Below are 46,601 nucleotides of genomic sequence, written 5' to 3' on the forward strand. Positions count from 1 at the left end.
CTGCCCGGACGTTTTCCACCAGGGTTGGTTCCGGCAGTCCCGGGGCGACATTCCGGAGTTCAACATCCCCAAGGGGCAGCGGTAACTGTCCCTCCAGGACCTCGACGCCTTTCCTGCTGCTGCCGGACGCCTGGAGCTTCTGCAGATGCTGCACCAGGTCTGCCCGGTTGGCAGTACCTCCCGCCTCCCGGTGCAGTGAATCGAAGGCACCCAGCTGCGCGAGCCTTTTGATGTTTGGCTTGCTGATTTTCGACCTTGCCCGGAGGTCGGCCAGCGATTCGTACGGCTGTCCGGCAACGATTCTCTTCAACTCTGTCCTGGAGAGCCCGTAAATACCGTTGAGGCTCAGCCGGATACCGAGTTTTCCGGCGTCAGGGCCGGACTGGACCCGCTCCACCCGGTACTCAGCCTTGCTGAGGTTGATATCAAGAGGAAGGATAGGGATGCCCAGCCTTCTCGCCTCGGCAACCAGCAGCCGTTTGGGGTACATGCCCGGATCGTGCTCCCACAGCCCGGCAAGGAATGCCTCGGGGTGGTGGGTTTTCAGCCAGGCTGACTGGTAGGTGGGCACAGCGAAGGCCGCACCGTGGGCTTTGCAGAAACCGAAGCTGGCAAAGGATTTAAGGGTGTCCCAAACCTTGTCAACGACGTCTGCTGAATACCCCTTCACTTTTGCCTTCCTTCGGAAATAATCTTCGACGCCGGCTTCGCCTTCTTCGCTGCTCAGGGCCCTGCGGAACTCGTCCGCTTTGGCCAAGCCGCACCCGGTCATGACGTCGAACGTCCTCAGGATCTGCTCGTGGAACACGGTCACGCCGTGTGTTTCCGCCAGCACCGGTTTCAGGTCGGGGTGGGGGTAGACCTCCGGGGCAAACCCGTGCCGGTGTTCAAGGAAGGGCCGCACCATATCCGACTTCATGGGCCCGGGCCGGAACAGCGAAATATCGATGATGAGGTCGTTGAATTCACGCGGGGCCATCTTGCCGATCAGCTCGCGCTGGCCCGGTGATTCGATCTGGAAGCAGCCTAAAGTGTGCGTGCTGCGGATCAGTTCGTAGGTGGGCTCGTCATCGAGCGGCACGGCGTTGAGGTCGATGTGGCCGTTGTCAGCAATATAGGCTGGTCCCGAACCATCCGCCCCGGCAGGGTGCCGGCCGGCAGTAACAACCTCATTCTTTGAAGGATGAATCCGGATGATTTCCCGGACCGCGAATGCCATGGCGCTTTGCATCCGCACACCCAGGACATCGAGCTTCAGCATGCCCATGGGGTCCATGTCGTGCTTGTCGAACTGGCTCATGGGCAGCCCCAGTCCGCTGGGCTGTACCGGGGTGCGGTCCAGGAGCGTGGCGTCACCGAGGATCACCCCACAGGGATGCATGGAGATGTGGCGTGGCAGCCGGTCAAGGCGTTCGGTCAGGTCCACCAGCAGATCGAGCTGCTGGTTGCCGTCGGCATCGCGCTGCTCAACCCTTCCGGCGAACTCCTTGAGTTCGGGCTTTTCCTGCAGCGCTTCACGGAACTTGCGGGCCGAGAAGCGCCACAGCTGCTTGGCGATCTCACCCACTTCGCCGTCATCCATGCCGAGTGCCATACCGGCATCGCGTACCGCTCCCCTGGCCCGGTAACCGTTCTGCATGCTCATCAACGTGACCCGCTCGGCACCGAACCGCTCGAAAATCCGCCGGTAGACGTTATGGCGCTCGGCACTTTCGACGTCGATGTCGATGTCCGGCAGGGTTGCCCGGTCCTGGGAGAGGAAACGCTCGAAGATCAGGTCATGCTGGAGGGGGTTCACGTGGCTGACATCGATGAGGTAGTTCACAAGGCTGGAAGCGCCGGATCCGCGGGCCGCAGCCCGGACACCCATGTCCTGGATCATCCTGGACACCTCTGCCACTGTCAGGAAGTAGGAGGAAAAACCGAGGTTCCGGATGATACGCAGTTCATGCTCAAGCCGTGACTCCATGGTTCTTTCCGCCGCCCCGCTGATGCCTGGAAACCGCCTGCCGATCCCTGCATTGCAACGCTCCACCAGCTCCTGGTGCGGGTCCTGGCTGATCCCCAGCACGGCTGTCTCCGGCACAACAGGCTGCTTCCACCCCATATCGGCAGCGGGATCAATCCGGCACAGGTCGGCGAGCGCCTCGGTCTGCGTCATCAGCTGCTTAAGGTCAGCGGCACCGTAACCTGCGGCAGCGATGATTTCCTTGCCGAGCAGGAGCATCTGGTCAGCAGACTTTAGCCAGCCCTGGCCGGTGGGTTGCAGCAGCGGTTCGGTGGCGAGCTCCGGAAGCGATTTCAGGGTCCTTGCCGAATCAAGAACGTCAGCTGTGGGTGCGCCGTCTGCAGCACAGTACCGGACTGCGTTTGTCAGGATCGCCGGTACGTGGTGTTCCTCGGCAAGCCGGAGCATGCGGACTGCGTGGGCAGTGCTCAATGGTGACCCCGGGGCGCTGAGCTGGGAGACAATCTCTGCCACCACCGTCCCGCCTGGCATGGCATCCAGCCATTGCTTAAAAAGGGTACGCGGGCGGAGATAGCGCCGGCCTCCCATTGCCCGGCCAACATCCGAATCAGGGCCGATCAGGACAGTCAGTACCGGCTTGAGGGTCTGGGGATCAAGCGTCCGGGAGGCAAGTTCGGCACGTGTCACGGCAACCGGCACCGCTCCCCCGGCTTTTCCCGTTGTCCGTGCGTGGGCATCGGAGATCAGGCGGCACAAGGCCCGATAGCCGGCACCGTTGTTGTGCCCGCGGGCAAGGACAACCACCCTGCCTGCCACCTGGGTACGGTGGTCGCCGTCGTCGTCAAGGACCGCAAGGTCAACTCCGACGATGGGATCCAAACCGGCAGCCATGCAGGCCTTAAGGTGCTTGATGGTTCCATACAGGCCGTCGCGGTCCGTGCAGGCAAGGGCGGTGGCGCCGTCCGCGGCGGCAGCCTGTGCCAGTTCATCCGGCCAGGAAACCCCATAGTGGGCGCTGAATGCGGTGGAGACGTGAAGGTGCGTGAAGCTCATGCTGTTCTGGGCCGGAGGGCATCATGGATCCGCACGAGCCGCCAGCGGCCACTGCGGATATGGCGGGAAAGGTCAAGGGTCAGTGGTTCACCGTGCGCCGTGCTTCCGGCGGCTCCACCCGGGGACGGCAATACCTGCACCCGCCAGATTTCATGGTCCACCACCCCGGGACCGCTCCCCAAAGGCGCCCTGCTGTCTTCCGCCCACCACTGCCGGCGCTCATACCAGCGCATTGGTTCGGCACAGACATCGTAGGACCTGCCGGCCCAAACAAGGCTTACAGGTTGGCCCTCAGGAGAGCACAGGACATCAACGGATTCGCTGAACATGCCCATGGCGCCTCCCGGAATAACCTGACCCTATTCGAATATGTGTTCGAACAGTTCAAGTCTACGCCCGGTTCAGCCCAATGCATAGAAAGGGGTCGCAGGGCTTCCCCGCCGTTACCGGACAAGGGGGTGGACGGAGCGGAAAGCAGGGAGCAGGATGGAGCCATGGAAACCCAAGACGCACTCCTCAAGCAGGCAAGCCTCAAGGCACAGGACTCCACCCTCGTGGCCACCTTCGACATCGACGGCACCATTCCAGGGTCCGGCGCATATGTCGTGGGAATGGTCGGGGCCACACCGGATTATTCGTCGCAACGGCGGCTGTGCATTGAGTTCATGAACGGGGAGGCCATTGCCTTCTACTCGTTCAACCGCGAACAGGGCATTGAGGAGAACTACGACCTGTCAGGTGTATCGCACTCCGAAAACACCATTACCGGGCAGTTTCCCAAGGCAGCCATCAACGGGCTGGGGCAGGGGCATGTCATCTCCGCCTTCAGTGAGGCGGACGGCCGGGAATTCCAGTCCGGCGTCCCGGTAGAGGAAGCCCTGTAAGGCTTCCTCTTTTTCTTGCCCTGGCGCGGGGTTCAGCTGGATTCTTTGTGGACCCGCATCTCGAGTTCAATGAAGCCCGAGATCATGGCCCGGTACGTGGATTCCACGATGTCCGGGTCAATGTCCTTCTTCTCAGCGGCCGAACGGACGTGTTCGATAATCCGTTCCACGCGGTCGGGCGCACGGACCTCCGCGTCGTCGCCCTTCAGGGTGCCGGCGATGCGAATCAGCCGTTCGCGGCGGGCGATGAGGGTGACGATCTGTTCATCCACCTCATCCACAGCAACCCGGACGGCAGCGAGCTGTTCTTTGTCGGCCAAAGCGTCCCGATCGTTTCCTTGAATAGTTGCCATCGTCTGACAGTATCGAAGCATGCAGCCAAGAGTCGACTTCATTTCACTGGGCGTCCGCAGCGTTCCAGCGTCCAGGGCGTTCTACGTGGATGGCCTGGGCTGGCCGGTCCACAAGGAGGTTGCCGGGGACGTGGTGTTCATCCAGGTCAACCATGGCCTGGTGCTTTCACTCTGGGACGCGGGGCAGATGCAGGCGGAAGCAGGCGTCAGCGCCCCCGGGCCGGTCCCCTGCATCACCCTCAGCCAAAACCTGGCGAGCGTTGAGGAGGTGGACCAGGTAATGGCGGAGGCGGCGGCCGCGGGTGCCGCCATTGTTGCCGAGCCGGTCACCCAGCCGTGGGGCGGCTATACAGGGTACTTCGCGGACCCGGACGGTTTCCGCTGGGAAGTGGCGTACAACCCCACCTGGGCTGTGGACGACGACGGTTCAGTCACCGTCTAAGTCAACGCCGCCGGGGCGGGGACTCCTAGAACAGCGCCTCCACGGGCCTGATCAGTTCCGGACCGTTGTTGCGCACGTTGCCCACTTCCTTGCCCACCGACTCCACGCGCCAGTCCGCAGCAACGTCCTTGACGCCGGACCGCACGAGGTCCACCAAGCCGGCGGCATCATCAGCTTCCGGGTCCAGCCAGGCCCGCATGGTGGCCTTGTCCATGGGCAGCGGAACCCGGTCATGCAGGGCAGTGAGCTTCCCGAACACTGTCGATTCTGATCCCGGGGGCGGTGTGTCCGTTGTCAGGATGGAGGTGGAAAGCATCCACTGCCCGGGCTCGCCGGCCGGCACGGAGGGGTCCCTCCACCATTCGTAAAGGCCGGCAAAGACCAGGCCCCCGTTTTCCCCGGGATGCACGTAGTAGGGCTGCTTGGTCTTCCCCGGGCCCTGCTTCCATTCGTAGTAACCGTCCGCCGGGACTGCACAGCGCCGCGACTGGACAGCCTTACGGAACGCCGGCTTCTCCAGCACGGATTCGCTTCTGGCATTGATCATCCGGGAACCGATGCCCGGATCCTTCGCCCAGGAAGGGACGAGCCCCCAACGGGCCACATGCAGCTGCCGGACCTGCCTGCGCTCCGGCCCGTCATCCACCAGCCGTTCCAGGACGATGGGGACGTCGTCAGTGGGCGCCACATTCCACGACGGCGGAATGCTCACCTCGTCCTCCAGCTCGGCGTCGAATTCCGCCAGGAGGTCCCCCACAGCACGTGCCATCACATAGCGTCCACACATGGCTCCAGCATGCCATCGGCGACATCTGCTGTCATCCGGGCCGTCCGGGAAGCCGCGGGCGCACGGGAATAGGGGGAGGCACGCTACCGTTGACAGGAACGGAACCCTACATCGACACAGAGGAGACCCCTGTGGATTTCACTCCCGAATCCGGCACCATCACCATGTTCTCCACCACCTGGTGCGGTTACTGCAACCGGCTGAAGAAGCAGCTGGATGCGCAGGGCATCGGCTACACGGAGATCAACATCGAGGAAGTGGATGGCACCGCCGAACTCGTGGAGCAGCTGAACGGCGGCAACCGCACCGTTCCCACCGTCCTGTTCCCGGACGGTTCGGCAGCGACCAACCCGTCAGCAGCCGAGGTGAAGGCGCGCCTGGCGGCATAAGCACGGCCGGCCGTAAACACTTTCGCGATGCGGGTCATGCCCCCAGGCTGCTGAAGGAAGCAGACTCCAGGGCGGCATGGCCCGCATACGCTTGCAGCAGCGCGTCCTCAACGGCCTGGACGGTGGCACCGGGCACCAGGTCTTCGACGGCGCCCGCAGTGGCAGGATCCCATTCAAGCCCCAGGGCGGCGTAGCTGTCCGTCAGGACTTTCCGGATCGGGGCAGAGTTTTCCACGACGATCACGGAGCTGAACAGCCAGCCGCCCGCCACGACCCGCTGGGCCGTGCCCACGAGCTTGATCCGGTGTGAGGAATCGTCCGGGTGTGTTCCGTGGACGCTGAACTCGCCCGGGCAGTACTCCCCCGGTATTTCCCCCACGGCGGCGTGGACGCCGACCACCTGCAGTGCCTGGGCGAACAACTCCCCGAAGTACCCGAAGCGGGTTTTGGAGCCGGCGATCGCATCCGCGTCCGGCTCAATGTGGTCCACCACCAGCGTCCCCTGGTGATAGGCAGCGGCGCGTCCGCCGGCCCTGCGGACCAGCGGTTCAAAGCCGTTGTCACGGCAGGCACGGGCCGCTGCTTCAAACCCCGGCAGGCGGGTGTCCCGCTGTCCGAACGCCACGGTGGGGGCGGGACGGTAGAGCCGAAGGGTGGGGCCGATCTGCCCCGACCTGGCCTGTGCCAGGAGCTCCAGCCCGAATTCCAGGTCCCGCCCCGCTCCCAGCGAAACTTCCTGCCGCACCACAGTCAGCGTGCGCGTTTCCTGAACGGGGTGGTGCATGGTGCCGGGCTCCCTTATGGTCATCTCGCAGTTCCTGGTTGAACTGCCGGCGGACAGGCCAACCCTAGGTTACGCCGTCGCCCACCCACGACGTTTAAAGGCCACGGCGTCCGCCCACAGGCCCGGCAGCAATCCGGGCAGCAATCCGGCCACCACCAAGTCCCACGGATCGGCAGCCGGTCAGGTACGGCGCAGTGTCAAAATCTGTTCGGCCCGCCCGAAGGGGCCCTGCCGGTCATGCAGGACCGTGGACGTCAGGCCGATCCCGTCCCCGCCGAAGGACACCGCGTTGTCCAGCCCCAGCCACTCCCCTTCGGGCCGCCGGTACATGTGGATCTGCAGGTCCAGGTTGGGGAAGGCGTAGCTGTCCTTGCCGGGAGGCACCCGGGCGGCGATCCCGTTGGCGGTGTCCACCAGGCCCATCAGGCGGGCCAGATCGGTACTGTCCTCCCGGTCCGTCAGCGGGTGGTCGGTGCGGAGCCACACCTTGCCGGCGCCCGGCCGGTGCCCTTCGGCAACGCGCATCTCGAGGGACCGGATGTAGCCGCCGGGCCAGACAGCCGAACCGTCGTAGGGCTTGCAGTCGTCCGGGCCCGGAATGGCCGCATCCTCGACGGCGGCGACGGCAGCAGTGTCGCTGGTGATCATCCGCCACGCGGTTGCCCGGATTGCTGTCCGGCCCGCAGCCACCAACTCTGCCTGCAGCAGTTCGATGGTCTTCCCTGGCCTCAGCGTAGAGGTCTCGATCTGGAATTCCCCGCCCGGGATCAGTCCCAGGATCTCGTAGCTGAGCCGGGCCATCCGCATGTCCGCCCGCGGCTGGTGGCGTTCAAGGGCTTCGGCCAGCAGGCCGGAGGCAGGCGCCATGTGTTGTTCGTGGGCGTTCCAGGCCCCCTGCGCATGGATGGTGGAGCGGAAGTGGCCGCCGCCCAGGACCTGGTAGTAGGCGTTGCCTTCAGCAAGCTCTTGGAACTCTTCAGTCAACGCTGGCCTTTCGCAGAGAACTTCAGTGAATTGCCACTAACTCTAACCGCTCGCGCCGGAACGGCAGCAGCGGTCCGGCGCGAAATGCTGGGCCAGCGAAATGTTTGAGACTGGATGATGCCAGCGGACTAGACTCAGGAACTGGTCCTGTCAGCGACCTCGAAAAGAGGTATTCCATGCGCGTCATCAGCTACAACCTCCGCAAACACAAAGCCAGCGGCGAGCTTCTTGCCCTGGCCAGGAACCATGACGTCGATGCCCTCTGCCTCCAGGAGGTGGATGCCACGGACCTCCCCGAAACCCTGGGGCCGCTGCATCTGGCGCATGTCACGAAGGGAAACCGCTTGGGCCTCGCCGTCTACTACCGCACCAGCCGCTTCACCGCACTGGACACCCAATCCTTCGCCCTGAAGAAGTCGATGCACGACAGGGTCCTGGCTCCGGCGCACGAACGGCTGATTGGGGTGCGCGTGATGGACAACGACACCCAGCATGAACTGGTGATCGGCTCGTTCCACGCGGCGCCGCTGACCGCCTCCAATTCGCTCCGGCGCAAGCAGATCCACGCTGCCCATGCCGAACTGCTCAGCATGGGAAAAGGCCTGATGACGCTGATGGTGGGCGATTTCAACTACCCGTTCTTCACCAAGAACCTGGACATCCACATGAAGAACTCCGGGTATGCCCTCTCCCTCAGCAACCGGCGCACCTACACCAGGTACAAGGTATTCAAGGGCCACTTCGACTTTGCCACGTCCCTGGGCCTGGACATCCAGAACGTAGAGACGCTGCCGCGCGGCAACTCGGACCACCTGCCCATCCTGGTCACGGCGGAATACGGTCCGGACTACTAGGAAGCGCCGCCGGGATACGGGCCGGCGCCAGCAAGCCGTCGCCTCAGGTCCGGCCAGGCGGCAGCGAAGCCGGGGTGCAGTTCCTTCCGCTCCACCTCGTCAAGGGGGACCCACAGCAGTTCGATGCTCTCGGGATCGCTGATCACCGGGTCGAACGGCTCCCGCACCAGCACCACCACCGTGGTGTAGGACCAGTAGCCCAGGTCCAGGAGGGAAGTGAACAGCACGTCCACACCCTCCGGCGGAACCGCCGCCTCCTCCTGGGCTTCCCGCAGCGCGCCGGCCACGGGCTCCTCGCCCTGGTGGAGCGCTCCACCCGGCAACCCCCACGTTCCGCCGTTATGGCTCCAGACCGCGCGGTGCTGCAGCAGCACCCCCCTGGGCGGATCGAACGCAAGAAGGCCGGCCGCACCGAAACGCCCCCAAAAGCGTCCGCGGTCCCCCTCCACCCAGGCGTCGCCCGGATCCCGGGGACCGGTGCGGAGGGGCGGGGTGGTGGACGCTGCGGAAGCCAGAGAATGATCCATCAGCCCAGTCTGACAGGTACATCATGCCCGGGCCCAGCACACGCCGGGCGTCAGTTGCCGTGCGGGCGTTCGACGGCGAAATCACCGCCGGGATACATGATGGTTTCGTGCCCGTCATCAAAGCGGACCAGGTAAGGCGGGGTTCCGTCCTGTCCCCGCACTTCCAGGATCACCCCGTGGCGGTCCGTGGATCCAACATGCCGGCCGTGGACGATAATGCGGTCGCCCTGCGCTGCCTCCATGGCAATCACCTCCCAGCCCCCAGATTACGACTCTCACGGGAACCGGAACAGGCCCAGCGTGGCAGGATTTCCCTATGCCGCTGAACATCGTCCTGGTTGCCGATACCCACATCCCCAAGCGGGCCAGAGACCTGCCCGCCCCGGTGTGGGCCGCCGTCGAAAGCGCAGACGTGGTCTTCCACGCCGGTGACTGGGTGCAGGCCGGGGTCCTGGACAAATTCCAGGAACGCAGCCGGTACCTGGTGGGCGTCTACGGGAACAATGACGGGCCGGACCTGCGCGCCCGCCTCCCTGAAACCGCGCACATCACCCTGGACGGCATCCGGTTTGCCATGGTCCATGAGACCGGGCAGGCCAAGGGGCGGGAGCTGCGGTGCGAGGCGCTCTATCCGGACACGGACGTCCTGGTCTTCGGGCACAGCCACATCCCCTGGGACACCACGTCCCCGGCAGGCCTGCGGCTGCTCAACCCCGGCTCGCCCACGGACCGCCGGCGCCAGCCCGCCTGCACATACATGACAGCAAAGGTCGACGGCGGCCGGCTGGCGGAGGTGCGCCTGGTGGAGGTGGCGCGGGAGTAGTTCCGGGTTGGCAGGTGGCCGCCGGTTGCCTAGGCTGGGACGGTAAGCATACTTAGCTTCTTGGAATCCACCCAGCAGGAGGACCGCCATGACAGACCAGTACACTTTCCGGAATCCGGTCACCGCCTACGAGCACATTTCCCCGCCGGAGCAGCACCAGCCCGAGCCGGGACTGGACGCGGAGCTGACGCCCAAGGCGGACCTCGGTGAGGAAACTTACCGCGGCACGGGACGGCTGGAAGGCCGGAAGGCAATCGTCACCGGTGCGGATTCGGGTATCGGTGCCGCCGCGGCCATCGCGTTCGCCAGGGAGGGGGCCGACGTCGTCATGTCGTACCTGCCGCAGGAGGAGGAGGACGCTGCCAGGATTGCGGGCATTATCGAAGCCGCGGGACGCAAAGCCGTGAAGGTTCCCGGGGACCTCAAGGACCCGTCTGTCTGCCGTGACGTGGTGGATACCGCGGTGGCCGTCCTGGGTGGTGTGGACATCCTGGTCAACAACGCCGGAAAGCAGGTGGCCCAGGAGGACCTCGCGGACATCACGGACGAGCAGTTTGACCACACGCTGAAGACCAATGTCTACGCCATGTTCTGGCTGACCAAGGCAGCCCTTCCGCACATGCCCGCGGGGTCCACCATCATCAACACCACCTCGGTGCAGGCCTACAACCCCTCCCCGACGCTGGTGGACTACGCCACCACCAAAGCCAGCATCAACAACTTCACCAAAGGCCTGGCCCAGCAGCTCGCTCCCAAGGGGATCCGTGTCAATGCCGTGGCGCCGGGACCCATCTGGACTCCGTTGCAGGTCAGCAGCGGCCAGCCCAAGGAGGAGCTGCCGGAGTTCGGGCAGTCCACTCCGCTGGGCCGCGCCGGCCAGCCCGCAGAACTCGCGCCGGCGTATGTTTTCCTGGCCTCGCCCGAGTCCAGTTTTGTGCTGGGCGAGACGCTGAACGTCAACGGCGGCAGCCCCACCCCGTAGTTCTTATGCCTGGTCCTGCCCGGCGAGCAGTTCATCGGTGGCTTCGTCGGGCTGGCCGTCGAAGAACTGTGCAAGAACGGTCTTGAACACCGTTTCGCCGGGCGCCGCGCGGAGGAACAGCGTCATGGACGACTGCAGCTTGCGGGCGTCAATGCCGCCCAGAATATCCTCGGCCGTGCGCCCGGCGTGGTTGGTCAGGGCCTGTGCGCACTCCAGCAGGCGCGGACCCAGCACGTCGTGCTCAAGGTATCCCCGGGCCTCGTCCAGTGACCTGATGGCATACTTCCGCGAGGTGGCGCTCTGCCCCAGCCCGGCGATCTGCGGAAAGACGAACCACATCCAGTGGCCGCTCTTGCTGCCCAGCTGCAATTCGGACAAGGCCTGCTCATATGTCCCGCCGCTGTCCTGTGCAGCGACGAAGCGTTCAAGGTCATAGGGATCGTTCATGGATGTCTCCTTGTCGGGGGGTGTTGGGACCGGGCGGGAAGCCGGCGCCTGGCGGCTGCCCAAGTACTGCTGCAGCCTGGCGCAGGCTGGTGTGCGGGTCCTGGGCCCACCGCGCCAGCACCACATCGGCGCGCTGCCTGTCGCGCTCCGGCAGCCCGGCAAGCAGCGGCGCCACCACATCGGCCACGAGGGGGCCTTCCAGTTCCGCTGTGGAAGCGGAGCGGAGGAACCCTTCGATCCGGGTCAGGTCCGAGTGGCGGAGCCATCCGGCCTTGGCTTGGAGCAGCACCACGGCAGCCAGCCGCCGCTCGAAGACCGGCCTTGCGCCAGGGTTGGGCCGGCCCCAGAGGACTGAGGCCAGCTGGACCGTGGCATCGTGGTCCAGGGCTTTGAATTTCCGCAGCGCATCACGGACGGTTCCCCGGACAGCGCCCACGGAGGCTCCGTAGGAGGCGAGGACCCCGCCCAGCCGGGTGGCGACGTCGTCCGCGCGGTACCAGGAGCCCTCGTTCTGCAGCGTACGGTCGATGAATTCCGCCGCCGCGGCAACGATGTCCGGCCCCGCTGTCACTGCCGGCCTGCCGCGGCGTGGTTGATGCAGAACGCGGTCCATGGCCGGGCTTCCAGCCTGCCCTCGGCAATGGCTTCGCCGCAGACGGCGCAGGTGCCATAGGTTCCGGCGTCCAGCCGGGCGAGGGCGGCCTCCACCTGGTCCAGGCCGGCGGCGCTCTGCTTCAGGAGTGCGGCCGCCTGGGACAGCTCGAAAGCGATCGTGGCGCCCTCGGGATCGTGTTCGTCATCGACGTTTGAATTGAGCCGTGCCGAACTGGCCGAGGCGATGTCCGCGCGAAGGTCCGGAAGCAGTGCAGCCTTCCGCTTCCGCTCCTCCTCGAGCAGCACCCGGAACCGCTCAAAATCTGGCATGGAGAAAGCCTAGCGCGCCTCTCAGTACCAGTTCCTGGCTACGGAGTGGTCCCACGCCGCGCAGGGTGTACGGTAGCGGTCCCGGATATACCCGAGCCCCCACTCAATCTGCGTACGGTAGCTGGTAAGCCAGTCGCTGCCGGCGCTTCCCAGCTTGCCGGGCGGCAGGGCCTGCGGAATCCCATAGGCCCCGGAGTAGGGGTTGGTGGCGGTGGTCAGCCAGTTGGATTCCTTGGTCCAGAGTTGGGCGAGGCACAGGAACTGGTCCTGGCCCCAGCCGTAGGCTGCAAGGCGGCCGGAGGCGTAGCTCTTGGCCGCAGCGGGATCGTTGACTGCGCCGCCTGGAACGGAGGGCACGACGACGGCGGGCGGGCCGGGGATTGCAGGCGCCGGGGCAACGGGGGCGGGGTTCGCCGGGGCCGGGTTCACGGGAGCAGGATTTACCGGGGCCGGATTTAGCGGCGCGGGATTCGCTGGCACCGGCGCTGCCGGGACCGGGTTTGCCGGAGCGGGAGGTCTTTGAGCACCGGCAAGGGCAGCATCTGCAGCTGCCTGCCGGCGGGCCTGCTCCTCGGCAGCCGCTCGCTTGGCAGCCTGCGCCGCCTCATAGGCTGCAAGCGCCGCCTGGCCTTGCCGGTATTCGCCCTCGAGCGCCGCCGTCGTGCCCTTGAGGGACGCCAGCTGCGCGGTCAACTCTCCGCTGCGCCGCTGCTCTTCGGCGACCTGCCGGGCCACCGCGTCCTGGGCGGAACGGGCAGTGTCCAGCTTGGCCTTCGCCTCCCCGGACAGGCGTTCGCGCTCCGCCCTGGCGGTCTTTTCCTGCTCCGCCAGCGCAGCGGTGGCTTTGCCGGCGGCCTCCGCCCGGCTGACCAAATCCGCGGTCTTGGCTCCCACCACCTCAACGACGTTGAGCCCGTGGATGCTGTTGTTCTCCAAAGCTTCCAGTGCCACAAAGAATCCCATGGTGGTTCCGCCGGTCTTGTACGATCTGGCGGCCAGCGCACCAACGGCCTGTTGATGCCGCTGCAACTCCGCGTCCGCCTGGGCAGCCTGGCCTGCAAGGGCATCCACCCTGGCCGTTGCGGACTGCAGGGCGGCATCCGCCAGTGCATAGTCGGCTGCGGATGCCACGGCGGCCGTCCCGAGCGCTTCGGACTCGGACCGCAGGCCTTGAAGCAGGCCTGTGATGTTCTCGATCTCGGCCGCCTTCCCGGCTTCAGACTGCTGCGCCTTCTGAACGTCTTCCCACGATGGGTACCCGCCCGGCGGAGTCTCATCCGCGGCCGCCGGAGGCAGGGCAGCGGGGCCGGCCAGGGCAAGTGCCAGCAGCCCTCCCAGCAGCGGGGGCTTGAACATGCTTCCGATCAGGCGCATAGCTCCGAAGCTTAGCGGGTTTCAACACTAGGTTGAGGGTTGGGCGACCTCCCGCCGCTACCTTAATAAGTTTGTGACATAAATAACAGGCGACGCCAGCCGCAAAATATCACGCGAGGTCAGAAAGGTGTGCTAGTACCTCCAGACGTTTGCTTAATTTGATAGAAGCGCCTCGTATGTTACCCAAACGTGACAATTGCTCCGGGGCCGGGTTATGGTCTTCAGGTGTCCCTCCCAATCGGGACATTCCCATCAGTATGCCGAGCCCTGCCACTGACCCGGGATTCAATCGCTTTCCAGCTGGCAGGGACGGGGGAACCAAGTTTCCACGGCCGTTACGGCCTTGGGGTTAAGTCGATAGCGCCTCCGTCCATTGTGGGCGGTTGCCTTCGGCCGGGTATCTCCAACCCGAACCCGACAGCTCACCCCGCAGGCATGGGAGAGGCGATCACACGTGTCAAAAAATTTCCCTACCGCCCGTCACCGCGCAACTCCGGCCCGCTCAATCGCGCTCCAGGGCTTGGCTGCTTCCGCAAAGTCCCAGGCACGGACGCTCAGCCGTCCGATGCTCGCAGTTGCCGCTGCGTCCGGCATTGCGTTCGGTGTTGGAGCTCCCGCCCATGCAGGCGTGACCGGCCCGGATACCACCGAAACCGCTAGCGTCCAGGCGTCCAGCGCTCCGGCAGCCGCAGTGGCTGCCCCCGCTGCCGCAGCCCCTGCCGCCGGCAACGTCTACACCGTGGTTTCCGGAGACACCCTGGGCGCCATCTCGGCCGCTCACGGCGTCAGCCTGAACGATGTGCTGGCCGCCAACGGCCTGGACATCTCCACCATCATCTACCCCGGTGACCAGATCACCATTCCGGGCGCCGGCTACGTGGCACCTGCCGCTGCTCCTGCCCAGGCCGCACCTGCCCTGGCGAACACCGGCTCCACCATGAACTATGCCTCCGCGGCCGTTGCCCCGGCTCCGGCCCCGGCCCCCGCACCTGCCGCGACCGGCACCGGCACGGGTGCAGCCATCCTGGCTTCCGCCTACGGCCAGTTGGGCGTGCAGCAGGACTGCACCGCCATGGTGGAGAAGGCCCTCCGCTCCGTCGGCAAGTCCGTCGGTGACCTGGCTCCCGGCCAGTTCTACCAGTACGGCACCACCGTGGGCACCCCCGCCCCCGGCGACCTGGTGATCACTGCAGGCCACGTGGGCGTGTACGCCGGCGACGGCCAGGTTGTCAGCGGCGGCGTGGACGGCTACAAGACCGAAGTCCACTCCATCAGCTGGCTCGGCGGAGCTTCCTTCGTCCGGGTAGCGTAGTTACCCCGCGCAACTGAAGCAGCCGCACCAAGAGCTGCGCACATAAGGGCGGCAGCCGGGAAGACCCCGGCTGCCGCCCTTGCCGTGTTAACGTGTTGCCACCGGGACCCCCCGCCACTTTGCGGCGCAGCCTGTCACGTGCCGCAGAACGTCATGTACTTGCCGAAATCTTCCGGCGCGCCTTCGGCGTAGCGTTCCAGCCCGGGTCGCTCTTCGTAAGGGGAGCCCACTGCTTCAAGGAGCCTGGTAAGCGGCTCCAGGTCGCCGCCGGTGGCCGCAGCGAGCGCCTCTTCCACCAGATGGTTGCGCGGAATGTACACGGGATTCACCCGGTCCATCCGGTCCGCATCCGGCTTCATGGACCGCCAGCGCCCGGCCCAGGCGTCGAATGCTGCCAGGTCCATGACCATGCCCCGGACAGGCCTTTCATTTCCGCGCGCTGCTTCGCCCAGGTTGCGGAAGAACCGCGTGTAGTCCACCGGGCCGTCCTTCAGGATCGCAACCACCCCGTCCACCAGTTCGGATGCCGCTTCGGCCTCAGGGCTTCCGGCGGGGCTGGCGGGCAGGCCCAGCTTGGTCCTCATCCCGTCGAACCAAGCATCGCTGTACTGCCTGCGGAATTCGCCCAGCGCCTCCACGGCGGGAGCGACGGCCTGCTCCTGGTCCTCGTTGATCAGCGGAAGGATCGACTCGGCGAGGCGCGCCAGGTTCCATTCGGCAATAACAGGCTGGTTGGCGTAGGCGTACCGCCCGCCCACATCGATGGAACTGTAGACGGCGGCGGGATTGAAGTCGTCCATGAACGCACAGGGCCCATAGTCGATGGTCTCGCCGGAAATGGTCATGTTGTCCGTGTTCATCACGCCGTGGACGAATCCCACCAGCATCCATTGCGCCACCAGCGCGGCCTGGGCCGACACCACCGCCCGGAAAAGCGCAAGGTACGGATTCTCAGCTTCCGCGGCGGCGGGGTAATGCCGGCTGATGGCGTGGTCCGCCAGGCGGCGCAGCAGCTCCAGGTTGTCCGTGGCCCGCGCATACTGGAAACTCCCCACCCGCAGGTGGCTGCTGGCCACCCGAGCCAGGACTGCCCCGGGCAGCATCTCGTCCCGGCGCACCAGGCGTCCGGTGCCGACGACGGCGAGAGACCTGGTGGTGGGAATCCCCAGCGCGTGCATTGCCTCACTGACGAGGTATTCCCGGAGCATGGGCCCGACGACGGCACGCCCGTCACCTGCCCGCGCAAATGGTGTGCGGCCCGAGCCTTTGAGGTGGATATCGCGCAGGCGGCCGTTGGCGTCCAGGATCTCGCCAAGCAGGAGGGCCCGCCCGTCCCCCAAGAGGGGTGAGTATCCGCCGAACTGGTGCCCGGCGTAGGCCTGGGCCACCGGCGCTGCCCCCTCCGGCACGTGGTTGCCCAGCAGCAACCGCACCCCCTCCGCGCTGCGCAGGTAGCGGGCATCAAGCCCGAGCTCTTCCGCGAGGGCGTCGTTGAAGACCAGGAGCCGGGGCTCCGGAGCTTCCTCCGCCTGCCAGGGAACAGCCATGTCTGCCAGTTCGCTGGCGAAACGGCTTTCGAGGATGACCGTTGATTCTGCAGCGGTAGTCATGGGTTAACCCTATCCCCGCGGTTGGTCCGTCGGTTGATCAGCCAGGTGACAAGCCACAGGATCACGCCGATTGCCATCAGCCCGCCGGCTATCTCGTACTGGATCACGTTGCGTCCCACCCATGGGCCGGCAAGGAAAGCACACAGGATGGCTGCCACCAGGGGCAGTGGGCCGGGCGAGGTGAAAAAGACCTTACGGTTCGGATCCCGCTTCCGGCGCAGCACCAGGCATGCCACGTTCACCACGGTGAAGACGCACAGCAGCAGGAATGCCGTTGTGCCGGAAAGGTTGGCGACGATGTTGCTTTCCGGATCGCTGGCCACATAGAGGATGAGCCCCAGCGCCAGGACCGTGGAGAAGGCGATGCCCGCCCACGGGGTGCGGCGGACCGGCAGGACCTTGCCCAGGGGGCGCGGCAGGACCTGCTGGCGGGCCATGCCGTAGATCAGCCGGCTGGCCATGAGCATGTTGATCAACGCAGTATTGGCCACGGCGAAGACGGCCAGGAACGGGAAGACCCTGTCGATGGGAAAGTCCGGCGAACCCTTATGCACCACTTCGAGCAGTGCCGCGCCTTCGGCTTCGCGGATTCCCTCCAGTTCTGTGGGTGTGAGCACGCTGACCACGGACACTGCAACCAGCATGTAAAGGAGCACGGCGATGCCGAGACCGGTCAGCATGGTCCGGGGGAAGATCTTCTCGGGATTGCGCGTTTCCTCCACCATGTTCACCGAGTCCTCAAAGCCCACCATGGCGAAGAAGGCGATGGAGGTGGCGGCGGTGACGGCGAGGAACAGGCCCTTGTCCTGGTAGTCGCTGAAGACGAAGATCTCGCCGGGGTTGCCTGTGCCCTGGGCCATGACGAAGAACCCGACGCCGATCACGATGCACAGCGCCACCATTTCCACCACGGTGAGCACCACGTTGAACTTGACGCTCTCCCCCACACCCCGCAGGTTGATGGCGGCCAGCAGGAGCATGAATGCCAGGGCGACGGCGGTGATCACGCCCTGGCCGGGATCACCCATGACCCCGTTGACCTCCAGCCCGCCGAAGAAATTCTGTGCCAGGACATTGGCCGAGGTTGAGGCGCTGGTGATGCCCGAGCAGACCACCGCGAATGCCACCAGGAACGTGACGAAGTGGATGCCGAACGCCTTGTGCGTGTACAAGGCGGCGCCTGCCGCCTGGGGATACTGGGTGACCAGCTCCAGGTAGGAAAAGGCCGTCAGCGTCGCCACCACGAAGGCCAGGAGGAACGGCAGCCAGACAATCCCGCCCACCGTCCCGGCCATGGTGCCCGTCACGGCGTAGACGCCGGCGCCAAGGATGTCCCCCACGATGAAGAGCAGGAGGAGCTTGGGGCCAAGGACCCGTTTCAGCTCGGGCTCCCTGCCCTGCGGAGTAACGCCCTGGACTTCCTCGGATGTGGCGCTCATTGTCGGCCTCCTTGCCGGATCAGGTGGTGGGACTGGAAGATGCGTGCCAGGTCGACACGGGGCTGCGCCGCTGCGGAAAGGGAATCCGCTGCAGGTCCGCGGCGGCCGTGACGGCAGACGTGCCCGCGCGTGCGGATGCCTGCGCGGCAAGCACTGTGGCGTCGTCGCCGTAGCGGGACGAGAAATGCGTCAGTACCAGAGTGCGGACACCGGCGCGCGACGCCAGCTCCCCTGCCTGCCCGGCGGTGAGGTGGCGGTATTGCTGCGCCAGGCCGGCGTCGTCATCGCTGAAGGTTGACTCGGCAACCAGGAGGTCGGCGCCGTCGGCCAGTTCCTCAGCACCTTCGCAGGGCGCGGTGTCCATGACGAAGGCGAAGCGCTGGCCGGGCCGATGGATGCTGACGGCCTCGAGACTGACGCCGTTGAGGGTTCCTTCACGCTGGAGGCGCCCGACGTCGGGGCCCGCGATGCCCGCTGCCGCCAGGCGGTCTGGCAGCAGGGTCCTGCCGTCCGGTTCCACCAGCCTGTAGCCGTAGGTATCGATGCGGTGCTTCACCGGCCGGATCTCCAGTCCGTCAGCGATGATCCCCGCTCCCCCATGGGGGTGCAGGCGCAGGTCGATGCCGGGCGAACTCACGGAGACCAGGGCACGGACCACGTCCTCGCCGGCACGCGGATAGTGAAGGTGAACGGGGTGCCCCAAACCGTCGAGGGCCATCCTGGACAGTACGCCGGGAAGACCGTAGCAGTGGTCGCCATGGACGTGAGTGAGGCAGATCCTGGTGATCTGGGTAGCCGGGACACCCGCGTGGATCATTTGCCGCTGCGTTCCTTCGCCCGGATCGAAGAGCAGCCCCTCGCCGTCCCAGCGCAGCAAGTATCCATTGTGGTTCCTGGCGCGGGTGGGGACCTGGGATGCGGTGCCGAGGATGACGAGTTCACGCATGTCTGAAAGGACCAAAAAGCAGGTTCCGGACGTATCCGGGACCTGCTTCCTGGTTTGGTGGTTTTAGTGCCGCCTGAGCATTCCCATAATCTTGTGGGCCATGCCGCCGGTCCTGCCGCCCGTTGCATGGGGCGTCCGCCTGGCGGCATTCATCCCGGTACCGCGGGCTGTTCCACTGGTTCCGGTCCTGCCTGAGAATCGTCCAGCGGCATTCCTGATCATGCTTCCCAAGTTCATGTGAAACTCCCTTAGTCCTGATCTACCAACTGATATTCATCAGCCTACTTATTAGTCTAGTCGTGATTCCGTTTTCGGCTAGGGTCCAAGGCCCATCCTAGATGTCAGCGCTCCAGGTCCTCGGGGTCGAATTCGCTGAGCGGCGACCCACCGAAGTTCTCGGTGTCGTCACTTGCTTCAGCTTCGAGGCCCGTCGGGTTCTCACCGAAGTCCACGTCCGCCACGGCTTCACCGAGGGTGGGCGCATCCGGCGGCACCTGCTCATCCCCAGCGTTGTACCTGGCTTCCGCCGTCTCGTCGCGCAGCGTCTGATCACTCAGGAAATCCTCCTCTTCACCCGAAACAGCCTCTCCCTGGAGAAGCGGATCCTCCTGCCAGCGGTCCGGGTTGTCCTCCGCCGCGCCGGGGTAGCTGTCCGGACCCTTGACGGGATCCAGTTCCAGGGACGCGGCGGCGCCGGGAGTCTCATCAAGGAGCACATCGTTCTCCTCAACCACCTCAAGGTTGTCATCGGGGAGGTTCTGTTCAGTCATGGTGATGCCTTTCTCTTGAACTCCGGCGAACAATAGTAAGCATACTGACGAAAAGGCCGGGATGTGAACCACGCACTGCCCGCTCCCACCACTTGTGCTGCCGGCCTATGCTTTCGGAGCTGCAGGTTCCGCCTGACCGTCGTCCACCGCCATGGGCGTCAGCACAGCCACCTGGTAGCCGCCGGCCCCCTCCACGAGCTGGTAGCAGAACCGCTCACGGGCCCTGCCGCCGGAGAACCATGTGACATCGGCCCAGACACTCCCTGGCGCCTGGGCCAACACTGCCACATGCTTCTCGATGTGGTTGACGCCTTCGTACTGCGGCCAGGCAGAGGCAAAAAACTGCTCAGTCTGGCGGGCGTCGGTCACGGCGAGCAGCTGGCCGGGAAAGACGATGAGCGAGGGAACGGCGTAAAGCCGGGACATCGCGGTTTCGTCACGGGCCAACAGTGAGGCGGCATACCGGTCGAAGAAAGCTTCAACTTCCGGCTGTGGAGCCGTCATGATGCTCCTCCTGCTGGATCAGTGCAGCAGCCAGGATCCGTCCGAGGGCGGTTCCGGCTTCCTGCGCAATTTGCGGAACAGGACAAGGAAAGGCCACGCCAGCAGCTGCAGCAGCCCTGCGACCAACAGCAGGCCTACCACCAGGACGAGGACCGGCGAGTACAGCAGGAATACGCCGATTGCGGCAGCGATATAGCCGCCCACAAGCGCCATAACTGTCCCAGGGTCCATGGGGACTCCTCTTGAGTTGTCGAAAAATTGAGGGAGCCGCGAGCCGTTTGGACGGGAAAACGCCAGACGGGAAGGGCGCACTTGATTCCGGGGCAGGAATGCCGGTCCCGGGCACTTAAAGCGCCCTGAGCGTAAACGTGGATCCGAGAGGTGGTGCGGGTTCGAGCGCCTGCCAGGCATCCCTCCGAGGGGCTGGGGTAATTCACCCAATGCATCCGGGCCGCATACTTCCTAACGGTCATCCCAGAGTACCCGGCGGCCTCCCGGGGTGGAAGTACCCACCGGGTCCCTTCCATGCCCCCGACTGGCAGCCTCTGCCCCGTGTGACCTTTGGCCCTATAAAACGCCGCCACCGGGCGGAAGGGTTGACCGTATCCAGCGCGGCAAAACACGAGGAAGCACGGCCATGACAATCCATGAACTAGTCGCCGTCGAAATCAACGACTTGGTGCAAAGCCGGGCAGCCGTCCTGTGGGCAGCCCGACGTGCCCAAGCGGCGGATGTCCCGCTGGCGGTCCTCCACGTCGTTGATGACCGTTGGGCGGCCGCGCTCGCCAAGTATTCGGGCAAGGCGTCCACGATGGTTATGGGATCGGGAAGCACACACCTTGGTTGCGTCCTGGCCGACAGGGCACTCCGGGTTGCGGCTACTGCAAAAGTTCCGGTTGCCGTGGCGGGGACAGCACCATGAAGAAGACCGGTGCAGTCATCCTTCTCGTTTTTCGGCATCCTTGTCTCGATCGTCGGCGCCACCATTTTGGCCGCAGGAGCAGTGGCCTCGGTGGTGGGGTCCGTCCAAGGCGACGGATACCTCACGTCCGGCACTGCACGGCTCTCCGTCGGTTCCCATGCCCTCACCTCGCCCGGGCTTGATGCCCTGGGCGAGGACGTTCCACCCCGGCTGCCTTTCGACGTCGGCACGCTTAGGCTGCGTGCAACATCCGTTGATGCAAGCAAGGAGATCTTCATTGGGATTGCTCCCCAGGCAGATGTAGAGCGCTACCTGTCCGGCGTGCACCATTCCGAGCTGCTTGAGGTGGACAGCCGGCCCTTCCGGGCTGAATACCGTGACATTCCCGGCACCGGCACGCCGGTACCTCCCCGGGAGCAACAATTCTGGAACGCATCCGTTGCAGGCTCCGGTGAACAGGAGCTGACCTGGGACTTGGCTGCCGGGAGCTGGGCGATCGTCATCATGAATGCCGACGCCGGCCCGGGCATCGATGCCCGCGTGCAGGCAGGTTTCCGCTCCGATCTGTTCCGGCCTGCCGCCAGCGGCCTGCTGGTGGCAGGCGCTGTCGCGCTCGCCGTCGGCATCCCCCTGCTGGTTTTGGGAGCGGTGGGACTGGGGCGCCATGCCGGCTCACAGTCCCGCGGACCGCAGCTGCCAGTGCACCATGGCGAACCGGACGACCGGGCTCCGTACCCAGCGAGGCTGGTGGGGGAGCTGGATCCCGCCTTGTCACGGGCCATGTGGCTGGTGAAGTGGTTCCTGGCCATTCCGCACTTCATCGTCCTGGTCTTCCTGTGGTTCGCGTTCCTCGTGACCACCATCGTGGCAGGGTTCGCCATCCTGTTCACTGGCCGCTACCCGCGGGCCCTGTTCGACTTCAACGTCGGCGTCATGCGCTGGAACTGGAGGGTTGCGTTCTACGCCTACGCCGCAGCAGGCACCGACCTCTACCCGCCCTTTACCCTGGCACGCACCGCCTACCCGGCGGACTTCGAGGTGGACTACCCCGAAAGGCTCTCCCGCGGCCTCGTGCTCGTTAAGTGGTGGCTCCTGTCCATTCCGCACCTGCTGATCGTTGCCGCCCTCGCCGGCACCACCTGGACCTGGCAGGCAGAAAGCGAAGACCTCGGAACCACCTATGAACGGGGTACCGGCTTGTCCCTGCTGGGAATCCTGGTCCTGGTGGCAGTGGTGGCCTTGCTCTTCACCGGCCGCTACCAGCGCCCGCTGTTCGACCTGATACTCGGCATCAACCGCTGGATCTACCGCGTCATGGCCTACACGGCCCTGATGCGTGATGAATACCCTCCCTTCCGGCTCGACCAGGGACCCGTGGACGCCATGCGGACCTTCGGCCCTACCCCTCCGGCAACCGCCGCGACAAAATACGAGGGACCACCGCCGCCACCTGAGGAGCTGAAATGAGCACAGCGGAAACACCATTTGCCCGGATTCTCGTGGGCGTCGACGGGTCAGAGCCGTCCGTCGAGGCGCTCCGGCAGGCCCAGCGCCTGGCGCTGCCCCTGGGCGCCAAGGTCCTCGCCACTGCCTACTGGGACTATCCCCAGGTGTACGCCGGCTACGTCATGATGGGCATCGAAGGCTTCCAAGAACGCGCCGGGCAGATCCTTGACGAGGCGGTGACAACAGCATTCGGCCCGGAGACGCCGTCGAACATCGTTGTGAGCCTGGTCCGGGGGCACCCGCGCGAGTCCCTGATCGAAGCCAGCCGGGACGCGGACATGGTGGTGGTTGGACGGCGGGGCCACGGAGGTTTCGGGGGCATGCTGCTCGGATCCGTCAGTTCGGCCCTCGTGTCCCATGCCCATTGCCCGGTGTTGGTGGTCCACACGCCCGAGGCAGATCAAATCAACTCCTAAAGGAGTTTGCCGTGAGCAGGCCGGATACGACCGGCAGCGGGCCGACGGATCCGCTGCCGGGGAATGGACGACGGCGGGCGGCCGCCATCGGGATCGCGGCCGCCTTGGTGCTCGTCGCCGTCGTCCTGGCCGTCCTGCTCCAGCGCCCCGCGGGGAGCCCCCAGCCCCCGGCCGGACCGTCACCGACGGGCGCGGCCGCCAGCGGCACCGCCTTCCCCACGCCGTCCAGCCCGTCTGCCACGCCGTCGCACCCCGGGCCAACCAGGACCGAGACCCCGGAGGCAGGACAGACTCCGGTGCAGCCGCCGGTCACCGTGCCTCCCGTACCCGCTACTACGCCACCCGCCCCGGACACCGTTCCGCCGCAGGACCCGTTGCCTGCCGGGCTGCGCAACCAGGACCTGACAGCTATCCCCGGCGGCGGTCGCGTCGTGGCGCTGACCTTTGACGCCGGCGCCAACGCGGAAGGCCTGCCGAAGATCCTGTCGACGCTGTCAGCCAAAGGAGTGGCCGGAACATTCTTCCTCACCGGAAACTGGGCCGCGAACAATCCGGACGGAGTCCGGCAGATCGTCTCAGCAGGGCACCGCGTGGGCAACCACTCCATGACCCACCCGGGTTTTACCGGGCTCAGCGATGCCCAGATCGTGGAGCAGGTCCGCGGGGCTGAGGAAGCCATCCTGGCCGCCGGCGCCGACCCGAGGCCGTTGTTCCGCTTTCCTTTGGGGGAACGGGATGGGCGGACCATCGCCGTGGTCAACGACCTTGGCTACACCGCCGTCCGATGGTCGGTGGACACACTTGGTTGGAAGGGGACCAGCGGGGGCATCAGCGCCCAGACTGTCTCCGACCGGGTCATGGCTGCGCTGCAGCCGGGCGAAATTGTCCTCATGCACATCGGCTCCAACCCGGACGATGGCAGCACCCTCGATGCCGACGCCCTGCCGCAGGTGATCGACCGGATCAGCTCCGCAGGTTACGGCTTTGCCACCCTCGACGCTTTACTTGCGCAGTAGGATCTTCGCCCTCCTTCATCGCCGCATCATCCGGGCGGTCGCTGGCCGAAGCGGTGGAGGGACTCCACGAGTTGACGGGAGAGGCCGCCCGCCACGGACACGGGCACGACGCCGGCCGTCACTGAGAGGCATCGGCCCCGGCTTGCTTTGCCGCCCCCTGAGCCCTCGCCGCCTCCGGGGCGTGGACAACCAGGACGGGACAGTGCGCATGGCTCACACACGCGGTGCTTACCGACCCAGGCACGAAGCCGCCGTGCCCGCGCCGTCCGACAACGAGGAGCAAGGCGCTCCGGCTCCCGTCAATCAGCAGGGGGCCGGGTTTGCCACGCACCAGCCGTGGCCGGACAGTGGCCGGCCGCTTGTCACCAAAGGCATCCGTGAGGGCCTGCTGCAACACCTGTTCGGCGGCGTATTTGAAACCTTCAATCCCTACCGCCAGATACACCCCGTACCCGGCCGGGACATCCCAGCATGCCCACGCTTCCACCGTGGCACCAAGCGGTTCCGCCAGCGTGGCCGCAACGCGCAGCGCCTCCACGGAGGCCTCGGATCCGTCCACTCCGGCAATAATCCTGGGGGTCCCCTCGGTTGCAGTCATCAGCTTCCCATCCTTTGTGACGCCTCTCCCCCAGAGTGGCCGACGACAGGCTTGCGGGGGTAGGGCCGAAGGTCACCGCGGGCCACGTGGCCCATGCGTCCGGACTGGCCAGGGTACGGCATTGTCAGAGGGCGCTGAATGAGACCGGACTTTGGTCCCTTCCAGAGGATGACGGAGCAGGAAAGAATGGGATCAGCCCCCTTCCGGAGGGCTGCCCCACACGAAAGGTGCAGGCTGGGGGCCGGAAGAATTTGGGAGTGCGGCGTGCAAAGGGAAGAGACAGGACCGGGAAACAGTCCGGAGCCCCAAGGACCGGTTCGGGTGTTCATCCTCGATGACCACGAACTCGTCAGGCAGGGACTCAAGGATCTGCTCGAAGGCGAGGGTTTCCTTGTGGTCGGCGAAAGCGGTTCGGCTGCCGAGGCCACGCGCCGGATACCCGCGCTGCACCCGGACATCGCAATTTTGGACGGACGCCTTCCGGACGGCACCGGCATCGAGGTATGCCGTGACGTGCGTTCCCTCGACCCCCGCCTGCGCTGCCTCATCCTGACAAGCTACGACGACGAGCAGGCACTCCGGGGCGCGGTCCTTGCCGGGGCATCGGGCTACATCCTCAAGCAGATCAGGAGTGATGACCTCCTTAACGGAATCCGCAGGGCTGCGGCAGGTGAGTTCCTCTTTGAACCGGGGGTGGAGCAGCGGGTGATGGCAGGACTGTCCCATGCGCCGACAGACCCGCGGCTGGAGGCCCTCAGCGCGCAGGAGAAGAAAGTCCTGGCCCTGATCGGCCAGGGCCTGACGAACCGGCAGATAGGCGATGACCTGTTCCTGGCGGAAAAGACCGTGAAGAACTACGTCTCCTCGATCCTCGCGAAGCTGGGCTTTGAACGGCGGACCCAGGCGGCCGTCTATGTCACCCGGAACGTACCGGACGCGTCCTGAGCGTTAATCCCGCGGCATACGTGCGGTCATTTGCGGGAGACACACCGTTACCCGGGTGCCCTCGCCGGGTGCACTGTCAATGGAACAGGTGCCGCCCAGCAGCTCGGCCCGGTGCCGCATATTCGCCAGGCCGCTTGTCTTTCCCGGCTCCTCGAAACCCTGGCCGTTGTCGCTTATGACAAGCTGGACCTGGTCCGCCGTGACGGTCACAGCAACGTTGATCGCGCCGGCCCCGGAGTGCCTCAACGCGTTGCTCAGGCCCTCCGTGAGGACGGGCAGCAGATGCGCCGCCAGATCCTCCCGCACCGAATCCACCGGCCCGTTGAGGGACACAGTGGGGTCTACAGGGTAGCTGCGAGAGTTGTCCCGAACGACCCGCAGGATCCGGCCGGTCAGGGGCTCCCGTTCCTCCTCGCCTGTCCGGAGGGAGTAAATGGTGTCCCGCAATTTCCGGATAGTGTCGTCCAGTTCGGAGGTGACCGCTGCAATGCGGTCGTTGGCCACCGGATCGAGGGTGTAGCGCCGCAGGCTCTGGATGCTCAGGCCGGCCGCGAAAAGGCGCTGGATCACGAGGTCGTGCAGGTCCCGGGCGATGCGTTCCCTGTCAGTGAACAGCAGGTTCTGTTCGCGGAGGGCATTGACCCGTGCCAGGTCGAGTGCCAGGCCAATCCTGCTCCCGAACAGGGCGCTCGAGTCGATGTCTGACTGCGCGTACACCGATGATCCCTTCGGACGGGCAAGCAACAGGGCGCCGTTAGCGCTGCCTCTGTGGCCAAGCGCGCAGACGAGGACGGGTCCCAGCTTTTCCGTGACCTCCTCACCAAAGAACTCCTGGGGGTCCCGTGCCACCGCCGACTCACCTGTTTCGAGGACTTTGGCAACCATCTCGGAAGCCTTGAGTTCCTGGCCCGCCTGGAGGCTCTGGGTGCCAAGCGAAGCGCGGCACCTTAGAACACCGTCACCAGCCGGGCCGGCGACTACCGCAAGGGAGGAACCGGAAACTTCCAAAGCGGTTTCCAGGACATGCTCCAGGGCTGCGTCGTCCGCCGTGTGGGAAGTCATGATGAGGCGGGTGCTGAGCTCCATTCCTGCTTCAAGCCACTTCTGGCGGCGCTTGCTGTCTTCGAAGAGGCGTGCGTTCTGGATCGCTACACCGGCGGCTGCTGCCAAAGCGACCGCAAGGTCTTCATCCTCAGGTGTGAAATCCTGGCCACCGTTCTTCTCCGTGAGGTAGAGGTTTCCAAAAACTTCGTCCCTGACCCGTACAGGGACCCCCAGGAAAGTCTTCATTGGAGGGTGGTTCGGTGGAAAGCCGGATGCTATCGGATGCTGGCCCAGGTCGTGCAGCCGCAGCGGCGTTGGCTCGCGGATCAGGAGCCCCAGGACACCGTGGCCCGTGGGCAGGTCCCCGATGGACCTGGTGCCCTCCTCGTCAATCCCCACCGTGATGAAGTGGCTCAGCTTGCGGTCTTCTCCGATGACTCCCAGTGCGCCGTACCTGGCGCCGACCAGCACGCAGGCGGACTGGACCACGCGATCCAGCACAGCTTCCAAGCTGAGGTCCTCCGCGAGCGCCACCACCGCCCCGAGCAGGCTATTGATCCGTTCCTGGGTGTCCAGCAGCTCATCTGCACGGGCGAGGAACTCGCGGAGAAGGTCTTCCGCTCGTTCCTTGATCGGGGACTGCCAGGGCCGGTCACTGCTCATGTCCACACCTCCTGGTGACAGCCTGCCTCATTGCAGATCGTCCCCATCAACAGACCGGTGGAGCGTGCGGCGCCGCGCCGGGAAGAATTGTCCCTCCCGTGGCAGGAAGGGAAATATGGCACCAGTGTAGAAGATCAGGTAACGGCCGGAAACAGGCCGTCGGGCCACTGCCGGAAGGCGCTGATAGACGGGTTTATTCCGCGGGACTTTCTTCCCTATCCCGGAACGGTTCCGGGACCTAAGCTACGGCCATGGAAACAGGCAAGCCCATCGCCGTCGGCATTACTGAATCTTCGGCCTCCAACGCTGCTGTGGCTTGGGCGGCTGCTCGGGCGAAAAAGCACAAAGTTCCCTTGGTTCTCCTGCATGTCCTGGATGACAGTTGGATGGTGGGGGAAGCCCTCCCCTACGTCGACGTCCTGCGCCAGTCGGGCCGTGACCAGCTCAAGGAAGTCGGGGAGCGCGTCCAGGAAATGGAGCCGGGGCTGCAGGTTTCACTCGAACTGCTCGAAGGGGCCATTGGTTCATCCCTGGGCGACTACTCAAAAAACGCGTCGATGCTGGTCCTGGGTTCCAGCGGGCACGTACACGGCGCAGTGACGGACAGGGCGCTGCAGGCCGCGGCCGTGGCGGAGTCGCCGGTTGCGGTAATTGGTCCCGGGCAGGACAACGGACGCGGCGTCGTGGTCGGCGTCGACGGGTCCCAGGAGTCCACCCAGGCGGTGGCATTCGCCGCGGCCGAGGCGGACGCGCTGGGCGAGGAACTAACAGTCCTCTACGCTTTCACCGGCCCCAACCGCTGGATCAAGGCAGGCCTCCCCTCCAGCAGGTTCGCCGCCCATGTCCTTGAGGAGGAACAGGTTGTCCTGTCCGAAACTGTGGCGGGGCTCAGGCAGCAGTACCCGGACATCGTGGTGCATGGCGTTCTGGAAACCGTTCTGGAACCGGCGGATGCCCTGATTCAGGCCGGCTCAAACGCCAGGCTCCTGGTGCTGGGCAGCCGGGGCAGGGGCAGCTTCGGACGGCTCCTTCTGGGATCCACCGCCCATGCCGTGCTGACCCGGCCGCCCTGCGCCACCATCATCACGCACCTGCGGAAATCCGAGCACAAGAAATAAACCGCATAACGGCCAAAGCAGCAGGGGTGAGGCAATGGAACCCCGCGACGATATCTGGACGGTTGCCCGCTTCCTGGAAGGCTCCCCCTCTGCCAAGGCAATCTATGAGGCGGCGGAACGCATGCCGTCCAGCCTCGGGCCGATGGATGTGAGGGTCAGCAAGAGCCAGATTTCATTCCGCCGGCGCCGCGGCTTCGCCTACCTGTGGCGGCCGGGCAGGTATGTCACGTCAAATATTCCACTGGTCCTTTCGATTCCCCTTCCGCGGCATGACGTATCCCCACGCTTCAAGGAAGTGGCCCACCCTTCCCCCGGCGTCTGAACGCACCACCTGGAACTCATGGACAGCAGGGCCCTCGATGGTGAGGTGCAGGAGTGGATGCGCGAGACGTATGCTGCGGCCGTCTGAGCCGGTGGGACCGCCGCAAGCCGGGCCCAACGGCAGTAGCCGTGTCCTATGTCCCCGGCGGCGTGTCACGGGCGGGGCCGCCGTCGGACCAGTCCGCGAGCGCTTCGGCCCGCAACAGCATGGTAAGTAGCTCGTTCAGCAGCTCCATTTGCTCGTCGCTGACTGCCATCAGCCGTTCGATTTCAGCTTTGGATTGCACGTCCTCCTTATGCCGGACGTGCCATGTGTTTTTTCGCTCACTCATGTGCCCAGTAAATGGCACCGGGAATGGGCACTGCGGGACTTTAGTCCCTAATACGGGGTCCCGTCCTCTGGCACGGTTGAGGGAAGCCCGAAGATGCACCATGGCTGGGGTGTTGTGTCCGGGCAGCCGCACCGGATGCCGGTGTGCCCACGTACTCCGGAGTGGCCCGGAGACAGAATGCTTGAGGGAGAGCAAACTTATGGCTGGAAGGTTCGAACTGTTTGCCGATGAGGACTCGCGGATCAGGTTCAGGCTTGTGGCGCCGGACGGCAGCGTCCTGGCCGTGTCCGGACAGTACGCGGACAAGTACCGCGCTGCGGCTGCCATCAAGGATGTCCGTGAATGCGCCGGCACCGGTTTGATCCGCGATCTTGCTCCTACCCTTGTCCTCGCCGGCGCAGCACGCCCGGGCCTGCAGGTCCGCTCGCCAGCGGTAGGCGCCCCGGGTTCCCTCGGTGCAGCCTGAAGGCCCGGCGGCCATGACGGTAGATCCAGCCCCAAAGGGCCCAGGTCCTCCGCGTCCAAGGCCTGGTCACGGCCGAGGCGTCACCGACAGGGACTCGTCCAGACCGGCAACCAACGTCCTGGTGTCCGTGGTGGAAGGACTACATGCTTGCTTCCCCCGGCTTGCCGTGCCTGCTTAGATAAGCGGGATAGGCAGTGCCCCACCACATCAGGATGGAACTTCCCCGGAGGCCCTTCCAGTGCCTAAGGTCCCCGGACCAGGAATGAGGGAGCGATGCAGGAGAACGGCGCCATCGTTGCCGGCTATGACGGGTCGGCTGAAGCTGTGGCAGCAGTCCACTGGGCAGCGCACCAGGCGGACCTGCGGGGTTGCCCCCTGCACGTGGTGCATTGCTCCATTTGGCCCCTGTTGACGAAGAATCTGGGCCCGGTCCCCGGCATTGCTGACAGCGGACTCGAGCGCTCCTCACAGGCAATCCTTGAGGAAGGAATAGACAAAGCCAGGGCGGCCGTACCCGGGCTGGACGTTGAGGGGACGCTGTTGCACGGGCTGCCCGCATCCCACCTGGCCCAGCTTTCTGCCGGCCAGCGGATGGTTGCCGTAGGCAGCCGGGGCCTGGGCGGGTTCCTTGGCCTGCTGGTGGGATCGGTGAGCCTCGAACTGGCCGCCACAGCCGGCTGCCCGGTTGCCGTCATCCGCTCCGATATCCACCCTGCCGGGCCCGTCGTCGTGGCCGTCGACGCATCAGGGTCCCCCACGGCGCTTGAAGATGCCTGTGCCATGGCGTCAGCGTCACGGGCAGGACTCATGGTGGTCCACGTCCGGCACACGCCTGCCGGGCACCGGCAGGCGGATCCGTATAACGCACTTGCCGCGGATGAGGCAGCCGAAAAAGTCCTAGGCGCCGCCCTGACCCGCGCCCGGGCCCTGGCACCCGGTATTCCTGTTGACGGCGCGGTTCTGGCTGATACGTCAATACCGCACGCCGTCCTCAAAGCCTCTGCCCAGGCGAGGATGCTGGTGGTGGGAACGCAGGGACGCGGGTTCCTTCGGGAGACGATCGGTTCAACGGCGCACGCGGTCCTTCACCACGCACGGGGCCCGGTCCTCATCTCCCGCCGCGGACCGGCGGAGTGACCGCGCATGGCAGGAATCGAGCACGGAGTGGACCTGGCCGGGGTAATCCTGGTCTGGAGCGCCAGGCACTGGAACCGCTGGAACTACCCTGCCGCCGTCGAACAGGTCCTTCGGTCGGGACGCATCCTTGACCGCTGGGAAGTTGGTTCCAGCCGGAGCATTCGGCCGGGTACCGAGGCGTGGCTGCTCTTCCACGGAAGCAGCGGCGCGGGCAGCGGCCTGATAGGGCACGGTGTTGTGGTCTCCGGAACCGCGGAGGCGGGCGGTGGCACGGAAGGCGCTGCCGCCAGCCGATCCATGGGCGTGGCCTTCGACGCCCTGTTGCCATTGGGCGACCAGATTTCTTTGGCCACCTTGACTACGGAAGTCCCTGACATCCACTGGGCCGACGCAGCAAACTCCGCCCTCCTGTCCGTCCCCACGCGGGCGGACCACAGCCTTCGACGGCTCTGGCGGGAGCAGGGACCAGAGGCAGTGGACCCCTTCGACGTTGTTCCCGGCGCCTATCCCCCAGAGGCAGCCGCCACCGTGGGCGTCAACCGATACGAGCGCGACGACGACGCACGCCGCGTGTGCCTGGCCTTCCACGGAACGGCTTGCGCCGCCTGCGGCTTCTCCTTTGAAGCCTCCTATGCGGACGTGGGCAATGGGTTTATCCACGTGCACCACACAGTGCCGGCGTCCCAAGTGGGGGCCGGCTATGAGCTGGATCCCATCACAGACCTTGTGCCGCTCTGCGCCAACTGCCACGCCATGGTGCACCGGGGCGTCCGTACGCCGCGCACGGTCCAGGAACTGCGGAACATCCTCTCCGCAGCAGGCCACCTGCGGGGCGAAGTGGTGACCGAGCAGGCGCTGGAGGCGCAGGAGAACGCCCGGCGCCTCCTGGACGGGCAGGCGGACTAAGAGCCTACTGCCCCCGCTACTGCCCGGCCGGCGTTGTCCCGAACATCAGGGTCCGCCGGCGGACGTCGTAGTAGACCGTTCCGGAGCGTTTCAAGAGGTTCTGGAGGACCTCGGCATCCTCGGCGTCAAGGGTGAGCACTTCCTCCCACGCCCCTTGGTCAAGGACCAACTGGAGGGTCCAGGTGCCAGGCTTTCCCGCATCTCCGGCCACCCAGCTGAATTGGTAGTGGTTAACCTGGCGGACCTGGATGCTGTCATCGGTGATTGGTTGTTTTGGTGCGGGGCTCATGGTCACTCCTGCATAGGTGTCGGGCCTGCTGGATAAGACAAGAACCAATGTAGACCCGGCGGCCATCCTGATCCAGAGCTTCAGCCCGGCGTGCTGATCAAAAGTCTTGCCGCGACCGGAAGCCTTAATCAGGATGCAGTGCCCTTGACGGGTGCAAAACGTTTTGCATATAGTGATGCAGGCAACATACAAAACGTTTTGCAAAGGAAGAGTCAATGGCGACGAAGGTGAACATACGGGACGTGGCAAAGGCTGCCGGCGTCTCTGTTACCACGGTGTCGCATGCCCTGAGCGAAACGCACAGCTCCCGGGTCAATGCCCGCACGGTGGAGCACATCAAGGCAGTAGCCGGCGATCTCGGCTACGCCCCCAACCGTCTGGCCAGCGGGCTGCGGAACCAGCGCTCCCAGATCCTAGGGCTGGTCAGCGACGAGATCACCACCACCCCTTTCGCGGGCGCCATGATCCAGGGTGCGCAGGATGCCGCCTCGGAGCACGGGCACCTTCTGATGGTGGTGAACTCCGGACTCGACAATGAACTTGAAAGGCACGAGATCCGGGCCCTGAAACAGCACCAGGTGGACGGGATCATCTACGCCCGCATGTACAACCAGCTGGTGTCCGTCCCCGAAGAGCTCCAGGGCATGCCCACCATCGTCCTTGATGCCACCACGGACAACCCCTCGCTGTCCTCGGTGGTGCCGGACGAGTTCGGTGCCGGCGAATCGGCCGCCGGACTCCTGGCGGAGGCAGGACACCGCAGGATCGCCATGATCAACAACGAGGACGATATCCCCGCCGCCCACGGACGCCTGGCAGGCTTCCGGGCGGGGCTGGAACGTCATGGACTTGGACTTGGACCCGGCCAGCTGGTGTCCGCCCATCCCAGTACCGCAGGAGGCAGGGAGGCTGCACTCCGCCTGCTGTCCGGAGCGGAACGGCCTACAGCGCTGTTCTGCTTCAACGACCAGATGGCGATGGGCGCCTACCAGGCGGCCGGCCACCTTGGCCTGAAAATCCCTGCCGACCTGTCGGTGGTCGGCGTCGACAACCTTGAACTCATCGCCGACGGCCTGTGGCCGGGGCTGTCCACCGTGGCGCTCCCCCACTACGAGATGGGCCGGTGGGCCGTCCTCCAGCTGCTTGCCGAACTGGAAAATCCCGAAACTCCCCGCGCCCACGAGTCCAGCAGCTGCCCGCTCGTGGTGCGGGATTCTGTCGCCCCTCCCCGGGGCTGACCCTGCCAGCGGCTGCCAAAGCGGCGGCCGCACCCCGATAACACCACCCTTGCCCCAACAAAACGGGAACGCAGCCGTTGCAGCGGCCGCGTTCCCTGCAGGACCCTCATCAATCCCTCCTGTCCAAGCAGAAAGACTGACCCATGAACACGAAGTTCACCAAGATCCTGGCGACCAGCATAGCTGCCGCAGCCCTCACCGCCACCCTCGCAGGCTGCGGCAAAGGCAGCGCCTCCTCCTCATCCGAGGGCTCCGGCGAGATTGCCCTGTGGACCCACAATGCCGGCAATCCCGACGAACTGGCCGCAGTCCAGAAGATCGTTGACTCCTACAACGGCAGCCAGGACAAGGTAAAGATCAAGGTCCAGGCCTTCCCGCAGGACTCTTACAACGATTCCGTGGTTTCGGCGGCAGCTGCCGGGAACCTGCCCTGCATCGTGGATATCGACGGCCCCAACGTGCCCAACTGGGCTTGGGCCGGGTACCTCGCACCCCTGGAGCTGGATGCAGACCTTTCGAGCCAGCTTCCCAGCACCGTGGCCGAGTGGGACGGAAAGCCCTACGCGGTGGGCTACTACGACGTCGCCCTGGCCATGATGGCCCGGGCCTCGGACCTGGAGGCTGCCGGCGTCCGCGTTGCCACCATGGAGCAGCCCTGGACCAAGGAGGAGTTCCAGGAAGCCCTGACCAAGCTCAAGGCGCTGGGCAAGTGGGAACACCCGCTGGACCTGGGCACCGCCGGCACCGGTGAATGGCTCCCCTACGCCTACTCCCCCTTCCTGCAGTCCTTTGGCGGCGACCTCGTGAACAGGGACGGCTTCCAAAGCGCCGAGGGCGAGCTCAACGGGGACAAGGCCGTTCAGTGGGCCGAGTGGTTCCGGGGCCTGGCCGACCAGGGCTTCATGGCAAAGAAGAGCGGCAAGGATTCCACCCAGGACTTCCTGAACAACAAGAGTGCCATCGTCTATACGGGCTCGTGGGCCGGGGACAAAGCCAGGGCCGCACTCGGCGACGACCTGGTGGTGATGCCGCCGGTGGACCTGGGCGAGGGCCCCAAGATCGGCGGCGCCTCCTGGCAGTGGGGCGTGACCAGCGGCTGCAGCAACGCCGAGGCCGCCATGGACTACCTCTCCTACTCGCTGAAGCCGGAGAACATCGCCGCGGTGGCGAAGGCCACCGGCGCCATTCCGGCCAGCGAAGAGGCGGCAGCGCAGATCCCCAGCTTCGCCGAGGGCGGTGCAAACCGGATCTTCATGGACTTCTCCCGGGAGTACGCCGTGATGCGTCCCGAAACGCCCGCCTACCCCTTCATTGCCACCGAGTACGGCAAGGCCGTCCAGGACATCCTGAACGGTGCGGACGCCAAGTCCACGCTGGATAACGCCGTGAAGGCGATCGACGCCAACATCAAGTCCAACGGCGGCTACAAGAACTAGCCGGAGCCGCGGGAGGACTTCCGGCCAAACAACGCCGCAGTCCTCCCGCAGCCCGACCTACGAAAGATCCCTCATGGCAACTGACCTTCCCACCCGCCCGCGCCCTGCCGCCCACGGCGCCGCACTGCCGCCGTCGAACGCTGACGTAAAGCCCCGCAGGACCCACCGCCGGCCCGGCTTCCGCCGCGAGCAGCTCAGCGGCTGGGGCATGATCGCCCCGGCGGCGCTGCTGCTCCTGGCCTTCATCTTCATCCCGGCCATCCTCGGGTTCGGGCTGGCCTTCACCAACGCCCGGCTCATCTCGCCGCGTCCGGTCGAATTCGTGGGCCTGGACAACTTCGCCAGGCTCTTCTCGGACCCCACGTTCTACCGCGCCCTGCTCAACGTCGCCTACTTCACCGTGGTCATCGTTCCGGTGCAGTCCGGCCTGGCCCTGGTGATGGCGCTGCTGATCAACAAGAAGTTCCGCGGCGTGAATTTCTTCCGCACCGTGTACTTCCTGCCCGTGGTCACGTCCATGGTGGTGGTCTCGCTGCTGTGGCTGTTCATGTACCGCAAGGACGGCCTGGTCAACGAGATCCTGTCCGCAGTCAGCTTCGGCCTGATCAACGGCCCGGACTGGCTCGGGGATCCGAATACAGCGATGCCCGCCATCATCATCCTGTCCATCTGGCAGGCCGCCGGGTTCCACATGATCATCTGGCTTGCCGGGCTGCAGGGCATCTCCGGGGAGCTGTACGAGGCGTCGCAGCTGGACGGCACCAGCCGGTGGCAGCAGTTCCGCTACGTCACCTGGCCCGGCCTGTTCCATACCCGCAGCCTTGTCCTGGTCACCATCACCATCCAGGCCCTCGGCCTCTTCGACCAGATCAGCGTGATGACCCAGGGCGGACCCATGGACTCGACCACCACCATCATTTACGAGGCCGTCCAGTCCGGCTACCGGCAGCAGGAGACGTCCTACGCCTCCGCCATCTCGCTGGTGTTCTTCGTCCTCGTCCTGATCGTCTCCGCGGTGCAGCGCCACCTCACCCGGGAGAAAGACTGACATGAAAAACCAACTGCTCCTGAAAAACGCCGGCACCATGCTGGTGCGCATCCTCTTCGCCGTCGTGGCCGCGTTCCCCATCGTCTTCATGCTGGTGTCCTCGCTCAAGCCGGACCAGCAGATCTTCGGTGATATGTCCTCGCTGGCAGCGTTCCTTCCGGTGGGCAACATCTCCTTCGACAACTACGCAGCGGTCTTCGACCGTGTCCCCGCGGCCCGCTTCCTGCTCAACTCGGTGGGCGTCTCCGCCGTCACCGTGATCCTGGGCATCTTCGTCAACAGCCTCTGCGCCTTCGCCCTGTCCCGTATGCAGGTCAGGGGCAAGAAGATCGTGTTCACCGCGATCCTGGCCACCCTGATCGTCCCCTTCCAGACCCTGGCACTGCCGCTGGTGTGGTGGGTCAACCAGCTACCCTACTTCGAGCTGAACGGCTTCAGCCTTGAGTTCTCCAAGGGCTGGCTGGACACCTACCAGGTCCAGATCATTCCGTTCATCGCCAACGCCTTCTCCATCTACCTGTTCCACCAGTACTTCGAGTCCATCCCCAAGGAACTGGACGAAGCCGCACGGATCGACGGGGCCGGCTGGTTCAAGATCTACCGCCAGGTGGTTATGCCGCTGGCAGGCCCCGCCACCGCCACAGTGGCGATCCTGACCTTCCTGCCGGCGTGGAACTCCTACCTCTGGCCCCTCATGGTGGTCCAGTCCGAGGAGCTGCGGCCCGTGATGATCGGCATCCAGTACTTCTTCCAGCTGAACGTTTCCTGGGGCGAAGTGATGGCATACGCCTCCCTGATCACCGTTCCGGTGGTGGTGCTCTTCATCGCCTTCCAGCGTTCATTCGTCAACAGCATCGCCTCCAGCGGCGTGAAGGGCTGAACCATGGCTTCACTTTCGACGGCGGCCGGCGCGCCGGCAGCGTCCCTCATTGACCGGTTCCGCCCCCAGTGGCATTACTCCGCAGCGCGGAACTGGCTCAATGATCCAAACGGGCTGGTGTACCTCAACGGCACCTACCACCTCTTCTACCAGCACAACCCCCTCGGCACGGACTGGGGCAACATGTCCTGGGGCCATGCCACGTCCCGTGACCTGCTCCACTGGGACGAACAACCGGTGGCCATCCCCTGCGATGACCAGGAAGCCATCTTCTCCGGCTCGGCCGTGTTCGACGAGCACAACACCAGCGGCTTCGGCACGACGGACACACCTCCGCTGGTTGCCATCTACACCAGCGCGTACAGTGAGGCCTCCCCGCTGGCCGGGCGGCAGGCCCAGTCCCTCGCCTACAGCCTGGACGAGGGCCGAACCTGGACGAAGCACCAGGGCAATCCCGTCCTGGACCGCGCCTCGGCGGACTTCCGCGACCCCAAGGTCTTTTGGTACGACGGCGGCGGCGGAAGTTACTGGGTGATGGTCGCCGTCGAAGCGGTGCAGCGGCAGGTGGTGCTGTACAAATCCGCCGACCTCAAGTCCTGGGAGTACCTGAGCACTTTCGGCCCCGCCAACGCCACCGGCGGGGTCTGGGAATGCCCGGACCTGTTCGAGCTGCCGGTGGACGGAAACCCGCGGGACACCCGGTGGGTCCTCGTCGTGAACATCAACCCGGGAGGCATCGCCGGCGGTTCGGCAGGACAGTACTTCGTGGGAGAGTTCGACGGCGTGGCGTTCCGGTCAGGGTCGACCGTCACCGAGGGGCTCCAGAAGGACGACTCGCGCATGCGCGAGTACGGCTGGCTGGACTGGGGACGGGACTACTACGCCGCCGTCTCGTTCAGCAACATGCCGGACGGCCGCCGAATCATGATCGGCTGGATGAACAACTGGGACTACGCCGGTTCCACGCCCACCGGAGACTGGCGCAGTGCCATGTCACTGCCGCGGGAGGTCACGCTCACCCGGGTGGACGGCAGGGTGGTGCTTCGGCAGGAAGCCATCGGTTTCTCCGGCGAGACGGATGGCCAGGGCTTCCGGCTTGGTCCGGGGCCTTTGCCGCCGGGAGTGGCGGAGCTTCCCGTGGCCGCGGCGGTAGCGCGCATCGATGCCGAATTCCGTCCGGGCAGCGCCGCGGCAGTGGGCCTGGTCCTTCACGCAGGCGATGCCGGGCGGACGCTTCTCACCTATGACACCGGGCAAGGCATACTGCGCCTGGACCGGAGGGAGTCAGGAATTACCGGTTTCCACGAAGCCTTCCCCTCAGTAGAGGCCGTGGCCGTGCCGCTGCGGGAAGGCCGCCTGCGCCTGCGGGTGTTCCTTGACCGGTGCTCCGTTGAGGTCTTCGCCCAGGACGGGGTCGCCACCATCACGGACCTGGTGTTCCCCGCTGAGGAATCCACCGGGATGGCGCTCTTCGCGGAAGGTGAGGGCGCGCAGCTCGTGGCGCTCGACGTCGTCGGACACTGAATGCCCCGGGACCCGGACCCTGGAGCCCGCGCGGAACCCGCGGGATTGGTTCAAAATGTGAATCCGGACACTCACTTTCTGCCAGTCGGGGTTATCCTCAAAGGGCGTATCCAGGTGCCGGGGGCTAGGCGCACCGCGGTGTCATTGCCGCGGGCCAGTTTCATCATTTGCATTCACGCCGGGGGAACCCGGGGGATTTCAAAGGAAACGAGCATGGGCCGTCGACGCGCAGCAACTGACCCGAGCTATCCGCGCTGGGTGTGGATCGCCGCGGCAGCCACGGTCGCGCTTCTCGTTGTTGGCGGCGCGTTCGTGTTGCGGGTGCTGATCTTCCCCGCCGATCCAGGAGACGGCGGCGGCCCATCAGCAGGGAATGGCAGCACCCCTGCCCCAGGTGAACCCCTGGCGCAGGACAGTCCTGCTGCCACCGCCGGAGGATCTCCGTGCATCGCCTTGAAAATCCTCACCTCGCTCGAGAACGCTGACATGGTCCGTGCCTTGGCTGCCGGGTACACCGCGAAACCCCGCAGCGTGGACGGGAAGTGCGTGGCACCCGAAGTCAGCCAGGAAAAATCCGGCACGTCCGCCGGGAAGGTTGCTGCCCAGTTCCCGGGCGTCGCAGCCGGCGACCGGCCCGCCGTCTGGATGCCGGACTCTTCAGCCTGGCTGCGCATCGCAGGAGCAGGTGCCGGGGGCAGCCAGGTCCCGCAGGAAGGAAGGAGTGTTGCGCGGAGTGCCGTCGTGGTGGCTATGCCGGAGAGCATGGCTGCTGCACTCGGCTGGGACAGCAAAGCGCCCTCGTGGTCCGATGTCTTCAAAACCGCGGAGGACCAGGGCGTCTGGGAGCGCCTCGGCCATGCCGACTGGGGAAAGTTCAAGTTCGGCAAGGCCAGTCCGCTGGTCTCGACGTCGGGCCTCATGGCCCTTGCCGCTTCCTACGGTGCCGCCGGCGGGAACGTGGGAGGTCTGGACGGCATGGACCTGGAAGCGGCTTCCCTGGTGGACAAAGTGCGTGCCGTGGAGCTGCGTACCAGCCACTATATGGCCACTCCCGAGCATTTCCTGTGGCACGTGCGGGAAGCCGATGACGCCGGGAACGTCGCGGAATTTCTCTCCGCCGTCATCGTGGACGAGAAGTTTGTCTGGGACTACAACCGCGGGGTAGTGAGCGAAGACGGGATTACGAAGCAGTCCGGTCCCCCGCCCCAGGAACCCCTCCGTGCCATCTACCCCAACGATGGCGTGCAGGTGGCGGATAACCCGGCCGTAATCCTTAACGGCGATTGGGTTGAGGGCCGGCAGCGCTTGGCAGCCGAGGATTTCCTCCGGTTCGCTGTGACAGAGCAAGGCCAGCAGATCGTAAAGACTTCCGGATACCGGACCCTTCAGGGTGACCTGGACCCCGGGGTGGCAGGGACCGGACGGTACGCTGAAACCCTCCAGCCGCTGCCGCTTCCCAAAGCAGAGGCCCTTCTTGCCATGCAGGACAGCTTTCCTGAAGTCCGCAAACGCGCCCGGGTCCTGTTCCTGGTGGACGTCTCCGAGTCTATGGTGCAGGATCCCGCAGCAAACAAGCTGCAGCGGGCCAAGGATGCCGTTCTCAAGGCCCTGGACCATTTCACCGATGAGGACGAAATCGGGCTGGCCGCTTTCTCCCATGAGGGTGACGGGCCCTTGACGCCGGGCATCGTCAGCCCGGTAGCGCCGCTCGAATCCAACAAGGAAGACATCACGGCCAAGCTCCGCGAGCTTCAGGCTGTGGACGCAACACCCCTTTTTGAAGCCGTCAGCCGCTTCGCGGGCGAGCAGGCCAAGGAATACAAGGAAGATTTCATCAACACCATCGTGCTGCTGAGTGACGGCAAGAACGACACCACGCACCCCGGAGACCTGGGCGGGCTCTCTGAACAGCTGAACCATCAGAACCATTCGACGCCGGTGCTCGTTTTTACCCTCGCCTACGGCCCCGAGGCAGACGTACCCACCCTGCTGGAAATCGCCAAGGCAAGCGGCGCCCACTACTACGACGCCACCGATCCGAACCGGCTCGAAGAGGTGCTTGGCGAACTGGTGACCAGTTTCTAGGCCGGCGGTCCTGGCACGTTTCCGGCCCGGGCTGCCGGCGAACGGGATAATGCTAGTGCCCATGCGCCGGCCACTCCGATGGCAATCAGGAGGGTGACAAAGCCGATCGCCGGCGCACCCGTCCATGCCAGGGCGTCGCCATACCGCAGCAGGGCAAGTGTCTGCAGAATGACGAACGCAACGGAGGTCAGGGCAACGGGGCGGACGGTGCGGAGGTCCCCGCTGAACTGGCCCTGCGCGGCGGACCACCCCAGGCCCACCAGCCACGCTCCGACGGCCCTCGCAGTGAGCTCGGACAATGGCCACGGCCACCACGTCGCGGCAGCAGCGGGTACTGCCAGGAGCGCCACGCCATACAACACCAGCACCCCGGCGATTCCCAGCAGGAGCAACCGCAGCGCGGGCGGCAGCACGGGCCGTCGCGCCGGCACGGACTTCGGGGCGGGACGCCGGGACCGGACCTGCATCCAGCCGATCACGAGCATCGCCACGGGCACGATGGCATAGATTGCCAGCCACGCCCAGGTGGCTATCTGGGCAAGGGGCCCGGCGGCTGGCGACAGGTGGAAGCGGTCGAGATGTATCAGGGTGACTCCAAGAGTCAGCGTAGTGAAGACGAACACGGGCCAGACTGCGAGCCTCGCTGACTCCCAGCTTTCTGAGCGGGCGCCCGTCACCTCCAGGCCGGCCGCCGACCAGTATGCCGCGCCGAGGAACACCGCGGTCATGGGCGGATTGACTGTCCATGCGAACCATTCCGCAGTCCGGAGCGGAAACACGAACAGCACCAGGCCAGCGAGAAACACGAGGAATGCGGCGATGTAGAGCAGCCACCGCATCGGCGCAATCACCGGTGCGGCGTCAGTTGAAGCGGACGTCACCGGAGAGCTCCTCGGGCGCGGCTGCCACACCGGGGGCGGCGGGCGGGGCGGGCAGGGGGTGCCCGGCCAGGTAGGCATGGAGCATCGAGACCACGGTGGCCCCGTCCCCCACTGCCGTAGCCACTCTTTTGATGGAACCGGCCCTGACGTCACCGATCGCGAAAACGCCGGGCATGCTCGTTTCCAGGGCCAAGGGCTGCCGGTCCGGCCTGGTAGCCCCGACCTTACTGTCGTCCAGGCTGGTGCCGGTCCGGAGAAAGCCGGCCTGGTCGCGCTCCACCGTGTCGGGCAGCCAGGAGGTCCGCGGCATCGATCCGATGAGCACGAACAAGCCGCCCGCTTCGATCTCCTCGGTTGACGTTGCGCCGCCGGCCCCGGTTGCGGCCACTTGCAGGCTGGCAAGGAATCCGTCCTGGTCGCGGGCCCCCACGATCGCTGTCCCGTACCGGATCGCCACGTTCCGGGTGGCCTCGAGCTGGGAGATGAGGTACTCGGACATGCTGGCCGACAGGGTGGGTCCGCGCACCAGCAGCGTGACCTTCTTCGCGTATTTCGCGAGGTGCAGGACGGCCTGTCCGGCCGAGTTGCCGCCGCCCACAACGCAGACGTGTTTTCCAGTCATCGACGGCGCCTCGGAGACCGTTGCCCCGTAGAAGACACCCCTCCCCACCAGGTTTTCAAGCTGGGGTAGGCCGAGGCGGCGGTAGTCCACGCCGGTGGCCACCACCACTGTGCGGCACCGCACCACGGTGCCGTCGGAAATCGATACCCGGTACAGGGCTCCATCGACGCTGAGCTTCTCCACTTTCCGCAGGAAGAGGAAGTCCGTGCCCAGGGTCCAGGCCTGGTGGAAGGAGCGGTAGGCCAGGTGGGCTCCACTGACGCCGCGGGAGAAGCCGGGGTAGTTGCGGATTAACGAACTGGTGCCGGCCTGGCCTCCCACGGCTTCCCCCTCCACCACGATGGTGGAGAGGCCTTCCGAGGAGGCGTAGACGGCGGTGGCGAGACCGGACGGACCGGCTCCCACCACCACAACATCAAAGACCTTGTCCGCCGGCGGTGGCCGCGTCACCCCAATGGCTTCGGCGATCTCAAGGTCGCTGGGGTTCTCGAGGACAATGGGGGCATCGGTGAACTGCAGCACCATGACCGGCAGCACCGGGTCCCGCAGGCCCAAATTCTCTAGTGTCCGTTGCGCCGTCTCTGATCCGACCGGGTGGAAGCCCACGGGGATGTGGTTTCGGCTCAAGGAGTCGCGCAACACGTGGGTCCTTTCGTCGCCCACCTGCCCGATCAGCCGGACCGCCTCGAACCCGACCCCCTGGGCCAGGTGCCAGTCATCGAGGGCATCGGTAATGGCCCCGTGGAACTCTTCGTCGCGCGGCCGTTCGGGACGAATGATCAGTAATTCGGCGTATCCCTGCCCGATCGCCCGGAATACAGTGGGGGCGCTGGCGAAGTCGCCCCACGTCACCACCACACCGCGCTTGGCGGCCGGGTGGAAGCCATAGGCCCGCCGCAGGAAATCGAGTCCGCCACGGTCAGCCGGGCCGTAGCATCCGAGGATAAGGGCCACCTGGCGGTTCCAGCGCCGGAGCCCCTCAAGCACTGCCCGCCCGTGGGCGTGGCCGGCGCAGGCCACCACTTCGTAGTCGGCGCCGTACCGTCGGCGTAGCTCATCTTCGAGGATGCGCCGGGAGGCCGGGTCCGGGGTGGCAATCAGCAGGATCGGAACCGAGTCGTCCATGGCCGCCGTCTTTCCGGATCAAGGGTTCGGTGGCGATCACGATACTCCCGCTGGGACAGGGGGGACAAGGTACGGAGATTCTGCCAGAATGAGGACGTCATGGAAGACCGCCCTATTCCCGGAATCAGCCCCGCCGCCACGCCCAGCGGAACAGGATGCGTGGAGTGCCTCGGCGGTGACGGCCCGGGATGGTGGCTGCATCTGCGCCGCTGCGCCCAATGCGGCCATATCGGGTGCTGTGATTCATCCCCCTCGCAGCATGCCAGTGCCCACGCACGCACCGATGGCCATCCAGTCATGAGGTCCTTTGAACCCGGGGAGGACTGGTTCTACGAACTCACCACGAAGAAGTTTTTTCGCGGCCCGCGGCTTCCCGATCCCCAGTCCAGGCCGCCGGAGCAACCGTCACCCGGACCGGCTGACAAGGTACCGGCAGACTGGCAGGAGCACATCCACCGCTGACCGCGGGCCGAATCAACCGCGCCGGCAGGGTCCGGCGAAGGATGCTGGGTAGGCTGGATGGATGGCGACAGTTATCCTCGTGCGGCACGGCCGCACCACAGCCAATGCCGCTGGACTGCTGGCGGGCCGGGCGGCTGGCGTCAGTTTGGACCAGACCGGGTGCGAGCAGGCAGCTTCGACCGGAGACCGGCTCGCGGTGGTGCCCCTGGCCGGCGTGGTCTCGAGCCCCCTCGAGCGTTGCCAGCAAACGGCACAGTTCATCCTGGAGCGCCAGGCTGGTAATCCTTCTGCGCTGGCCGAGCCCGACCTCACCGAGTGCGATTACGGCCAGTGGCAGGGCCGGATGCTCGGTGATCTCGCAACCGAAGACCTGTGGGCGGCCGTGCAGTCGCAGCCGTCCGCCGTCGTTTTTCCCGGGGGCGAATCCATGGCGACGATGCAGGCCCGCTCGGTGGCAGCAATCCGGCGCCACGATGCAGCCTTCGAAGCCGAATACGGGCCAGGAGCCGTGTGGGCGGCCGTGAGTCACGGTGACGTCATCAAATCAATCCTGGCCGACGCGCTTGGTATGCACCTCGATTTGTTCCAGCGCATTAGCGTGAGCCCTGCCTCCTTGTCCATCGTCCACTACGGTGCACTTCGGCCAAGCGTCCATGCGACGAACACCGACGCCGGGGATCTGTCGTGGCTGTCGAAGGGCATCAAAACCGGCGATGCGCCGGTGGGCGGCGGAGCAGGGCACACGGCGCCGTAGACCTCATGTGCCTAAGATACTGACATGCCCACACTTGTTCACGAGTTTGCCTGGCCTGACCGGGTCGTCATCGGCACCATCGGCGTTCCGGGGGCGCGCACGTTCTACCTGCAGGTACGGACCGGTAAGCAAATTGTGAGCATCGCCCTCGAGAAGCAGCAGTCGGCCCAGCTCGCCGAGAAGATTGACGAAATCCTCGATCAGCTCATCGCGCTGGAGGGCAACCCCTTCAGCGTTCCCACGGGTACCCCCATCGAACTCGTGGACAATGACCAGCTCGAGGCGGTCGAGGAGCAGTTCCGGACCGGGGCCATGACCCTGGGCTGGGACCCGACGACGGCGCAGGTGGTCATCGAGGCATACCCCATCATGGATGCCGATCCTGATGACGACGACGAATTAGTTGATGGGAACGGCGCCGAAGTGCCCGAAATGTTGCTGGTGCGGATGCCGGTTGGCACCGCCCGCGCTTTTGCCAAGCGGACACGGGAGGTGGTGGGTGCCGGGCGTCCCGCGTGCCCGCTCTGCGGCTACCCCGTGGACCCCGACGGGCACGTCTGCACACTGCCCGAGGTCTGATGCCGGCGCCCGACCTGCTCACTACCGAGCTGACCCTCACCGGTCGCATCGCGACGGCGTCGAACGCCACCTTCCTGGGCAGCATCGGCGACACCACGGTCGTTTACAAGCCGATAGCCGGGGAGAAACCGCTGTGGGATTTTCCCGACGGCTTCCTTGCCCACCGGGAGGTCGCAGCGTACCTGGTTTCCAAGGTCCTCGGCTGGAACGTGGTGCCACTCACCTGGCTCCGCGATGGTCCTTTGGGCGAAGGAATGGTGCAGCTGTGGCAGGAGTCAGACCCCGACCAGACTGCGGTGGATCTCGTTGCGGCGGACGACGACGTGCCCGGGAACGGGTGGAAACACGTCCTTGAGGGCCAGGATGAGAGCGGACGGAGAGTCGCCCTCGTCCACGAGGACACGCCGGCGCTTCGTCGCATGGCGGTGTTCGACGTCGTCGTGAATAACGCCGACCGCAAAGGCGATCACATCCTTGCCATGGCAGACGGACACCGGCACGGCGTGGACCACGGGCTCACCTTTCACCGGGACTACAAGCTGCGCACGGTGCTGTGGGGGTGGCTGGGAGAAACGTTGACCGCTGAGGAACGCGACGGCATCGATCGCATCATCGAAGGACTGCGCGGTGAGCTGGGCCGAAGCCTGGCGGACCTGCTCAACGCCGAAGAAGTCGCGTCGCTCGCAGCGCGCTGCGCCCGGTTGCACTCGGCAGGGCGGTTCCCGGCGCCAAGAGCTGAGATGCCCGCGGTGCCCTGGCCGTTGTTCTGATTTAGTCACGGCCACGGTCTTCGCAGCATGCTCCAAGATCAGGACAATGTGGTCGCTGTACAGCAGCCAGTCCTCACTTCTGGTAGGCAGGTGGGCATCCTGCGGGCAACTGCAGGAGCTGCCGCCCGGGAGCCGGGATGGTCCAATCGTGCGGCCGCTCAACGCCGACTGCTGCGAACGGAGATTCGAGGGCGCCCCAGCGAACGGGGCGCGCCTTTCCCGTGCTCTGTGCAAGGTGAACCGGCCACTGGCCAGTGCTCGCGCAATCTTCGGCTCCGATGGTGCGGAGTTTCGCCCGGACCTCATAGCCCTACGGTCCTAGACTTTCGGCATGCACCCCTTAGTGGCGGTCGGCCTGGTGTTCCTCACCGCGCTTGCCTGGATGGCGACCGTCCTCACTCTGTTGATCTCCTTTGCCAGGGCCCGCCGGCGGCCGACTGCTGCAATTCGGGATATGCGGGCCCAAAGCTCCAATAAGACTGCAGCTTAGACACAGCTTGGTGCCACCCTAAGCAGACCAATCATGGGCCACCGGGGGACTATCACGTGCCCTTCCGCCGCGGACCCTTTGCGCCCGCGTAGCCTATGGGCAACGACTATTTGGGGGAAGTAATGACTCTGACACCAGCCTTTGGCATTCTCGGCATCCTGTACGCGGTCTTCACGATCGCCGTGGGCGTCCTGGCGGTGTACGCCCTGGTCCTGGCCATTGTCTTCCTGCGTTTGCGGATTGCGGAGCTGAAGCGTGCTGCGCCACCTAAGAGTGACCCCCTGCGCTGATGAACAGAAGCAGTCCCTGGCCGTCCGCCGCAGTGTGTGTCATGGTCCCCGCGCTAACCCTGCTGGTGTTCGGCCTGGGAAATCCACTCGTCCAGCTGCTGCCCTGGTATGTGGCCGTCTACCTGCTGATCGGGGCGCGCATCTTCGGCCCGGACTCGCCGGGCTGTGGGTGCTGGGGATGATTGCATTCTGCGCCCGGGGTGTCCCCCGCCGCCGGAGGGCCATGCCCAATGACGGTGTGGCTGTCTAGGTCCCGGAGGCTTAAAATGACCATAGGTTTGCGCCCTTCTTACTCTCAGCTCGCCTAGGGTGCAGCGCCAGGGAGGGAACGCCATGGACGCCAGAGAGAATTCCGAGCCGCACGGCAACCCGTCGCCCGTCCATGTTAGATCGGCAGTGGCGACGGGGAATCCGGACCGATGGGCCGCAGTGGCAGGTCTGGTGTTCACCGCCCTGGTTCTTGCCGGCTTCTTCACGCCGGACTTGCCAGGTACCAACAGCCCGGCGGAGGACATCGAGGCCCAGCTTGCAGGGGACCGCACCGCCCACCAGATTTCGCTGTTGCTGGGATTTCTCGCCAA

Annotated in this window: 53 protein-coding genes, 1 pseudogene and 1 riboswitch (1 of these 55 only partly in view); of the genes and pseudogenes, 30 read left to right on the forward strand and 24 right to left on the reverse strand. The window is 65.5% G+C overall.

Features of this window, described 5'->3' with window-relative positions; all coding sequences use genetic code 11:
* Positions 1 to 3,022, reverse strand: partial view of a DNA polymerase III subunit alpha gene (locus AC5RT3_RS16495; protein ID WP_494053144.1) — the 5' portion only. 467 nt of this gene lie to the left of the window's left edge; the window shows 3,022 of its 3,489 coding nt (coding positions 1–3,022); its start codon is at positions 3,020 to 3,022; the stop codon falls past the left edge of the window.
* Positions 3,019 to 3,357, reverse strand: coding sequence for a DUF6504 family protein (locus tag AC5RT3_RS16500; protein ID WP_494053143.1), 339 nt, complete (start codon positions 3,355 to 3,357; stop codon positions 3,019 to 3,021). The genes AC5RT3_RS16495 and AC5RT3_RS16500 overlap by 4 nt, the downstream gene beginning before the upstream one ends.
* 159 nt (positions 3,358 to 3,516) lie before the next feature.
* Between AC5RT3_RS16500 and AC5RT3_RS16505 the strand changes: the two genes are divergently transcribed.
* Positions 3,517 to 3,906 (forward strand): hypothetical protein, encoded by a 390-nt coding sequence (locus AC5RT3_RS16505; protein ID WP_494053142.1) that lies wholly within the window; start codon positions 3,517 to 3,519, stop codon positions 3,904 to 3,906.
* 32 nt (positions 3,907 to 3,938) lie between these two features.
* Here the strand turns inward: AC5RT3_RS16505 and AC5RT3_RS16510 are convergent, their stop codons facing one another.
* The gene (locus AC5RT3_RS16510) at positions 3,939 to 4,259 is read right to left on the reverse strand and encodes a chorismate mutase (RefSeq protein ID WP_494009292.1); all 321 of its coding nucleotides are present in this window, start codon (positions 4,257 to 4,259) and stop codon (positions 3,939 to 3,941) included.
* Between the two features lie 19 nt (positions 4,260 to 4,278).
* Here AC5RT3_RS16510 and AC5RT3_RS16515 point away from each other — a divergent pair, with 19 nt between their 5' ends.
* Positions 4,279 to 4,701, forward strand: a complete 423-nt coding sequence (locus tag AC5RT3_RS16515; RefSeq protein WP_494053141.1) for a VOC family protein — start codon at positions 4,279 to 4,281, stop codon at positions 4,699 to 4,701.
* A gap of 25 nt (positions 4,702 to 4,726) precedes the next feature.
* On the opposite strand, the gene AC5RT3_RS16520 is transcribed toward AC5RT3_RS16515, so the two are convergent.
* The gene (locus AC5RT3_RS16520; protein WP_494124676.1) at positions 4,727 to 5,488 is read right to left on the reverse strand and encodes an SOS response-associated peptidase; all 762 of its coding nucleotides are present in this window, start codon (positions 5,486 to 5,488) and stop codon (positions 4,727 to 4,729) included.
* 131 nt (positions 5,489 to 5,619) lie between these two features.
* On the opposite strand from AC5RT3_RS16520, the gene AC5RT3_RS16525 reads away from it, so the two are divergent.
* Positions 5,620 to 5,877: a mycoredoxin gene (locus AC5RT3_RS16525; RefSeq protein ID WP_009357459.1), complete on the forward strand. Its 258-nt coding sequence runs from the start codon at positions 5,620 to 5,622 to the stop codon at positions 5,875 to 5,877.
* A 34-nt stretch (positions 5,878 to 5,911) separates the two neighbouring features.
* On the opposite strand, the gene AC5RT3_RS16530 is transcribed toward AC5RT3_RS16525, so the two are convergent.
* Both AC5RT3_RS16530 and AC5RT3_RS16535 read right to left on the reverse strand, forming a co-directional pair.
* On the reverse strand, positions 5,912 to 6,685 hold the full coding sequence (locus AC5RT3_RS16530) for a lipoate--protein ligase family protein (RefSeq protein WP_494124677.1): 774 nt from the start codon (positions 6,683 to 6,685) through the stop codon (positions 5,912 to 5,914).
* Between the two features lie 156 nt (positions 6,686 to 6,841).
* Positions 6,842 to 7,645 (reverse strand): thioesterase family protein, encoded by an 804-nt coding sequence (locus AC5RT3_RS16535; protein WP_494053134.1) that lies wholly within the window; start codon positions 7,643 to 7,645, stop codon positions 6,842 to 6,844.
* A 176-nt stretch (positions 7,646 to 7,821) separates the two neighbouring features.
* Between AC5RT3_RS16535 and AC5RT3_RS16540 the strand changes: the two genes are divergently transcribed.
* The gene (locus AC5RT3_RS16540; RefSeq protein ID WP_494009298.1) at positions 7,822 to 8,499 is read left to right on the forward strand and encodes an endonuclease/exonuclease/phosphatase family protein; all 678 of its coding nucleotides are present in this window, start codon (positions 7,822 to 7,824) and stop codon (positions 8,497 to 8,499) included.
* Here the strand turns inward: AC5RT3_RS16540 and AC5RT3_RS16545 are convergent.
* Positions 8,496 to 9,026, reverse strand: a complete 531-nt coding sequence (locus tag AC5RT3_RS16545; RefSeq protein WP_494124678.1) for an NUDIX domain-containing protein — start codon at positions 9,024 to 9,026, stop codon at positions 8,496 to 8,498. The genes AC5RT3_RS16540 and AC5RT3_RS16545 overlap by 4 nt on opposite strands.
* A 50-nt stretch (positions 9,027 to 9,076) precedes the next feature.
* Positions 9,077 to 9,268 (reverse strand): DUF1918 domain-containing protein, encoded by a 192-nt coding sequence (locus tag AC5RT3_RS16550; RefSeq protein WP_494009300.1) that lies wholly within the window; start codon positions 9,266 to 9,268, stop codon positions 9,077 to 9,079.
* 74 nt (positions 9,269 to 9,342) lie between these two features.
* On the opposite strand from AC5RT3_RS16550, the gene AC5RT3_RS16555 reads away from it, so the two are divergent.
* A complete protein-coding gene (locus AC5RT3_RS16555; protein WP_494053132.1) occupies positions 9,343 to 9,849 on the forward strand; it encodes a metallophosphoesterase family protein in 507 nt (168 codons plus the stop codon).
* Positions 9,850 to 9,937: 88 nt separating this feature from the next.
* Complete coding sequence (locus AC5RT3_RS16560; protein WP_494053131.1) at positions 9,938 to 10,831, forward strand: glucose 1-dehydrogenase; 894 nt, start codon at positions 9,938 to 9,940, stop codon at positions 10,829 to 10,831.
* 3 nt (positions 10,832 to 10,834) lie between these two features.
* Here AC5RT3_RS16560 and AC5RT3_RS16565 read toward each other — a convergent pair whose 3' ends face one another.
* Genes AC5RT3_RS16565 through AC5RT3_RS16580 form a run of 4 tightly spaced genes read right to left on the reverse strand, consistent with a single transcriptional unit; the run spans position 10,835 to position 13,576 of the window.
* Positions 10,835 to 11,278, reverse strand: coding sequence for a DUF1810 domain-containing protein (locus AC5RT3_RS16565; RefSeq protein WP_494053130.1), 444 nt, complete (start codon positions 11,276 to 11,278; stop codon positions 10,835 to 10,837).
* Entirely contained in the window at positions 11,262 to 11,849 is a 588-nt protein-coding gene (locus tag AC5RT3_RS16570; RefSeq protein ID WP_494053168.1) for a DNA alkylation repair protein, read from the reverse strand. Before AC5RT3_RS16570 ends, AC5RT3_RS16565 begins: the two co-directional genes overlap by 17 nt.
* The gene (locus AC5RT3_RS16575; RefSeq protein WP_494009304.1) at positions 11,846 to 12,202 is read right to left on the reverse strand and encodes a TraR/DksA family transcriptional regulator; all 357 of its coding nucleotides are present in this window, start codon (positions 12,200 to 12,202) and stop codon (positions 11,846 to 11,848) included. The genes AC5RT3_RS16570 and AC5RT3_RS16575 overlap by 4 nt, the downstream gene beginning before the upstream one ends.
* 21 nt (positions 12,203 to 12,223) lie before the next feature.
* Complete coding sequence (locus tag AC5RT3_RS16580) at positions 12,224 to 13,576, reverse strand: aggregation-promoting factor C-terminal-like domain-containing protein (RefSeq protein WP_494124679.1); 1,353 nt, start codon at positions 13,574 to 13,576, stop codon at positions 12,224 to 12,226.
* Positions 13,577 to 13,856: 280 nt separating this feature from the next.
* A riboswitch (cyclic di-AMP (ydaO/yuaA leader) is annotated at positions 13,857 to 14,027 on the forward strand.
* 3 nt (positions 14,028 to 14,030) lie between these two features.
* Here AC5RT3_RS16580 and AC5RT3_RS16585 point away from each other — a divergent pair.
* Positions 14,031 to 14,888 (forward strand): LysM peptidoglycan-binding domain-containing protein, encoded by an 858-nt coding sequence (locus tag AC5RT3_RS16585; protein ID WP_494124680.1) that lies wholly within the window; start codon positions 14,031 to 14,033, stop codon positions 14,886 to 14,888.
* A 134-nt stretch (positions 14,889 to 15,022) separates the two neighbouring features.
* Here the strand turns inward: AC5RT3_RS16585 and AC5RT3_RS16590 are convergent, their stop codons facing one another.
* From AC5RT3_RS16590 to AC5RT3_RS16615, 6 genes are all read right to left on the reverse strand, one after another.
* Positions 15,023 to 16,498, reverse strand: a complete 1,476-nt coding sequence (locus AC5RT3_RS16590; RefSeq protein WP_494053127.1) for a protein adenylyltransferase SelO — start codon at positions 16,496 to 16,498, stop codon at positions 15,023 to 15,025.
* Positions 16,495 to 17,937: an APC family permease gene (locus AC5RT3_RS16595; protein WP_494124681.1), complete on the reverse strand. Its 1,443-nt coding sequence runs from the start codon at positions 17,935 to 17,937 to the stop codon at positions 16,495 to 16,497. The genes AC5RT3_RS16590 and AC5RT3_RS16595 overlap by 4 nt, the downstream gene beginning before the upstream one ends.
* Positions 17,938 to 17,956: 19 nt before the next feature.
* Positions 17,957 to 18,883 (reverse strand): ribonuclease Z, encoded by a 927-nt coding sequence (locus tag AC5RT3_RS16600; RefSeq protein ID WP_494124682.1) that lies wholly within the window; start codon positions 18,881 to 18,883, stop codon positions 17,957 to 17,959.
* A 341-nt stretch (positions 18,884 to 19,224) separates the two neighbouring features.
* Positions 19,225 to 19,653 (reverse strand): hypothetical protein, encoded by a 429-nt coding sequence (locus tag AC5RT3_RS16605; protein WP_494124683.1) that lies wholly within the window; start codon positions 19,651 to 19,653, stop codon positions 19,225 to 19,227.
* A gap of 105 nt (positions 19,654 to 19,758) precedes the next feature.
* Positions 19,759 to 20,157: a hypothetical protein gene (locus tag AC5RT3_RS16610; RefSeq protein WP_494053124.1), complete on the reverse strand. Its 399-nt coding sequence runs from the start codon at positions 20,155 to 20,157 to the stop codon at positions 19,759 to 19,761.
* A gap of 18 nt (positions 20,158 to 20,175) precedes the next feature.
* On the reverse strand, positions 20,176 to 20,388 hold the full coding sequence (locus tag AC5RT3_RS16615) for a hypothetical protein (RefSeq protein WP_494124684.1): 213 nt from the start codon (positions 20,386 to 20,388) through the stop codon (positions 20,176 to 20,178).
* A 406-nt stretch (positions 20,389 to 20,794) separates the two neighbouring features.
* Between AC5RT3_RS16615 and AC5RT3_RS16620 the strand changes: the two genes are divergently transcribed.
* The 4 genes and pseudogenes from AC5RT3_RS16620 to AC5RT3_RS16635 all read left to right on the forward strand — a co-directional run bounded on the left by AC5RT3_RS16620 (position 20,795) and on the right by AC5RT3_RS16635 (position 24,017).
* Positions 20,795 to 21,079 (forward strand): hypothetical protein, encoded by a 285-nt coding sequence (locus tag AC5RT3_RS16620; RefSeq protein WP_494124685.1) that lies wholly within the window; start codon positions 20,795 to 20,797, stop codon positions 21,077 to 21,079.
* Positions 21,076 to 22,546, forward strand: a pseudogene (locus AC5RT3_RS16625) (DUF4389 domain-containing protein). Before AC5RT3_RS16620 ends, AC5RT3_RS16625 begins: the two are co-directional and overlap by 4 nt.
* The gene (locus tag AC5RT3_RS16630) at positions 22,543 to 23,001 is read left to right on the forward strand and encodes a universal stress protein (protein WP_494124686.1); all 459 of its coding nucleotides are present in this window, start codon (positions 22,543 to 22,545) and stop codon (positions 22,999 to 23,001) included. The pseudogene AC5RT3_RS16625 and the gene AC5RT3_RS16630 overlap by 4 nt, the downstream one beginning before the upstream one ends.
* 11 nt (positions 23,002 to 23,012) lie before the next feature.
* The gene (locus tag AC5RT3_RS16635; RefSeq protein WP_494124687.1) at positions 23,013 to 24,017 is read left to right on the forward strand and encodes a polysaccharide deacetylase family protein; all 1,005 of its coding nucleotides are present in this window, start codon (positions 23,013 to 23,015) and stop codon (positions 24,015 to 24,017) included.
* 118 nt (positions 24,018 to 24,135) lie between these two features.
* Here AC5RT3_RS16635 and AC5RT3_RS16640 read toward each other — a convergent pair whose 3' ends face one another.
* Entirely contained in the window at positions 24,136 to 24,615 is a 480-nt protein-coding gene (locus AC5RT3_RS16640; RefSeq protein ID WP_494124688.1) for a universal stress protein, read from the reverse strand.
* A gap of 321 nt (positions 24,616 to 24,936) precedes the next feature.
* On the opposite strand from AC5RT3_RS16640, the gene AC5RT3_RS16645 reads away from it, so the two are divergent.
* A complete protein-coding gene (locus AC5RT3_RS16645) occupies positions 24,937 to 25,560 on the forward strand; it encodes a response regulator (RefSeq protein WP_494124689.1) in 624 nt (207 codons plus the stop codon).
* Between the two features lie 3 nt (positions 25,561 to 25,563).
* Here the strand turns inward: AC5RT3_RS16645 and AC5RT3_RS16650 are convergent, their stop codons facing one another.
* On the reverse strand, positions 25,564 to 27,267 hold the full coding sequence (locus AC5RT3_RS16650; protein ID WP_494124690.1) for a GAF domain-containing sensor histidine kinase: 1,704 nt from the start codon (positions 27,265 to 27,267) through the stop codon (positions 25,564 to 25,566).
* A gap of 251 nt (positions 27,268 to 27,518) precedes the next feature.
* Between AC5RT3_RS16650 and AC5RT3_RS16655 the strand changes: the two genes are divergently transcribed.
* Positions 27,519 to 28,385, forward strand: a complete 867-nt coding sequence (locus AC5RT3_RS16655) for a universal stress protein (RefSeq protein ID WP_494124691.1) — start codon at positions 27,519 to 27,521, stop codon at positions 28,383 to 28,385.
* A gap of 34 nt (positions 28,386 to 28,419) precedes the next feature.
* A complete protein-coding gene (locus AC5RT3_RS16660; RefSeq protein WP_494053114.1) occupies positions 28,420 to 28,707 on the forward strand; it encodes a DUF5655 domain-containing protein in 288 nt (95 codons plus the stop codon).
* A gap of 133 nt (positions 28,708 to 28,840) precedes the next feature.
* Here AC5RT3_RS16660 and AC5RT3_RS16665 read toward each other — a convergent pair whose 3' ends face one another.
* The gene (locus tag AC5RT3_RS16665) at positions 28,841 to 29,038 is read right to left on the reverse strand and encodes a hypothetical protein (RefSeq protein WP_494124692.1); all 198 of its coding nucleotides are present in this window, start codon (positions 29,036 to 29,038) and stop codon (positions 28,841 to 28,843) included.
* Between the two features lie 199 nt (positions 29,039 to 29,237).
* Between AC5RT3_RS16665 and AC5RT3_RS16670 the strand changes: the two genes are divergently transcribed.
* From AC5RT3_RS16670 to AC5RT3_RS16680, 3 genes are all read left to right on the forward strand, one after another.
* Complete coding sequence (locus AC5RT3_RS16670) at positions 29,238 to 29,504, forward strand: YegP family protein (RefSeq protein WP_494053113.1); 267 nt, start codon at positions 29,238 to 29,240, stop codon at positions 29,502 to 29,504.
* Between the two features lie 273 nt (positions 29,505 to 29,777).
* Positions 29,778 to 30,641 carry a universal stress protein gene (locus AC5RT3_RS16675; RefSeq protein WP_494124693.1) on the forward strand — a complete coding sequence of 288 codons (864 nt, stop codon included), beginning with the start codon at positions 29,778 to 29,780 and terminating at the stop codon, positions 30,639 to 30,641.
* 6 nt (positions 30,642 to 30,647) lie between these two features.
* Positions 30,648 to 31,547: an HNH endonuclease gene (locus AC5RT3_RS16680; RefSeq protein ID WP_494124694.1), complete on the forward strand. Its 900-nt coding sequence runs from the start codon at positions 30,648 to 30,650 to the stop codon at positions 31,545 to 31,547.
* A gap of 16 nt (positions 31,548 to 31,563) precedes the next feature.
* Here AC5RT3_RS16680 and AC5RT3_RS16685 read toward each other — a convergent pair whose 3' ends face one another.
* Positions 31,564 to 31,836: a hypothetical protein gene (locus AC5RT3_RS16685; RefSeq protein WP_494009326.1), complete on the reverse strand. Its 273-nt coding sequence runs from the start codon at positions 31,834 to 31,836 to the stop codon at positions 31,564 to 31,566.
* 215 nt (positions 31,837 to 32,051) lie between these two features.
* On the opposite strand from AC5RT3_RS16685, the gene AC5RT3_RS16690 reads away from it, so the two are divergent.
* The 6 genes from AC5RT3_RS16690 (at position 32,052) to AC5RT3_RS16715 (ending at position 40,047) form a co-directional block, all read left to right on the forward strand.
* Complete coding sequence (locus tag AC5RT3_RS16690) at positions 32,052 to 33,074, forward strand: LacI family DNA-binding transcriptional regulator (protein ID WP_494124695.1); 1,023 nt, start codon at positions 32,052 to 32,054, stop codon at positions 33,072 to 33,074.
* A gap of 143 nt (positions 33,075 to 33,217) precedes the next feature.
* Positions 33,218 to 34,510 (forward strand): ABC transporter substrate-binding protein, encoded by a 1,293-nt coding sequence (locus tag AC5RT3_RS16695; RefSeq protein WP_494053109.1) that lies wholly within the window; start codon positions 33,218 to 33,220, stop codon positions 34,508 to 34,510.
* A 73-nt stretch (positions 34,511 to 34,583) separates the two neighbouring features.
* A complete protein-coding gene (locus AC5RT3_RS16700; RefSeq protein ID WP_494124696.1) occupies positions 34,584 to 35,558 on the forward strand; it encodes a carbohydrate ABC transporter permease in 975 nt (324 codons plus the stop codon).
* A gap of 1 nt (position 35,559) precedes the next feature.
* Positions 35,560 to 36,438, forward strand: coding sequence for a carbohydrate ABC transporter permease (locus AC5RT3_RS16705; RefSeq protein WP_494009330.1), 879 nt, complete (start codon positions 35,560 to 35,562; stop codon positions 36,436 to 36,438).
* 3 nt (positions 36,439 to 36,441) lie between these two features.
* On the forward strand, positions 36,442 to 37,962 hold the full coding sequence (locus AC5RT3_RS16710; protein WP_494053107.1) for a glycoside hydrolase family 32 protein: 1,521 nt from the start codon (positions 36,442 to 36,444) through the stop codon (positions 37,960 to 37,962).
* A 213-nt stretch (positions 37,963 to 38,175) separates the two neighbouring features.
* Positions 38,176 to 40,047 carry a vWA domain-containing protein gene (locus AC5RT3_RS16715; RefSeq protein ID WP_494124697.1) on the forward strand — a complete coding sequence of 624 codons (1,872 nt, stop codon included), beginning with the start codon at positions 38,176 to 38,178 and terminating at the stop codon, positions 40,045 to 40,047.
* Here AC5RT3_RS16715 and AC5RT3_RS16720 read toward each other — a convergent pair.
* Both AC5RT3_RS16720 and AC5RT3_RS16725 read right to left on the reverse strand, forming a co-directional pair.
* Entirely contained in the window at positions 40,044 to 40,928 is an 885-nt protein-coding gene (locus AC5RT3_RS16720) for a hypothetical protein (protein ID WP_494053105.1), read from the reverse strand. The two genes, AC5RT3_RS16715 and AC5RT3_RS16720, sit on opposite strands and share 4 nt — an antisense overlap.
* Entirely contained in the window at positions 40,909 to 42,675 is a 1,767-nt protein-coding gene (locus tag AC5RT3_RS16725; protein ID WP_494124698.1) for an NAD(P)/FAD-dependent oxidoreductase, read from the reverse strand. Before AC5RT3_RS16725 ends, AC5RT3_RS16720 begins: the two co-directional genes overlap by 20 nt.
* Positions 42,676 to 42,774: 99 nt before the next feature.
* Here AC5RT3_RS16725 and AC5RT3_RS16730 point away from each other — a divergent pair, with 99 nt between their 5' ends.
* From AC5RT3_RS16730 to AC5RT3_RS16760, 7 genes are all read left to right on the forward strand, one after another.
* Positions 42,775 to 43,137, forward strand: coding sequence for a UBP-type zinc finger domain-containing protein (locus tag AC5RT3_RS16730; RefSeq protein WP_494053103.1), 363 nt, complete (start codon positions 42,775 to 42,777; stop codon positions 43,135 to 43,137).
* Positions 43,138 to 43,198: 61 nt separating this feature from the next.
* On the forward strand, positions 43,199 to 43,891 hold the full coding sequence (locus AC5RT3_RS16735) for an MSMEG_4193 family putative phosphomutase (RefSeq protein WP_494053102.1): 693 nt from the start codon (positions 43,199 to 43,201) through the stop codon (positions 43,889 to 43,891).
* Positions 43,892 to 43,915: 24 nt separating this feature from the next.
* Positions 43,916 to 44,470, forward strand: coding sequence for a DUF3090 domain-containing protein (locus tag AC5RT3_RS16740; RefSeq protein ID WP_494053101.1), 555 nt, complete (start codon positions 43,916 to 43,918; stop codon positions 44,468 to 44,470).
* Positions 44,470 to 45,240, forward strand: a complete 771-nt coding sequence (locus AC5RT3_RS16745) for an SCO1664 family protein (protein ID WP_494053100.1) — start codon at positions 44,470 to 44,472, stop codon at positions 45,238 to 45,240. The genes AC5RT3_RS16740 and AC5RT3_RS16745 overlap by 1 nt, the downstream gene beginning before the upstream one ends.
* Before the next feature lie 612 nt (positions 45,241 to 45,852).
* A complete protein-coding gene (locus tag AC5RT3_RS16750; protein ID WP_494053099.1) occupies positions 45,853 to 46,020 on the forward strand; it encodes a hypothetical protein in 168 nt (55 codons plus the stop codon).
* Complete coding sequence (locus AC5RT3_RS16755; RefSeq protein WP_494053098.1) at positions 46,020 to 46,202, forward strand: hypothetical protein; 183 nt, start codon at positions 46,020 to 46,022, stop codon at positions 46,200 to 46,202. Before AC5RT3_RS16750 ends, AC5RT3_RS16755 begins: the two co-directional genes overlap by 1 nt.
* A 151-nt stretch (positions 46,203 to 46,353) precedes the next feature.
* Positions 46,354 to 46,601 (forward strand): hypothetical protein (locus tag AC5RT3_RS16760; RefSeq protein WP_494124699.1); only part of this gene is annotated, 248 nt, incomplete at its 3' end.

The sequence above is a fragment of the Arthrobacter sp. Y3221159 genome, from assembly GCF_059089885.1.

Excerpts from the sequence above, each read along its gene's own strand:
- AC5RT3_RS16730 (WP_494053103.1), top strand. The coding sequence starts at position 42,775 with ATGGAAGACCGCCCTATTCCCGGAATCAGCCCCGCCGCCACGCCCAGC.
- AC5RT3_RS16575 (WP_494009304.1), bottom strand. The coding sequence starts at position 12,202 with ATGCCAGATTTTGAGCGGTTCCGGGTGCTGCTCGAGGAGGAGCGGAAG.
- AC5RT3_RS16685 (WP_494009326.1), bottom strand. The coding sequence starts at position 31,836 with ATGAGCCCCGCACCAAAACAACCAATCACCGATGACAGCATCCAGGTC.
- AC5RT3_RS16680 (WP_494124694.1), top strand. The coding sequence starts at position 30,648 with ATGGCAGGAATCGAGCACGGAGTGGACCTGGCCGGGGTAATCCTGGTC.
- AC5RT3_RS16550 (WP_494009300.1), bottom strand. The coding sequence starts at position 9,268 with ATGGAGGCAGCGCAGGGCGACCGCATTATCGTCCACGGCCGGCATGTT.
- AC5RT3_RS16590 (WP_494053127.1), bottom strand. The coding sequence starts at position 16,498 with ATGACTACCGCTGCAGAATCAACGGTCATCCTCGAAAGCCGTTTCGCC.
- AC5RT3_RS16750 (WP_494053099.1), top strand. The coding sequence starts at position 45,853 with ATGACTCTGACACCAGCCTTTGGCATTCTCGGCATCCTGTACGCGGTC.
- AC5RT3_RS16710 (WP_494053107.1), top strand. The coding sequence starts at position 36,442 with ATGGCTTCACTTTCGACGGCGGCCGGCGCGCCGGCAGCGTCCCTCATT.
- AC5RT3_RS16640 (WP_494124688.1), bottom strand. The coding sequence starts at position 24,615 with ATGACTGCAACCGAGGGGACCCCCAGGATTATTGCCGGAGTGGACGGA.
- AC5RT3_RS16715 (WP_494124697.1), top strand. The coding sequence starts at position 38,176 with ATGGGCCGTCGACGCGCAGCAACTGACCCGAGCTATCCGCGCTGGGTG.
- AC5RT3_RS16630 (WP_494124686.1), top strand. The coding sequence starts at position 22,543 with ATGAGCACAGCGGAAACACCATTTGCCCGGATTCTCGTGGGCGTCGAC.
- AC5RT3_RS16735 (WP_494053102.1), top strand. The coding sequence starts at position 43,199 with ATGGCGACAGTTATCCTCGTGCGGCACGGCCGCACCACAGCCAATGCC.
- AC5RT3_RS16510 (WP_494009292.1), bottom strand. The coding sequence starts at position 4,259 with ATGGCAACTATTCAAGGAAACGATCGGGACGCTTTGGCCGACAAAGAA.
- AC5RT3_RS16600 (WP_494124682.1), bottom strand. The coding sequence starts at position 18,883 with ATGCGTGAACTCGTCATCCTCGGCACCGCATCCCAGGTCCCCACCCGC.
- AC5RT3_RS16655 (WP_494124691.1), top strand. The coding sequence starts at position 27,519 with ATGGAAACAGGCAAGCCCATCGCCGTCGGCATTACTGAATCTTCGGCC.
- AC5RT3_RS16515 (WP_494053141.1), top strand. The coding sequence starts at position 4,279 with ATGCAGCCAAGAGTCGACTTCATTTCACTGGGCGTCCGCAGCGTTCCA.
- AC5RT3_RS16695 (WP_494053109.1), top strand. The coding sequence starts at position 33,218 with ATGAACACGAAGTTCACCAAGATCCTGGCGACCAGCATAGCTGCCGCA.
- AC5RT3_RS16560 (WP_494053131.1), top strand. The coding sequence starts at position 9,938 with ATGACAGACCAGTACACTTTCCGGAATCCGGTCACCGCCTACGAGCAC.
- AC5RT3_RS16705 (WP_494009330.1), top strand. The coding sequence starts at position 35,560 with ATGAAAAACCAACTGCTCCTGAAAAACGCCGGCACCATGCTGGTGCGC.
- AC5RT3_RS16595 (WP_494124681.1), bottom strand. The coding sequence starts at position 17,937 with ATGAGCGCCACATCCGAGGAAGTCCAGGGCGTTACTCCGCAGGGCAGG.
- AC5RT3_RS16740 (WP_494053101.1), top strand. The coding sequence starts at position 43,916 with ATGCCCACACTTGTTCACGAGTTTGCCTGGCCTGACCGGGTCGTCATC.
- AC5RT3_RS16610 (WP_494053124.1), bottom strand. The coding sequence starts at position 20,157 with ATGACGGCTCCACAGCCGGAAGTTGAAGCTTTCTTCGACCGGTATGCC.
- AC5RT3_RS16675 (WP_494124693.1), top strand. The coding sequence starts at position 29,778 with ATGCAGGAGAACGGCGCCATCGTTGCCGGCTATGACGGGTCGGCTGAA.
- AC5RT3_RS16650 (WP_494124690.1), bottom strand. The coding sequence starts at position 27,267 with ATGAGCAGTGACCGGCCCTGGCAGTCCCCGATCAAGGAACGAGCGGAA.
- AC5RT3_RS16505 (WP_494053142.1), top strand. The coding sequence starts at position 3,517 with ATGGAAACCCAAGACGCACTCCTCAAGCAGGCAAGCCTCAAGGCACAG.
- AC5RT3_RS16540 (WP_494009298.1), top strand. The coding sequence starts at position 7,822 with ATGCGCGTCATCAGCTACAACCTCCGCAAACACAAAGCCAGCGGCGAG.
- AC5RT3_RS16665 (WP_494124692.1), bottom strand. The coding sequence starts at position 29,038 with ATGAGTGAGCGAAAAAACACATGGCACGTCCGGCATAAGGAGGACGTG.
- AC5RT3_RS16545 (WP_494124678.1), bottom strand. The coding sequence starts at position 9,026 with ATGGATCATTCTCTGGCTTCCGCAGCGTCCACCACCCCGCCCCTCCGC.
- AC5RT3_RS16755 (WP_494053098.1), top strand. The coding sequence starts at position 46,020 with ATGAACAGAAGCAGTCCCTGGCCGTCCGCCGCAGTGTGTGTCATGGTC.
- AC5RT3_RS16580 (WP_494124679.1), bottom strand. The coding sequence starts at position 13,576 with ATGCGCCTGATCGGAAGCATGTTCAAGCCCCCGCTGCTGGGAGGGCTG.
- AC5RT3_RS16725 (WP_494124698.1), bottom strand. The coding sequence starts at position 42,675 with ATGGACGACTCGGTTCCGATCCTGCTGATTGCCACCCCGGACCCGGCC.
- AC5RT3_RS16605 (WP_494124683.1), bottom strand. The coding sequence starts at position 19,653 with ATGACTGAACAGAACCTCCCCGATGACAACCTTGAGGTGGTTGAGGAG.
- AC5RT3_RS16530 (WP_494124677.1), bottom strand. The coding sequence starts at position 6,685 with ATGACCATAAGGGAGCCCGGCACCATGCACCACCCCGTTCAGGAAACG.
- AC5RT3_RS16565 (WP_494053130.1), bottom strand. The coding sequence starts at position 11,278 with ATGAACGATCCCTATGACCTTGAACGCTTCGTCGCTGCACAGGACAGC.
- AC5RT3_RS16620 (WP_494124685.1), top strand. The coding sequence starts at position 20,795 with ATGACAATCCATGAACTAGTCGCCGTCGAAATCAACGACTTGGTGCAA.
- AC5RT3_RS16520 (WP_494124676.1), bottom strand. The coding sequence starts at position 5,488 with ATGTGTGGACGCTATGTGATGGCACGTGCTGTGGGGGACCTCCTGGCG.
- AC5RT3_RS16555 (WP_494053132.1), top strand. The coding sequence starts at position 9,343 with ATGCCGCTGAACATCGTCCTGGTTGCCGATACCCACATCCCCAAGCGG.
- AC5RT3_RS16500 (WP_494053143.1), bottom strand. The coding sequence starts at position 3,357 with ATGGGCATGTTCAGCGAATCCGTTGATGTCCTGTGCTCTCCTGAGGGC.
- AC5RT3_RS16700 (WP_494124696.1), top strand. The coding sequence starts at position 34,584 with ATGGCAACTGACCTTCCCACCCGCCCGCGCCCTGCCGCCCACGGCGCC.
- AC5RT3_RS16615 (WP_494124684.1), bottom strand. The coding sequence starts at position 20,388 with ATGGACCCTGGGACAGTTATGGCGCTTGTGGGCGGCTATATCGCTGCC.
- AC5RT3_RS16670 (WP_494053113.1), top strand. The coding sequence starts at position 29,238 with ATGGCTGGAAGGTTCGAACTGTTTGCCGATGAGGACTCGCGGATCAGG.
- AC5RT3_RS16660 (WP_494053114.1), top strand. The coding sequence starts at position 28,420 with ATGGAACCCCGCGACGATATCTGGACGGTTGCCCGCTTCCTGGAAGGC.
- AC5RT3_RS16745 (WP_494053100.1), top strand. The coding sequence starts at position 44,470 with ATGCCGGCGCCCGACCTGCTCACTACCGAGCTGACCCTCACCGGTCGC.
- AC5RT3_RS16690 (WP_494124695.1), top strand. The coding sequence starts at position 32,052 with ATGGCGACGAAGGTGAACATACGGGACGTGGCAAAGGCTGCCGGCGTC.